Here is a 57,671-nt window from a genome sequence, read left to right on the forward strand (position 1 = left end):
GCTCGAAGCGGTGTCCGTCGGGGTCCAGGAAATAGACCGATCGCTTATCCTTTTCATCGCGTTCCCGTCCGGGCAGGACTGTGACATCAAGTTCCCTCAGGCGGTGAAGCCAAAAGTCGAATTCTTCTTCCGCCACCGAAAAGGCGATATGGGTATACGTCCGCGGCATCGCTCACTGCCATACTTCATCCAGCTTATCGGCATAAAAGCGGATCGCCCTAGCGTAACCCCGAATCCCGTCATCCCCGGACGTATCGGCGATTTCGGCCAGCAGCAGCTCCATCGCCTTCGGGTGTCTGCCTAAATTATACAACACCATCGCATAAAACACGCGGAATTCTCTTCGCTCCGGAAACGCGCTCATTCCCTGTTCAAGCACCTCCGCCGCCCGGCCGTATTCCCCGAGCGACCTGAAGGTGCTGCCAAGACCGAGCAGCGCGCCTGCAAGCGATTCTTCGCCGAGCCCTAACCGGATGGCTTCTTCATAATACGGCACCGCCTCCCTTTCGAGACCGAGGACATCGTGGGTCCATCCCGTCTGGTACCAAATTTCCGCATTGCCCGGCTCCTCTTCCAGCAGCGACAGCCATAACTTCCTGGCCTGTTCGGCATCGCCCGATTCCCGCAGCGATATCGCCTGACGAATCTTTTGTTCCGTATCCGACATGTTTCCGCCCCTTCCTTTCCAAGCCCGTTAGTCCAGGTAGACCGTGCTCCGCTTCATCTTCACGCTGGACTCGCGCACGATCAGCCTTGGTTCGAATTGCACCCTCTCATAAGCGCCTTTGGATGGTTCGCGGATCCGTTTCAGCAGCAGCTCCGTCGCCAGGCGGGACACTTCCGCTCCCATGATGGATACCGAGCTGATCTGCGGGGAAGTGAGCGTCGTCCAAATGTTGTTGTCGATGCCGACCACGGCCACGTCCTCCGGCACCCTGACCCCAAGCTCTTTAAAACGGTTGATCAGCCCGATGGCGACCATGTCGTTCCCGGCGTAAACCGCGTCCGGCATATGTTTCAGGCTTTTGAAATAATCGGCGGCTTTCGCCCCCGTGCTAAGCGAGAAGTCCTCGCCGAAATAAACCAGCGACAAATCGACGTGCGCCAGCGAATTGACATAAGCATTGTAGCGTTCCTCGATGATATCCTTAGGCGCTCCGGCGTAACCGATCCTCGTGCGGCCGATGCTGATCAAATGCTCCATCGCAAGGCGCCCTTCCTGCTGCGACATGCAAACCACGTCCGCTTTAATGTCGGGCCCCAGCTTTTTCCCGTAGTTGATGACCGAGATCGGCACCGGCGATTTGTTGACGAGCTCGACGAAGTTTTTCGGATACGCCAGCGGCAAAATGATCAGGCCGTCCACGTGCAGCTTTTTGACGTCTCGGATCGTCTCCAGCTCGATCTGCCCGATGCCGGACGTGTTGATGTTGACGACGCGGTAGCCGTGATGTTTGGCGGCCTGCTCCACGGACCAGGCGATTTCGGGCATGAACGCGTTACGGATATCGGGTACGGCAAGCGCGATCTGATAGGTGCTGCGCACCTTCAGGCTTTGCGCCGCAATGCTCGGGATGAAACCAAGTTCTTCGATCGCCTGAAGCACCTTCGTTTTCGTTTTTTCGCTGATGCCCCCGGAATTGTTGATGGCCCTGGATACCGTCGCGATCCCGACGCCGGCTTTTTTGGCGACGTCTTCGATGGTGACTTTCGAGTTTTTTGACAAGCCGACCCGGCCCTCCTTAATTCGGAATCGTTTCCTATTTTCGTTCCGTCTTTTCATTTACTATTTCTATTATACCATGAAAGTTTTGGCGGTTGAATCACGCGGAGATCCGGGTGATATGCCCTAGCTTAAAAGGCTATTTTTCAAGAAAAAATCTGTGCGCCCCGTTTCGAAACCGGTTTGACAATCCTGTGAAGTTGTGACATATTAGTTTTCGGAAACGTTTCCGAAACGCGAGCAATCCAAGCTCATCTGAACCTATTCAGAACCTAAGATCGAAATGGAGATGTCAAGCATGAAAGCATTAAGATGGCATGGCCAAAAAGACCTGCGTCTGGACACCATCGAAGAACCTGTCGCAACGAGCGGCAAAGTCAAAATCAAAGTGGAGTGGTGCGGCATTTGCGGCAGCGACCTGCATGAATACACGGCGGGACCGATCTTCATTCCCGAGTCCGCCCCTCATCCGCTGACCGGTGAAAAAGCCCCGATCGTGATGGGACATGAATTCTCCGGTCAAATCGTCGAAATCGGCGAAGGCGTGACAAAATTCGGCGTCGGCGACCGGGTCGTCGTCGAGCCGATTTTCGCGTGCGGCAAATGCGAAGCCTGCAAACAAGGCAAATACAACCTGTGCTCCGACATGGGCTTTCTTGGACTTGCCGGCGGGGGTGGCGGATTTTCCGGTTACGTCGCGGCGGATGAAGCCATGGTCCATAAAATTCCGGATTCCGTGTCCTTCGAGCAGGGCGCGCTTGTCGAACCGTCAGCGGTCGCTCTGCATGCGGTCCGTTCCAGCAAGCTGAAAGTCGGCGATAAAGCGGCCGTATTCGGCACGGGACCGATCGGCCTGCTCGTGATCGAGGCATTAAAAGCTTCCGGCGCATCCGAGATTTACGCGGTCGAGCTGTCTCCGGAACGCAAACAAAAAGCGGCGGAGCTCGGCGCGATCGTCATCGATCCGAAGGAATTCGACGCCGTGAAGGAAATCCATAAACGCACGCAGGGCGGCGTGGACGTCGCCTATGAAGTTACCGGCGTTCCCCCTGTGCTCACGCAGGCGCTGGAATCCACCAAAATGGGCGGCGAGCTGATGATCGTCAGCATCTTCGAAAAAGAGGCGCCGATCCACCCGAACAACGTCGTCTTGATGGAACGGACCGTCAAAGGCATCATCGGGTACCGCGACGTTTTCCCTGCGGTCCTCAGCCTGATGGAGCAGGGTTATTTCCCTGCGGAGAAACTCGTGACCAAGCGGATTTCGCTCGGCGACGTGCTCTCCGAAGGCTTCGAAACGCTGCTGAAGGAAAAAAACCAGGTTAAAATTCTCGTGAAACCGGAATAACCGATCCGGGATCGTTCTCTTCTTTTAATCTATCCAACTTCCAACCACCTATTGCAAAGCCGGATTCTCGTCCTGAGAAATCCGGCTCTTTTTTATCCGCCGTTTCGAAGCGGATCGCGACAAAACGCGTCTATATTTTTATATTGACAAATTCTTTGTTTTATGTTATGATAAAATATTTGTGTTTGACTAGTGATTTTTGTGGCGCTATGATAGTACCTGCCTTACATTTTTCATGAACCTATGGAGGTGCGGCATGAACCCAGCCACGCAAAATTATCGTATTCATATGCTTGACATCACAGCCGTCGTTATGGGGAAAGAGGACATCATTCATCCCGTGCTGATCCATGATGAGAGGCACGCGGTGTTGGTCGACGCCGGATATCCCGGCCAGCTCGGCAAATTCGCCGAAGCGCTAAGCCCTTACGGACTTCGCATGCAGGACGTGACGCAGGTCATCTTGACCCACCAGGACATCGATCATATCGGAAGCCTTCCGGCAATCATCGAAGAGGCGGGGCATGACGTCGAGGTGATGGCCAGCGCGGAAGAAAAACCTTTTATCGAAGGCGAAAAGATGTTATTAAAAATAACGCCCGAAGCGCTTGCCGCAGCGGAAGCCATGATTCCCCCCACCGTTCCGGACGCGTGGAAGCAGGCCTTCCTCTCCACATTAAAAAATCCGCCCAAATCCCCTGTGCACAGGGTCATTCATGACGGACAAAGGCTGGACATCTGCGGCGGCATCGAAGTGATAGCAACGCCGGGACATACTCCGGGACACATCAGTCTATACCATGTTCCAAGCAAAACGCTGATCGCCGCCGATGCGCTCCGGGTCGCCGACGGACGTTTATGCGGTCCGGATCCGGACCAGACGCTGGACATGGGAAGGGCGATGAAATCGGTCGGAAAGCTTGCCGGCTGCGAGATCGAAACGATCATCTGCTACCATGGCGGCATGTACAAAGACGGAAACCTTTCTCGAACCTTGCGGGAACTGGCTGGCCTCTAAGGGAGCCGTCAAATATGCGTTGCGTTTGTTCCATATAACAGAAGTCCCTTGCTCCCGGTCGCCGACAGGCCGTTTGATCCCGGACCTTATACGACGCCGGCAACGCCGGTGGCACGAAACGGCAAAAAATCCGCCACGAATCCCCGCGATTCCCGGTTGATTCGAGACGGATAAGCTTAGCGCTCGGACGGATGGCGCCCGATATGGCTCTAACCCGTTACTTTTACAGCTTTGCCCGTGTTTGCCGTTTCACGGCTGTGGTAGAGCTCGAAGGCCTGCTGCATTTTCCGCAAATAATCCGGTTCCCGGCCGGAGCAAGCAAAACGAATTTCCCCCTTGCCGCCCGAGCCCAGTCGTTTTTGCTCCGCCAAAACGCTCCGGAGCCTGCGGACCGTGCCGCGGCTGCCGTCGATAATCTCCATATGCGCCGGCAAAATCCGGCTGAGCAGCGGCTTATAAAATGGAAAATGGGTACATCCCAATACAAGCGTCCCATAATCGTTCAAATCGTACGGCGCAAATTTTTCTTCAAAATAAGCCGTCATCACGCCGGGATCGAACTGCATGGCCTCGCAATACGCAACCAGTTCGGGCAGCGGGAGCGAATCCACGATGCTGTGGTCGTCCACGCGGGAGACAAGCTGGGCGTATTTCGATTGGTGAAGCGTCAGCGGCGTCGCGGCGACCAATACTCTTTTTCCGGTGTTGCGGTTCATTTCGACGGCCGGCTTCACCGCAGGTTCCATCCCGATGATCGGAAAGCGGTATTCCTGGCGCAGTTCCTCCGCCGCCGCGCTGGTTGCGGTATTGCAGGCAATGACCAGTGCCTTGATGTCTTCCCGCAAAATTTGATCCAGCGACTCACGCACAAAGTCCTGCACCTGCTCCTTGGTTTTCGTGCCGTAGGGCGCATGAAGGGTATCGGCAAAAAACAAAAAATCCTCTTCGGGCAGCTGCTTCACGGCTTCAGAAAGGACGGTCAATCCGCCTAACCCTGAATCAAAAAGCGCAATTCGCATGTTGTTCACCTGATTTTTCATAGATTCGTTTCGCATGGTTCTTTGGTTCCCTATATGATGAAAACCAAATTATGGCCAAAAGTCAAGGATAACCGCCGTGGAAAAATCATACATTGCCGTGAATCGCCGCGGTATGAAGCCATCACGAACCCGGTCCCGGCCAAGTTAAACCTGCCTGCGGACCATGCAAATAAACGGGGTTTCCCGGCCGTGCACGGGGGAAGACAAGGCGCCCGCCCGCTCGAACCCCGCCTTCCCGTAAGCACGGATCGCCCGCTCGTTAAAAGCGGCGACGACCAGCCGGATCCCTTTTCCCGGAAACGCACGCTGCACGTACCTGGTTCCCTCCTCGACAAAGCGGCGGCCATGCCCCTGTCCGGTCAGCTCGGGCTTCATCCCGAGGCCAAAGTCCACCAAAGATTCATCCTCATAGATTCCCGCGGCGTAACCGCCGGGGACTCGGGCCGAAATGCCCGTGCAATAAAATCCGATGACGCGTCCTTCGGCATCCTTGACGGATACGTAATCGCCGTTCATCAGCTCGGCGGCATCCTCTTCGCTCCCGTCCATGCTGTACAGCTCATAGGGAGGCGGATATTGCCACAATGCGATGACCGCCGCGTCCTCCGCGTTCATGCTGCTGATTCGATACACTGCTTAGCACAACCTTTGCCTGATTTTAAAATAAGGTTCTTGCGGATTGTTCTTGAAGAAGGGTTTCACCAAGCCCGCGGCCGATGACATTCGCCGATACGCGTTTGATGCCAAGCTCTTTGGCCCAAACCGAAAGCTGGCCGACGTGGTGAATTTCGTGGGCGATGACGTGCCGCAGCACTTCGCCGTACACAAGCGGCTCCGCCTGCCATGGCACGCGCACCACGGTTCTCTCTTTTTCCACGCTTACCTTCGATAAAATATCCTTGATTTGGCCGCGGCAATCCTCCGACAGCATCCTGATTTTCTCCAGCGATGCGTAATCCTCAAAACGAGGCTCCCAATCCTCCATTCCTTCGATCGCCCGGATCCAGCTCAGTTCCACGTCGACGATATGGAACAGCGTCCGAAGTATCGATCCGACGCCCCCCGTCCGTTCCTTGGCGAGTTCGCCGGCGGGCAACCCGTCGAATACCTCAAACCACTCATCTCTCACCTGCCAGTTATACTCAAACCAGGTCTTCAAGCTGCCGCTCCCTTCCATCCCCTTACCATCTTCGTTTTATCCTATGCCGCAAAGGGTCTGCATTCTCTCCGCGGCTGCTATTTTTCATAGGATTTAGGGATCGTTTTTCAAAAGTTAAACACAGTATACCACGGATCGATTCCGGCTGCCGCAATCGGAGTCCGCAAACGATACCCCCGGGCAGGACACAACAAAACCGGGTGGTCTTCCACCCGGTTTTGTTCCATCCGTTCAAGCATGCTATGAAAGGCGTACGTATCAGTGGTTCAACAGCATATATACCATTTTGGCCATTTCCGCCCGGGTCACGTTCCCCTTCGGATCAAAACGGAGATTGCCTTTGCCTGTCATCAACCCAAGCCCGTTCACCTGTTCGACGGCTTCTTGGGCCCAGGTCGACACCTGATCAAGATCCGCAAAATTCGCTTTTGCTGATCCGCCCTGCATTTTGCCGTACAGCCCGCTCGCCTTCGCCAGAATAACGGCGGCTTCCTCGCGGCTGATCGGAGCCTGAGGCCGGAATTTCCCTCCGCTTCCTTGAACGATGCCCAGCTTGGACGCCTGGGCGACCGCGGCGGCATAATACGCATCCGCAGGCACATCAGTAAACGATGGCGTTGTTTCGGACGCATGTTGGCCCGCTCCGCGCATGACGAGGGTGATGAAATCCGCCCGGCTCACCTGCCGGCCCGGCTGGTAATGATTCGCATCCACGCCCTGGACCAGATGTTTGGCCGCCAATTTCGCAACGTATTCCTCCGCCCACGAACCTTTTACGTCCTCAAACTGCTTGCGGTATTCCAAAACCGCATACGCGCCTGGCGCATCGGCCGCAAACGAGACGGTGCCGCCGCGGAAGCTGCCGCCTTTGTACACGGGCTCCCTGCCAAGCAGGTACACGCCCGCGTAATCGCTTTGAAGCTGTTTTTGCTGCTCGGCCGTCAAACTTCTTTCGATCGTGATCGGACCTCCGAAAACGGCAATTTCCGTTTCGGTTTGTCCTTTGACCAAGATCAGGCGCAGCGAATAAACGAGGCCGGCATGCACGTAATCCTTGGAAGCATTCAAGCTTGCGCCCAGCTTTTGCTTGATGCCGTCATTCATCGCGGTATCCAGGCGAAGCACCAGTTGGTCGGCTGCTTCGAGCCGTTCCGGAATCGAGGCGGCCGGCATCGTTACCGTGAATCCCGGCGCGGAAACGATGATCGACAGCCCGCCGTCTTTGGCTTTTTTCACCGGCCCTACAGGGAGGTACAAAGCGGATTCCCCGTCCCCATCGGCGCTTCCGTTCAATTCTACGATGACCTTTCCGTTGTCGGCCGTGGCGACCGCTTTTTCCAGCGCCTGCTGATCGGCCCGGTACGCGCCGTCCGAAGACGGTTTTATCGCGAGATGTCCGCGTCCGGTTTCAGCAACCGGCGGTTTTGCCGGGCCGGAATCTCCCGGATGGGTTCCTTGGTTTCCGCCGGCGTTTCCTGGGCCGCCGCTGTTTCCTCCGCCTCCCGGCGGATGCGGTCCGCCGGTGGCTGCTCCTGTATCGAAGCCCCAAATATCCGACAGCACGCTGCCGCTATGCCCGTCCTCCGCTTTGGCGTACCATTGCTGATAGCTGTTCGAAGGCAGGCCTTTCCAGGCTACCGATGTTTCGGTACCGCTTGGAACGTTCGATTGGGCGCCGATTTGCTGGCCGGTGTAAACTTTTACGCCGATGTAATCCGTAGCCACCCGTTTGGTGGCCGGTTCAAGCCCGAGATCCAGGCTGAATTCGTCTTTGCCCTTATCCGTTTCCGGATCGTAGTAATTATAATCGTCCAAATAAGGGGAGTACGTCTTGATATGCAGCTTGTTGTTTTTCATGTCGAACTGCATGAGACGGATATACCCGAGTCCGCCTTCGGGCGCCCCTTGATAATCGGCAAGCATCTGGTACACGCTGCGATCCGGAATGCCGTCGCCGTTATCGTCCAGCTGATCGACCTTCAGTTCCGCATCGTGATAGTGGCCGGACAACGCCGCGATCACGTTTTTGTTCGGCTTCACGACCTTTTCGAAAATCTGGTCGGCGATCGGTGCCCGATTGTTCGACACGAGAAGGTATTCATGCAGGCACAAAATCGCTTTGCGTTCCGGATATTTGGAGACGACCTCGTTCATCCATTCGATCTCCTTGTCGCCGAGTCCCCAGCCCATATACACGATAATGAAGTCGTTCCCGTTCGAAGACACCAAATCGTAGTGCCCTCGGTTGTTGTCGTACGATCCGCCGAACACCTGGTTGTCTTTAAAGCGGTCTTCGCCGAAATATTGCTTGAACTTCGTATAATCGTTGTTTTGGTGATCGACGTCATGGTTCCCTGCCAGCACGCCGTACGGAATGCGGGCGTCTTCGAGCACCTTCATGTCTTTGTCCGCTTCGATCCATTGATATTCCTGATACGATTTATCGACCACATCGCCCGTATGGATCACGTATTTGATGTTCATTTTGTCCTTTTGGTCGACGATCCAGTTGACGATTTTTTGGTAAATCTGCGGATAGCTTTGGGAGTAATACTGGGTGTCGGACATCCAGACGAACGAAAAATCGTACGGATCCTGGGATTCCGGCACCGGTTTGCTGCCGCTAGCTGCCGCCTGAACGGCGATTTCATCCTGCACCAATACGTCGATGGCCTGGCCGTTCGCGTAATCGCCGGCTTTAACGACCGCATTCAGCTCGAAATCATCCGCACCGGCTATGACCTGATCCAGCTGAACCCATTTCCCCTGCGTCGGGCTCCAAGCATATAAGCTTACCTTCCGGCCTGCGAGCGATTTCCCTTTCCAGTTGATTTCTACGCGGTCGGTGCCCTTGACCGAAGGATCCAGTTTCACCTCAAAGCGCTGGTAAGGAAACTGTTCGACGGACTCGTTCACGAGATATTTTCCGTCCAATGCGCCGATTTTTTCGTAATCCTCCGCACTCATGGCTTTTTCCCCGGCAGGGGCCATCTCTTTGGGAGGTTCGGTTGCGGACCCGTTCATGTACCCGGTGAATCCTTCCGCGCGGCTGCCGTCATATTTGAACCCCTTATAAAACGTCACGTTCATCGGATCCTGGTTCGGATCCTGCACCTTGACGGTCAGGTTGGCTTCGGCGCCGACATCGGTTTGCCCCTGTTTAGGGCTGACGAGCTGCGGCGGAAGCGGATTTTCGTCCGGTACGTTAAAGTTGACGGTCTTATCGGAAATGTTTCCGGCTTTGTCCGCGGCCTGAATGGACAGCGTATGCGTTCCGCCCTTCATTGCTCCCGAAGAGGTGCGGTACGGAAGCTCGACCGGTTTGCCGTCCAGGCTTACCGTCACCTTGTCCACGCCTGCCAAGGCGTCTTTGATCTCGGCATCGATGACGAATTCCCCGCGGTACTCCTTGCCTTCTTCCACCGTCGGCCGGATGGTCGGAGCGGTATTGTCCACGATGACGTTCGACGTGATTTGTTCCTTGCCGTCCGAAACGGTCACCCGGTGAGCGCCGTCCGGCACGGTCGACGTATCCCAAGCGTATGCCTTGGCTTTCAGATGTTCCGGCTTCAGATCGAAGTGAAACCCGATCGATTCGCTTTTGCCTGCGGAATCCCCCATCTTGATCTGCTTTTCTTTTTCGGCATAGGCAGGATCCCAAATTTCGGTGCCGTCGGCCAGCAGCAGCCGGACGTTTTTGACTTCGAAATCGTCTTTGTTTTCTTCCGGACGTTTATCGAACGGCGATGTTTTGGAGCCGGCCCGGATGTAGATGACGTTATCTCCCGCCACCAAACGGTCCGCGCTGATCGGGAAAGACAGCGTCGTATAAGACGTGATCGGATCCATGAAGGTATACAGGATCGACTTGTCCTCGAGTTCCGGCGGTCCCATCGTCACCGCGTTTTTGAAATAATAATCGACGTTGACGGCATCGAAAACGAAATAAGCGTCATGCTCAAGCCCGGCAAACGTGCTGCCGTCGGGCACTTTGGTCCCGTCGATGCTTAACTCGACGTCTGCGGCTTTAGCGGCTTCCGCGGCTCCTTTGATCGTACGGACGCCTTTCAAAATTTCCTGGTCCTTCACGTTCAAGCGGAGCGGGGCATCGCTTACGCCTCCGGTAACGTCCACTTTCGCGATCGCCGATTTCGTTTCGTTCACCCCGTCGGACGCGACGAAATAATATTCGATGTATTTCCGTCCGATCAATTCGGCCGAACTCAGCTTATAGCGGTAAAGCATATCGTTAAAATCTTCCGTCAGGCGATGCCCCGTAAAATTCGGCTGCTTGTCCGAACGGACAAACACTTCGACCGAGGTCACCTCATGATCGTCCTTGACGTCTGCTTTGATCTCAAGCCCTTTGGACTGATCCGCTTCCGTTACGCCCGTGACGTCCGTTACCGTCGGCGGGACCGTGTCGGCTTCGACATGAACCGGCTCGGCGGGAACCTGCGCTGCCCTCACGGAACCGGGCGAAGGCGCGTCCTGGCCCGATGCGGCTTTGATCATGACCGTGCTGCCATTCACCGGGTAGCCGAAAACGATCGCCTTGTCCTCTTTCGTTTCATCGCCTTTCGTTCCGCCTTCATACATCAGATCGGCATCGTAATAGGCGGCTGAAACTTCCTTGCCGGTATTTGTTTTGATTACAACAGCCCGTCTGCCGGAGTTGGCCATGCCGTCGCTTTGGATCGTCTGCAGCGTTTCCCCCGGAATCAAGTTCGTTTTGTAAAATTGATTAAAATCATTTTCCGTGTATGCCGTATTGGCGCTGTTTTTGATCCAAAAAACGACGGATTGTTTCGGTGGAATTTTAAAATCCGGGTTCACGGACGCCCATTCCACGTCGGCTCCCGGTCCTTTGTCCGGATATCGGTAATATATTTTGTAATTTTTGAAATTTACCGGCTGATCGGAATTGTTGTACACCTCGATGTATTCGTACGCGTCCGTCGAAGTGCCAGGAACGTTGGCCGTGTTAGGCACAAGCTCGGTCACGAGCAGCACGGGCGCCTTAGCTGGATGAAACGGCTCCATGCGGACTTGGGTCGCGTAAGGTTTGTCGAGCTGGCCCGCTTGAATGCGGTATTGCAGCGTCGGCTCCGCCAGCGCGGCCGCAGGAATCGTCGCCGTGTAATCTCCCGTATTGCCGGAGTCGGTCATCGTCGTCACGGTGTATCTCGCCTGGGATGGCGTTTTGTAAAGCAGCTTTACGGCAGCTTTGGAACCATCCGCATTCGTGCCCGGATTTTGTACATGGGCTTTGACCTCGTAATCCGCGGCATCCACAACGTCGGCCGGTACGTGAGTGATTACCGTTTGTTTTCCTTCTTCAATAACCGGAGGTACCGCTTGCGATGGATCGATCGTCCCCGGCGTAGCCGCCTTTTTTCCGGATTCCTCCGTAACGGTCATCAGCGTGCTGCCGGCAACCGGATGTTTGAAAAAGATCCCCATATTGGGCTGGACATGCTGCGCTTCGTAAGCAGCCGATACGATCGTGTCGCCGCTGCTGCTTTTGATCGCCAGCGTTCTGGCGTCTTTGTTCGCCATCCCGCCGCCGCCCTGAATCCGGAAAAGGCTGACGCCTTCAACCAGGTTCGTTCCGAAATTGGCGTTGAACTGATCCGCCGTTTCCTGGGCGTTTTTGCCGTTCATGATCCAAAACACGACCGGCTGGCGGGCCGGGATGATGATGTCGGTTCCGGGATTGGGCGTCCATGGATCGCTATTATTGTAAAAAAACGAGTAATCCTTGAAGTTCACGTCCTGATCCGTGTTGTTGTATACCTCTACGAATTCGTAAGCGTCCGTGCTCGTACCCGGCAGATTGGCCGTATCCGGCACCATTTCCGTGATCAGCAGCGCCGGCGCAGCGGCCGATGCCGCAAGCTCCTTCGGCTGTGCAGCCCGAATTTGCGTAGAATACGAAACCGTCCGAATGACGTTTGCCCCGGAGTCCAAAATGTCGATCGAATAGTCCAATTGGCGCCCGATCAACGTTTCGCCCGGAATGTCTCCGATGTATGTATCCGCCTGCTGACCCGCCGGCTTCAGCTCGACCGGAGCAAACGGTTGGCCGTCCACCGTATAACGGATTTGACCGCTCCATGGTTGATCTGCGCCGTAGACCACGGCCGTCACCGTATAATTCGCCTTCTCCGGCACCGATGCCGCCGGCGTATGCTCCAGACGAATCCCGCCCGGTTGTTCAGCCTGACTCTGCTGTCCCTCCTGCACGGCCGGGATCGGCTCGGCATGCGCAGCGGCCGTCGTCATAATCCCGGGCGTTCCGGCCGTCAGCATCATTCCGCTCAGCACGGCGATCGAAACGCTCCGTCCAAGCTTCTTTGTTCTGTTCAATGCAGCCTGCAACTCCTTCATCAACGTATTTGACCCAACAAGTCCATTGTATGAAGGTTGTGTTAGCCGGATATTACGGCAGCGTAAAGCGGTCGTTAATCTGGTTAAACAAACGTTAACACAGGAATATATCTAATAAAGCCGTTTTTCGTAGCTTTCGGCCAAAGATGCCCGGACCTCTTCCGTGGACAACCTCAGCTTGCCGGCGTGGGCGGCGATGATGGCCGCCGGATCGGGAAGCGATTCCGCCTCGGGCCAAGCATCCGTTTGCCACAGCCGGGATCTTTTGAACGCTTTCGCGCAATGGATGTAGCACTCTTCCACTTCGACCGCGATGCCTGCGGCGGGAGTTTTGCCATGCGCGGACATCCGCTCCATCAAATCCGGATCGCGGACGATGCAGGCCTTGCCGTTGACGCGCAGCGTCTCCTCCAATCCGGGAATGACGAAAATGAGGCCGATGCGCGGATTTTCCAACAGGTTGCGGAGCGAATCGTATCTTCGGTTGCCCGGACGTTCCGGCAGGATCAGATGATGTTCGTCGAGGATGTATGCAAAACCGGGAGCATCGCCCCGCGGCGAACAGTCGCATGAACCGTCCGCGCCGCTGGTGGCGACAAAAACGAGCGGAGACAACGAAATGAAATGCCTGCAGTGGCGGTCAAGCGAAGCGACGACCTTTTGGTTGACGAGTTCCCGGGGTTTGCCCGCAAGCTGTTCGAGCTCCTCTACGGAGCGAATGACATGCTGAAACTTTTCCAATGTAAACACACCTCCGGTTTTATTATAAAGCAGCGGGTGCCGCTCATTGACTAAAAAGAAAAAACAGGCGTTTTACGAAAATGCATCCGATATAAAAACACCCGGCGAACGGCAAAAAACCGGAGCAAGCTCCGGCTTTAGTTTGGGTACCTATTTTCGGCGGTCCGCATATTCGCTCATGGCATCCCGCATAAAGGCGGCAAGCCCTTCGCCGAACCGGTCGATGTTTCGCATAAAACGTTCATCGTCTACGTACATTTGTCCAAGCCCTTTGAACGCTTCCAGCGAATAGCTGCCCATCCGGTTCAGGAACTTGTACCATTCGCCGATCGCCTCCTGCGCTTCATCGGATGCCGGGGACGTATGCCGCAGATCCGCAAGCTTGCGGTAGATGGCGTTCATGCCTTCTTTCAGCTGCGTTTGTTCATCCTCTGAAAGGCTGCCGAGCTTGGCCTTGGATGCATCCACCGCTTGATCCCCCCAGCGTTTTCTCGCTTCTTGTTCATACGGGTTGGCGCTGAAATCAAAGCCCGCAAATTTTTCCTGATTCGACATGTCGATCTCTCCCTTTTCGTGTTTCATCGTTTTCTCCAGGGTTTCGATCATCCGCTCCAGCCGGGTACGCTTTTCCAGCAGGAGCTTGTGGTGAAGCTCCATCGCCTCCATCCGGTTAAAATCCGGGCGGCTCACAATTTCGCGGATTTCCTTCAGCGGGAAGCCCAGCTCCCGAAAGAACAAAATTTGTTGCAGCATCGCCAAATCCTCGTCGGTATATACCCGGTAACCGGCTTCCGTCGTTCGGCTCGGATGCAGCAATCCGATTTCGTCATAATGGTGAAGCGTGCGTACGCTGATCCCCGCCAGTTCGGCGACTTCCTTAACCATCATGGATGTTCTCCTCCTTCTTGTTCACTATAAAGAATAACGCAACGTGAGGGTCAACAGACAAAATCGGATTTTTTTCGGATCCATTCCTTTTGCATGCAGGCGCGCCATCCACCGGACCTACCATCAAGCTTTTTCCTCTTTTTCGGAATCGGATTCCAGATTCTCCTCCCAGACTTTGTTCGCTTCCTGGTGCTTCCTCCAGTTTTCTATTGCCCTGTCCTTGCATCGCCGGACTCCGGTTGGGAAATCCCCCAGAATAAAATAAATCAACCCGGCGATGAAAAACAGGATGCTTAACAGAAGCAGCGGGGCCCCCGCTCTCCCTAATGTGTTCTCGTACTCCTCCCAGCTCCACGCTCCTTTAAGCAACAATGCAACGACCATGTACTTCATCGCAAACAAAAATGCGGCAATCGCCAAAAAAGCAACGCCCGCTCCTCTCCGGTTCATCCGAACTCCTCCCGACTTGCGTTTATCCGCTAAAAAAAGCGTCTACATCCATAACGCGATCCGTGATCCGGTCGTTATCCGTTTTTTACGCATTCGTTTTATTTTCACGCAATTCCTCCGCTCCGCCTCCCTGTGATTTTATGGCCTGTCCATGATATCATAGAAAGGAATCGCACCATACATATGATGTTTCATTCGACGGAGGAGTTGCCAAGCATCCCCGACAATAAAAAAGGAGCTGACGAATGTGAAACAGGAAATCATGGAACGTTTTATTTCCTATGCCAAAGTGGAAACGCAATCGAACGAGGAAAGTCCGACTTGTCCTTCCACGCCGGGTCAATTGAACCTCGCCCGCATGCTGGTCGATGAGCTGAAAAGCATCGGGATGCAGGAGGTGACCATGGACGACAACGGTTACGTCATGGCGACGCTGCCTTCCAATACGGATCGCAACAACGTGCCGACGATCGGCTTTTTGGCGCATGTCGACACCGCTACCGACTTCACGGGGGCCGGCGTGAACCCGCAAACGATCGAAAATTACGACGGCGGCGACATCGTCCTGAATTCCGAGCTGAACGTCGTCCTGTCGCCGAAGCAATTTCCCGAGCTGCCCGCCTATAAAGGACATACATTAATTACGACGGACGGAACCACCCTTCTCGGGGCCGACGACAAAGCAGGCATTGCCGAAATCATGACCGCCATGGCTTACCTGATCCAACATCCAGAGATCAAACACGGCAAGATCAGGGTGGCGTTCACGCCTGACGAGGAAATCGGCAGGGGTCCCGAAAAATTCGACGTCAAAGCGTTTGGCGCGGATTTTGCCTACACCATGGACGGCGGCCCGCTCGGCGAGCTCGAATACGAAAGCTTCAACGCCGCCAAAGCGAGCATTACGATCAAAGGCACCAACGTCCATCCCGGCACGGCCAAAAACAAAATGGTCAACTCGATCAAAATCGCCATGGAGCTGAACGGCATGCTTCCGGCCGAGCAAGCTCCCGAGCATACGGAAGGATATGAAGGCTTCTATCACCTGCTGAGCCAAAACGGCGATACCGAGCGCACGAAAATGGAATACATCATCCGCGATTTTGACCGCACGGAATTCGAAAACAAAAAGGAAAACCTGAAGCGGATCGTGAAGCAGCTGCAGGAAAAATACGGCGAAGAACGGATCGTGCTGGAGATGCGCGACCAGTATTACAACATGAAAGAAAAAATCGAACCCGTCAAAGAAATCGTCGACGTCGCTTATGAAGCCATGGAAAGCCTGGGCATCAAACCGATCGTGAAACCGATCCGCGGCGGCACGGACGGCTCGCAGCTGTCCTACATGGGGCTGCCGACGCCGAACATTTTTACGGGCGGCGAAAACTACCACGGGAAATTCGAATACATTTCGGTGGACAACATGCTCAAAGCGGTTCAAGTGATCGTGGAAATCGTTCAACGCTTTGAACGTCGCGGCGCATGATGCAGATCCCCGAAGGCAACCGCCAAAGCAATGTCGACCGTTTCTCCGGCTACAAGGATTTGTATGACCAGCACCGGCCTCGCGCCCCGCGCGAAGCCGTCCGGATTCTGACGGGATATTTGCGGCATAAGCCCCGCCTCGTCCTCGATGTCGGCTGCGGCACCGGGCTGTCCACTTTCGCATGGAAAAACGATGCGGAGACAATCGTCGGCATCGAGCCGAACGACGATATGCGCAGTAAGGCGGAAGAAAAGCTGCGCGCGCTCCAGACCGATGACGCTGACGCAGGCAGGATCCGATTCTTGAGCGGGTACTCCAACAAGCTGGAATTTCCGGACGATTCCGCGGATTTGATCACCTGCTCCCAATCCTTCCATTGGATGGAGCCCGTCAGCACGCTTGCGGAAGCAGCCAGGGTGCTGAAGCCGGGCGGCATTTTTGCCGCTTACGATTGCGACTGGCCGCCTTCCGCTTCCTGGGAGGCGGAACAAGCGTACATGGAGCTTTTGAACAAAGCCGACCAACTGCTGAAGGAACGCCAGAATAAGCAGGACCAAGCGTATAAACGGGACAAGGAATCGCATCTGGCCTGCATTCAGCAAAGCGGCCATTTCCGTTACGCGCGGGAAATCGTGTTCCATAACCGCGAAACATGCGACAGCAAGCGGTACATCGGCCTTGCACTGAGCCAAGGAGGGCTTCAAACCGTCATCAAACTAGGTTTTACCGAATTGGATGACGAGCTGGAGCGTTTCCAAGCGCTCGTGAAGGATTATTTTCAGGATCGTACGCTGGAGACGCTGTTCAGCTACAGAATGAGAATCGGCATAAAATAGTCGGGGGCGGGCCGGCGTTTCGACCATCGGGCAATGACAAAAAGGCGAAAAACAAGATCCTTGCATCTTGCTTTCGCCTTTTTTTGCATGAGCGGGAACTGGAACGGAGCCGCTTCAAGCGGAGCCCTCAGACCACAATGCAAGACGTTCGCCTGTGAGGCGGTCGCCCGCCACGCTCCCCCGCACCGGCTACACTTGCCTCTGCAGCATGATGAGCCGCATGACGTTTTCAGACTCGCGCTCCAAATTGGCCTCTCCCTGGCGCAGCGCCTCCTGAAGATCACACGCGCCGGAAAGGATGCCGAATACGGCTCCGATTCCTTGTCCGTACAGTCCGTCGATGCCTTCGCCGATCCGGCCGGCAAACGCGATGACGGGTTTATGATGTTTTGCGGCCACTTTCGCCACGCCGGCGGGCGTTTTGCCGAACCGGGTCTGGCCGTCGATGCTGCCTTCCCCCGTCCAAACCATGTCCGCCATTTTGACTTTCTCCTCGAGTCCTGTCAGCCGGGCGACCAGTTCAATGCCTTTTTCCAGCTTTCCGTTCAAAAACACCATAAGTCCGGCGCCCAAGCCGCCCGCGGCCCCCGCGCCGGGCACATCCGCGATATCTTGGCCCAGCTCCCGGCGGATGACGTCGGCATAATGCCTCAAATTCGCATCCAGCATGGCTGCCGCCTCGGGCGTTGCACCTTTTTGCGGACCAAACACATGGGACGCGCCATCCGGGCCGCACAGCGGATTCGTCACGTCGCAAGCTACCCGGATCTTCACCTTCCCGATTCTTGGATCGAGTCCGCTCAGGTCGATGCGGGCCAGCTTATGCAGCTCCCCTCCTCCGGGCCCGAGCGGCAGCCCGGCTTCGTCGAGCAGCCTGCCGCCGAGCGCTTGAAGCATCCCCGCTCCGCCGTCATTGGTCGCGCTGCCTCCGATTCCGATCAGCAGGTTGTCGATCCCATGATCCAGCGCAGCTTGAATGAGCTGTCCGGTCCCATAGGTCGTCGTCAGCAGCGGATTTCTCTCCGATCCATGAATCAGGCCGATGCCGCTGGCGCTCGCCATCTCCAGCACGCCGGTTTTCCCGTCGCCGGAAATCCCGTAATAGGCCACCACTTCACGGCCTAACGGTCCTTGGACCTGGAGCGGATACAGCGTCCCTCCCGTCGCATCCACGACGGACTGCGCGGTACCTTCCCCGCCGTCGGCCATGGGGACATGAAAACAGCGCACGCCCGGGTTCACGCGCCGGATACCGCGCTCCATCGCCGCGCAAGCCTGCCTGGCAGTCATGCTTTCCTTAAAAGAATCCGGCGCAAGCACGATCGCCTTCACATCGTTCATTTGGCGTCCTCCTCCCGTTTCTAACCCACATGGCATCGAGAATGCCAGGCCCAAAGCCTCTCCAGAACAAGATCTTCCGCGGTTTCATGACGATTTGGAAGCACGGATTTTCCGGATGACCTGGTTGGTCACCTCGGACAGCAGCAGGCCAAGCGCAATCGCGCCGGACATCATAAATGCAACCGCTCCCGACTGCACCGCCTGGTCGTATCGGTTTTCGACCGCGCTTCGCATCGCGTCATACGCCAATCCGCCGGGAACGAGCGGAATAATGCCCGACACGCTGAAAACGATGATCGGTTTCCGGTATTTTTTTGCAAAAAAGTAACTGATCATCGTGACGCAGTAAGCGGCGACGACCGTTGCCGCAAGTTTTTGGATGCCAATATCCTGGAGCCATATGTACAGCACCCACCCCACCATGCCCGCCAGCCCGCACTGCCAAAGCGCTTTTCTGGGGGCGTTAAAAATCATGCCGAATGCGGCGGATGCGATGAAGCTCGTGACGGTTTGTTCGATATAATACATCATGACCCCCTACTGAAACGACAGCATAAACGCGATTCCCGCGCCGATGGCAAAGGATGTAATGAACGCTTCGGCGCCTTTGGACAAGCCCGAAACGAGATGGCCCGCCATCAAATCCCGGATCGCGTTCGTAATCAACAGACCGGGAACGAGCGGCATGACGGAGCTGATCACGATGATGTCCCGCGCCTGCCCGAATCCGTATTTGACGAAAAGCACCGCGCATAACCCGATCATCGACGCGCCCGAAAACTCGGCGAAAAACTTGACCGGGATCAACCGGTGCAGCAGCACCGAGCAGTAGTATCCGATGCCCCCGGCCAACATGGCGGGGATGAAATCGGACCACGTGCCCTGGAACATGATCAGGAAACAGCTGCTGGCCAATGCGGCCATGAGCACGTTCAGCCATAACGGGTAAATGGCCCGCGTGCGGTCGATTTCCTGCAGTTCCCGGTAGGCTTCGCCTATGGTCATCCCCCCTTGGCTAATCTTGCGGGACAACGTGTTGACCCGGTCGATTTTATACAGATTGGTTGTCCGCTCCGTGATCCGGTTCAGCCGCGTCATCGGCTGCGGGTCTTCCAGCGAAAAAATGATGCCGGTCGGCGTCATATAACTGTGCGTATGGTCGATCCCGTAAGATGAGGCGATCCGCATCATCGTGTCTTCGACCCGGTACGTTTCCGCTCCGCTTTGCAGCATGATCTGCCCGGCAAGCAGGCAAACTTTCATGATTTCGCGTTCTTCGCGCAATGAATCCTCCAAAGCTTGCTCCTTTCGCGTCCTGTAAATGGAATTGAAGAATTTACCTACAGTATAATGCCTTTTTCGAATAAAAGCATGGGGATTCCGGCGTTTCTGGCCTGCTTTTCATGATTTTCGGCATTTGGGGAGCAATTCGGTATCGCCCACTTCGGGCGACGAGCGGTAAAACGGTATGCAGCATATCGTTTTAATCATCCATGAAATGCCGGAAAGCCGGTCCGTCGGAAAGATCTTCCGAATGGACCGGCTGTTCGATTTTTGCTCCGTTACTCCGTTAGGCCTTTCTAACAATAGAACTTTAGGTTTTTAGGCTTGCAGCCCCCATAATGCCGGAACGTCTGTTTTATTTTTTCAGCCATAACGCAGGCACGTTCGGCGGTTCCCATCCTGGAAGCGAGGTATGCGCGATCCGGCATTGATAGACCGTCCCGCCGTAGCTCACCTGGGCGCCGACGTCATACGCCGAATTCGGTGACCATACGGGGACCGTTCCGGGGGCGGAAGCATCCGTGGTCACGCGAACGGCATTGCTCGCAGGTGAAAGGTTTCCGGCCGCATTCCTGGCTTTTACCGTAAAGGTATATTCGGTTTCAGGCGTCAGGCCGTTGACGGTATAGCTGTTGGAAGACGCGGGTACCGTGTCTGCGAGCGCATCCCCTTGATAGATTTCGTATGCGGTAACGGCAGCGTGATCGGCAGACGGCTCCCACTGAAGCGACACGGTCGTATCCGAATGTGCCGTTACCCTCAGATTGGCCGGAGCTGCCGGAGGCTGGGGATCCGTCCCTTGAGCAAGCGTGGATACGGTAAGCGGGCTGCTGGGGTTCGATACGTTGCCTGCTGCATCCGCAGCTCTTACCGTAAAGGTATAGGACGTTTGCGGCTCAAGTCCCGAAACCGTATAAGCCGTTCCCGAGACGCGTGTTAACAGAGTCTGGTCCCGGTAAACGTCATACCCGACGACGCCAACGTCGTCAATTGAAGCATCCCATTGCAGGGAAATGGAGTTGGCCGTTTGTGAAGGTGAAGTCAGATGCGAAGGAGTCGTGGGCGCGGTCGTATCCGGCCGAGTCGAATCCGATCGTAAATCCGAGGAGAGTTGATTGAGCAGTTTCATGCCTGTGCAGGCGAATTTTGGGCTTGTCCGGCAGTCTTCGCTTAACTCCCAAATCATCGCGCCGCCCAAAGAACGGTTTTTGATATAGGCGGCTTTTGCGGCAATCGACTGCGGATCTTCGTAGCTGATAAAAATCTTGGAGGAAGGATTGTAAAGGTACGGTACTTGACTGGTCTGGCTCCAATACCGGGTAAAGCCGTTTTTGTTCACGTACGCGGCTGCCAAGTCGCCGTAATCGAACATCCCCGTCGGTCCGGACTCGTAATTGTCCCAGGTCCCATTGGGAACGACGCTGCCGTTATAATCCGGCGTGCAAGCTTGATAGAGTCCGTCGGCACGGGGACCGGGCGCGCAATTTTTCCATCCCCGCCCGTACAACGGAATACCCATGACGATTTTGGAAGCCGGCACTCCGGCATTTAAATAAGCGTTTATGGCCATGTCCGCGCTGAACTTATTGTCAGTATCCGGATCGTTCGGGTCAGAATACAGGCTGGCGTTGTGATTCGTGGTTTGTTCCCAGTCGCCATGGAAATCGTAGGTCATGATATTGATCCAATCCAGTATTTCCGCGATGGCGTCCAACTCGGTCGTCGAAGCGAAGGAGGGATTGGCGCGTCCCGCGATCGTCAGCAAATAGCTGCGTCCGTCCTGGGCTCCCGCGGCTGTCAGCTTTTCCCGCGTTTCCCGCAGCAGCAGCGTAAAATTATGCTTGTCCTCCGGACGGGTGCTGTTGTCCGGCAAACCGCCTTCCACCGGGTATTCCCAGTCAATGTCGATCCCGTCGAATCCGTAGGCACGAATGACTTGAACCGCCGAATTGGCGAAATTGGAGCGTGCAGCGGGATCGGCAGCCACGTCCGAAAAATGGTTGGACCAGCTCCAACCGCCGACCGATAGAAGGGTTTTCAGGTTGGGATTCGACTGCTTCAGCTTGTTTAGCTTATAAAAATTGCCGCATTTTCCTTTTTCGCAGTCCTCCCATTCCAAAGGCACGCCTTCGTTATGATTGACGTCCGCCCATGGATCGCCCAACACGATGGCGCCGTTAGGCACGTTCCCCGTTTGGGTCGGAACGCCGGCATCCCTGCAATTCCACGTCGCTTGGTTCGGATTTCCGGGATCGTTTGACGGGTTGCCGTGTTTTCCGTTCCAGCATAAGTCCGCAAAAGCGTAATTCAGGTGGGTAAGCTTCGACGCATCGATATGTTCCACTTGAAAATTGGGGTCATACATGCTCCAGTTGGTAAAATAACCGACAACCTTGTAGGCCTGATCGGCGGGTGCCGCCTGCACTAAGCCCGCTCCGCCCGGTCCCCATCCGGTCAAGGCAAGCAGCAGGCTGAACCAAACGGCAAGCGCCACTTTTCCCCATTGCCTTTTTGCCATTTCTCATCCTTCCTTCGCTTCAAATTTCCGCTCCCCACGCCAGGTTCCGGATTTGGGCATGCGGCCGGAATTCACGCGTTCGCTTTAGAAGTGGAAACTGCTCTTTTCACCTCCTTTCATGGATGAAACGATGGTTGTTGCCGAATCAAAACCAAAATTAATGCGCTTTCATTTTCAAGTTTTCAAAAAAGGACAGCTGTTGAAGTTGTCCTTTGTCTCCTGTAACCAATTCGTTTACTTTTGTGCTTTCATTTTAATACCATTTTTTGTAAGTATCAACCTTTAATTTAGTATTTATAGCAATTTTTTTAAATAAAATACCATATCGAGCAAACAGGTGCATATACTGCGTTTTGCAAATCTCAAAAAGTTATCCGGACGATAGAACTCATGGCATACCTTTTCAAATTCGGATGGGAACGAACCATCAGTTCGATTCCAGATCGTCCCACGCCAGGCACAGCTCCTGCACGTATTCTCCGCCGATCTGCAGCTGATTCTTCATGAAAAACCGCCCGCCCATTTTTTCGTAAAACTTCACGCTCGGATTTTCTTCCAGCACCCAGACCAGCATCGTGCGATACCCCTTATCTCGAAAATAACCGATCATACGCGTCATCAGTTCCCGGCCGTATCCGCGTCCTTGCGCTTCCTGAAGCAGGTAAAGGGAATAGACTTCCGCTTCGATGTCCAGATCTTTTTCCCGGCTTGGTCCCCCGTTGATAAAACCGGATATCCGGCCGGACGGGCTCACCAGCACAAACGTAGCCGACCCGTTGTCCGAGGCGAAGACTCGCGTCCACAATTCGATCCGTGAGTCGAGATTCAGGCTGTCGAGGTAATGATCCGGCACGATCCCGCGATAGGTCGAGAGCCAGCTGTTCAAATGCACGTCCGCTAAACCGGGAATGTCCTTCGGGGTGGCCTTTCTAATGATCCAGGAGTTCATGCTTCCACCTTCCTCTTTTCAAGATGAGTTTATGAATGATTGTTAAAGTTCGAATATAGTTTGCGAGGGGAGGAAAATCAAGTGAATATGTACCGTTTGAACTCGGATGCCCATCAAATAGAAAAACTGCCGATTCACGATGAATCGGCAGTTCCAGCATGAAGCTCTGCCCCCGGAATTCCGGGCAGCAGCCGGGGAGATGCTGAATCCCCAAAGATTGCGAGTACTCTGCCCGAAGCATTACCGGCTGCGATTGCCACGGGAGCCGCGAGTGCGTCCTCTTGTCCGGTCGCCGCGCGTTCCACGAGTACGGTCGCCTCTAGTGCCGCGAGTACGGTCGCCGCGCGTTCCACGAGTGCGGTCGCCTCTAGTGCCGCGGGTACGGTCGCCGCGCGTTCCGCGAGTACGGTCGCCTCTAGTGCCGCGGGTACGGTCGCCGCGCGTTCCGCGAGTACGGTCGCCGCGCGTTCCGCGAGTACGGTCGCCGCGAGTACCCTCGCCGCGAGTACCCTCGCCGCGAGTGCCTTCTCCTAAAATCTCATCCAACATATGATCAACTCCTTCTCATAGGATTGATATATGTTATGAAGAGAATCTATCATTTGTTATAGCCACTCGCGCATTTCATGCTAGAGCATCCGATTTGAGCAAATTGCCGCCGAGCTAGATGCCATGCCTGATTCAAGTCGCACCCGATTCTAACTTTGATATGAATGGCAAGGCTCAAATCTTGATATCTGATAGATTGGCGTCTTAGCCCTTATAGGAGGGAAATCGCAAACTCGTATGAAAAGCATGTAAATAAAACTTTCAAAGCTTTTTGACGCTTTCCTTCAGCGTTTTTTTGTTTTCCATGTCATAGACTTCGTAGATTTCGAAAGTGCCTTCCTCGAAAAAAAGCGGGAAACGCCGCTTAAACCAATCCTGCATCGGCAGCGAAGTGGCTTCCCGGATCGGAACCCAGAGCAGTTCGCCTTCCGGCGGGTTCTCGAGCAGTTCCCCCTCGAACGAAGTCGCCAAATAATTAAAAACCATGTACCTGTAGTTCGTCGCGGGATCGACGAATTCATCCAGCCCTTTATAGACCAGGTCTTTGACGATCAATCCCGTCTCTTCGCGCACTTCGCGGATGGCGCCTTCCGTCAAGCTCTCGGGAAACTCCACTTTGCCTCCGGGGCCGATATAGCCCGGAAAGCCCCGTTTGCTCGGGCGGTTCAGCAGCAGCACTTTGTCGCCGTCCTGGACAAGGCACATCGTATACAAAGCCACCTCGACCGCCGGAGCGGATGTGATCTGCGTCATGATGATTCCTCCGGTTCGTTTAACATGATCGAATCTGTATGTCCATTCTAGCATATTTTTGGGCGAACTTTGGATTGAAAGTTCCACCTAGCCACGCCAGGCATCCGAATTATGGCTTCGAACCGACGACATTTGCGCCATCTGTTCCGGTCCCCAGCAGCAGCTCCTTGTCGCGCCAAATTTCTTTCAAGGACGTAAAGTCGGCAATGGAGCGGTTTAAGGTGACATCCAGCACGACCTTTCCGTTTTTCGTGAAAACGAGCTTATTCAGCGAATCGTCATCAAGGGGATACGCGCCCAGGAACGTCCGGTCCAGCAGATACCCGATGAAAGAGCTGCTTGTCGTCCATGAACTTCCAACGATTCGTTCCATTTCGCTTTTCGTCGTATACGGATGAAAAATATAGGCATGATCCCAATCAACCGGCGTCAGCTCCGATAATTTAAAAGCCGTGCTGCCCTTCATGACGGCCTGCAGACGGCGGACAAATTCGTCCGCTCCTTGGTTGGCCGTCTGCTTCGACTGGAAAGAAGCATAACTGAATCCAAAAGGGATCAACAGAATGATTAACAGCAGCAAAAGGGGGATGGCCCGCTTCTTTTTGTTCATTTTGTTCATCTCAGGGTCTCCATCGACATATATTCATAAACCCGATTCATAAATAATTCACAGTATATTCATAGGATATATAAGGATTTCCTATATCATACCCTTTAGCGGCGGCCATTTCCAGCTTTTTTTGAAAAAAAAGGGTCGATTTGGGACATGGCAGCCGGGGCCCAAGAGCCCCCCGGATATTCGGCACAAAAAAGGAAGGCGCGATGGCCTTCCCCTCATTCTTCGGTATGGAACTGCGGTTCGGATTGATCATGCGGCACCGTGACGGCGACCGTGCGGACCGTCTGATTGCCCGCTTTATCCGTTGCGGTATACGTAATGGTATAAACCCGGGATTTCTCCGCACGCAGACGGAGCGACGTAGCAGCCGAGCCGATCTCGGCTTCGATATCGTCCGGGTCCCCGTCAGGTTCATTGCTCGAAATGGACGTCAGCAGGACGGATGCGATGCCTGAACCGTTGTCCTCCGCGCTTACTGAAGCCTGCACCGGAACCATTTTGTGATTTGGCGGCCAAATGACCGTTTCGCTCAGACGGAGGTCGAACGAAGGTGGCGTTTTGTCGATTTTGACCGTAATCGTATGCGGCTCCTCCGCGTATCCGGCTTTGTCGACGCTCCAGTACACAATCGTATGCACGCCATCCGCGCCCAGCGTAACGGAGTTACCGGCCTGCTCCTCCCCGCCGTCAACCGTATAGCAGGTTTCCGCGACGCCGGATTCCGCGTCCGAAGCGCTGAAGGTAACGGTCGCGTCCGTGTTGACCCATCCCTGCGGCGCGTTATCCGCCGTCGTTGGAGGCACGGTATCCTGCATCGTCACGCTTCCGTGCAATCTGACCTCCGCCATGTTCCCGAACCAGTTGTTTCCGTTATATATCCGGATATATCGGTACGGGTTCGGATCGGTGATGTTTAAGTTTTGCCACGCCTCCGTAGAGGCTGCTACGGTAGAAATGGTCGACCAGGCCGAACCGTCATTGGAGCCCTGGACGACGGTGCCGTTTATTCGGGTAAAATACCGATCCTGCCGCGCGATGAGCTCCACGTTCGATAACGCGGCTTGGCGGCCTTCTTTGAAATCGAAGGCGATGTATCCGCCATAGCCGCTGCCGTTTACGCGAAAGTCGGTGATCGTCCCTAGGTCGCCGTCAAACAGGTTGCGCGCCGAAGCAAGCAGGTCCGCCTGGTTTCTGCCGCTCGAATCGCTCAGCGCCGCAAGCGCAAGCACATCGATCGTATCGGATTCGTCGACGAGGAATAACGACGTGTTGTCGGTGGTCGACGAGGCCGGGAATCCTTCCGTGCCGTCCTGCCGTTTATAGTGGATGGCGAATTTGACATCGCCTGCCGCCGTACCTTGCGCCATGGCCGCTGCCGCGGTCCAGTTGACCTGGTCTTCGGAATGAACCTCTGCCTGCCGGCCTTGAATCGTCACCGTGACGTCCCCGATCGGTTCTTTGGATTTAAAATTCAACGTGACCGTGTCCCCCGGCACGATCCGGCCCCGCAAACCCTGCTCCGAGCCGATCGACACCGCATCGATCAGATTGCCCGTCCGCACGTCGCCGTACAGTCTCAATTCGGCCATGTTGCCGAACCAGTTTCCCCCGTTAAACATCCGGATATAGCGATACGGCTCCGCGCCGCTGATGTTTAACGTTTGCCAATCGGCCGTAGAGACGGCCGGCTGCGAGATGGTCGTCCACGACGCATTATCGTTCGAGCCTTGAACAACGGTGCCGTTGATCCGGTTAAAATACTGATCCTGCCGTGCAATCAGTTCCACCTTCGACAGCGTCGCCTGCCCTCCGTCTTTAAAATCAAAGGTAATGTACCCTCCGTACCCGCTGCCGTTCACGCGAAAATCGGTTATCGTGCCCAAGTCGCCGTCGAACAGGTTGCGCGCCGCCTTGAGCAAATCGGCCTGATTTCTTCCGCTCGAATCGCTTAAGGCGGCGATATCCAGCACGTTGCCGATCAGCCCCGTCTCGTCGGCGATAAACAGGCTGGACCCGTCGGTCGTGAAAATCGTTTCCGTTCCTTCGGCCCCGTCCTGCGTTTTGTACCGAATGCTGAATTTGACGTTCCCCTTCGGGATGTTCGCATCCGCCACTAATGACGCGTTCCAATTCATGTTGTCGTCCGTGCTTGCGTCCGCCTCCACGCCCTGAATCTTAACCCGGACGTCCTGAATCGGCTCGCTTGCTTTGAAGGACAGCTTGATTGTATCTCCTGAGACGATCCGGTTCCGAAGGCTTTCGTCGGAGCGGATTGAAACCGATTCCAGCTTATTCAGCATCTCGTGGCGCTCGCCGAAAATCCGGAATTCAGCGAGCTCAAGCATGGTGCCCGGGGGTTCGATCATTTGTATTTTCAGGAACCGGTACGTTTCGTTTTCAAGCCCGTCTTGCACCTCCAGCCTTTGCATGTCTTCGATCGGCCGGGTGGTTTCAGGCGTCAGGCGGGTCCAATGTTCTTTATCGTTTGAACCAAACACGGCCACGCCGCCGATCCGTTCGGGGAAGCTGGCCCTGACCTGAAGCTCGAAGGCATGCGCCGACACTTGATAACCCGGCCCGAAATCCAGGTAATGGGTCCGATCTTGCGCCAGATAATACCCGACGAAGCTGTCGGGAGAGTCATCCAGCAGGTTTGGCACCTGATTGCCGAAGGTGGAGGAAACGAGCATATCCCGGTAATTCATGCTGCCGTCCGAAATCCGCGGCGTCAACAGCTGCAGGCTTTCCACCGCTTGGCTCAGCTCCGCCAATTTCCGATAAAAGGCTTCGTCCGACGCACTGGTCACGGCGCTCAATGCATCGGCATACACCTGCTGATAATGCTTCAGGGTCGAAGCGATGTAGCGCGTATGCTCATCGTATGGCGCAATCGCCGCATCGATGGCCGATTTGCGGTCTTGGGCCACCACGACTTTAACGTCCTTGGCCGTTACCGTCATGCCGTCCGAAGCCGACACGACGAACGAATACGTTCCTGCCTGGGCCGGCTTCCAGGAAAACGCTCCCGTATGCTCGTCGATGAGCGCTCCCTCGGGTTTCCCATCGATCTGGTATGTAACGATATCGGCGCTCCCTGCATCCGTAGCGGAAAAATCGTAAGTGACGGCCGCGTCCGATCCGACATATCCGAATATCTTCAGAGTTTCATTTCCCGCGTTAAAAGCCGGAGGCGTCAGGCGTTCGCCCGCTTTAATGTTGACATGGTCGAGGTCCACGGTCGTTCCCGCGCCTTTGACGGTGAAATAAATGAGATCCCCCAGCCACTGGAAATCGTTCATGGCGTAAGTCACGTATTTCCACTGCCCCTTCGTGTCGGGCAGCGTGATGCTGTCGTCGATCCCGAGATTCATCTGCAATTCGGCCGTGCCGTTCGTCCGGATTCGAAACCCTATTTTTTTCTCGCCGACGGCGGAACCGACAAACGCGATTTTGCTGCCTTGCTCCGTTGCCCGGATCCGAACGAAGGATACGTCCCCTTCTTGCTGTGCCGCCGAGTTGCCGTCCAAAGACGTGAAGCGGTCCTCGATCTCCCTGACCTCCGGATTCGTGATCGCTTTGGGCAGGAACATTGCGCCTTCGGACTCCGCCTCTTTCGGAATGAACAGCCAGTAATCGCCCCCGCCGTCCGGAGACTCCCAATAAAAAGGCAGCCGTTTGGCAAACATCTCGGCAAAATACGGGGCTTCTTCCTCCATATTCACTCCGGCCGCATATTTATAATAGTAATACGAGCCGTAGACGTTCCCGCCGATTCTGCCTCTGTACGCCCCCGACAACTGTTTGTAGACGATGGTCGGATTGCCGTAGCCGTCGGTGTGCGCCGCGACCGGCGTCCAAGGCGTGTCGTAGCCGATCATGAAGCGGGCGAAATAGTCGGCCGCCTTCAACATGCGCCGATCGAGAAATTCATACGGATTCACTGCGTCCGCCGCGTCGGAAACCGTCCCATCGACGGGATCGACCTTCGTTCCCTGAGCGAGCAGCAGCCGCGATATGATTTCGACGTTCGTGATGTCTCCCGCGCCGTGCGCCTGATCGCGGCCCATTTCAACGTGCTGCACCCTTGGCGGATCGACCTCTTCCCCGGTCAATATGTTGGTATCCACCAACCGGAACAACGCTTTGATCGCTCCGTTTTGGCCTTGGTCCACGGCCGTTTTGTTGACGGTAAACCATTCCACGCCTTCGTTGTACCGCTCCCGGTTGCCGGTAAAAATATACCCTGACATCGCTCCCAGAAGCGAATATAGATGCTGGTTCATAAAATGGCCGTTGTTGTGCTGAAAGGTGTCGATGACCGGATTGATCAGGTTTGTCGTGAATTTGGCCGTATCCTCTTCCGTCCACCTCAGCTCTTCCGTTTTCGTATCCGTATACCTGAGAATTTCCGCCGCCGTAACCATCCGGTGGAGCGGAATGCCGGTATGAATATGCGCATCATTAAAATACGCGTATTTCGCCGGGTCCATCTGCGACCAAATCCGGATGATGTGCATGGCGTTGGACCGGTAAACCTCATCCCCCGTAATGACGTACATCAGCGCCTGGGTATGAGCCTTCAAACCGTCCGCGATGAACCTCGAATTGAAGCCTTGGCTGTTAAACGCGTCGCTGGCCGGTTTCGTCGGATCCGCGCCGCTCTGGTTGCTGGAGGTGACGGTCTTGGAAGCAGCCGGGGAAAGAAGCATCTGATGAAAATAGGTATTCCATGGTTCCTTTTGGGCCCGGACCTGGTTTCTCACGTTTTCAAGAATATCCTTGGTGAGCCCCGCCCCGGGATGCCTGAATCCGCTTTCATCAATCGTTTCATGAATCGCCGGAATATCATCCGTAATGACCGAAGACGCCGCCGTTTCCGCCGCCGCGGCTTCCGGCGACAGCGGCAGCAGCGCTGCCAATAAACTAATGGATGCCGCAACCGACATCATGCGCATCATCGCATGGCCTAACGTGCGTTTTGTCCAAGCTTTCATCCTGTACACCTCCGTCTTATTTCAATGCTCGGGTTTTACTCGAATCGGACATTCCGGGTGAAATGGCCAACCGCAAAATTCCCGGACCCCGGGTCAAGGATATGGCGGCCGTTGATCCGCAAATCCCGGATCAGCACGCCGTCCACGATCCGGTCCGGGTCAAAGCCTTCGATGACTGCCGGATTGCCGCAAGTCCCCTCGAACGAAACCTGCTCGAAACGGATGTTTTCCACCCGGGAGCCGGGACTCGGATTGTATTTCGGATTTTGGAATACGCGAACGTCGATCAGGCGCCCCAGTTCGAACTGTTCGACCCGGATGTTGCTGAAAGCAACGTTGCGGACGGTATTTTTGTCCCCCGCGTTAATGGCCATGCAGCCCCAATAACCGTCTTGCGGTTCATGATGCTCCAAAATGTCGATATGCTCGAAAACGACGTTTTCGATGACGTCGCCGTCATGCCCGTGGTCGCCGTGCACCCCGATCATGACCGGATGGGCGACGTCCGCCCACAGGACGGAATTTCGGACAATGACATTGCGGCTGTCTCCATGAAACTCCCCCCTGCTCCCGTAAACGGCGATGCAGTCGTCGGACGTCCGGAGAAACACGTCGTCGATGCTGACCTGGGAAGCGGACATCATGTCGATGCCGTCCGACCATCCGCGCGTGCTGAACGTTTTGACGTTGCGGATGGAAACTTGCTCGGATTGCCCGATCAGGATCGTGTAATGCGGCGGATCGACCGTAATGATCCCTTCGACCGCGACGTTGCGCGAGAACGAGATCTCCACGCCGCGATAATACGTTTCCTTCGCAAAATCGGACATGTACAGCAGCCCGCGGCCTCTTACCGTCACGTCTTGCACGCGATCGCAAACCATCGCCCCCTTCACGACGGCGCCGCCCGCGATGTATACCGTGACGCCCGAAGGGATTCGGAGCTGCGGATCGGCGAGCTCATGCATACCGGGTTCGAAATAAAGGACCGATACGCTGCCCGCGATTTGCCGCAGGAGCTCCTCCGGTGCATGCATGCCCGGCCGGATGGCCAAAACGCGCGGATCGGCGGGATCGGGCGCATGTTCCTCAAGCGGATTCGCAAAAATATGCAGGTTATGGAACCGGTCTCCATTCACCTCAAGCGACAGCTTGCGCGGCCGGTCGATCGAAAACGTCACCCGGTTCCCGTCGCTGCAATTGCACCGGATGCCGGCCGATACAGGGCGCACGACGGCCTCCCGGATCTCCCCCTCGCTCTTCCTCACTTCGATTTCGACCGGACCGGAACAATCGAAATAAACCATGGAGGCATTCCGGACGTTATGCATATCCACCTTCACGTTATAGCTGAAGAGCGGCTGCCATTCGCCTTGCCCCTGCCGGACGCGCACCCTAAAATCTCCGTTTCCCGCCGCTTCGGGAGGAGCCGGATAGGTTACCAACCGATGGGTGGTGATCGTCAATATCATCCCTTCCTTTCGAAAAACGAACCTCCGGCCGGAGGTTCACGCGTTTCCTTCGTGTTTCCGGCCGGGGGCCGTCGTTATCCCTTTTACTTTGCCTTTCTTTCCGCATAAATTTTGTTGACTTCGTCCGTCACTTCTTGGCCGCCGGATTTCAGCCACTGCGCTTTAAAATCGTCAAACGCTTTGTCCGTGTCGGCTTCGCCGGTGACGGCTTTAATCAAATAAGAATCCTCGAGCGTCTGAAGATTCGTCCAATATTTCGTTTTGCTGTCCAATACGGCGGGACCGACGATATCCTGAAGCGGCTCATAACCGACGTCCAGCTTGGCTTTCAAATCGAGCAGTTCCTTGCTCGTCGTGAACTTCGCCATGGACGTATCCACCGAGTTCAGCGGATTGTAGAAGCTTCCGGCACCGACTTTGCCGGCTTCGGCTTCCGGAAGTTCCTTCGCCACGACCAGGTCGCCTTCCATGTCGTAGTTCACGCCTTTCTGCCCGAAAGTCGTCAACAGCCAGCCTTCGGGATCGGTCGCGACATAATCGAGGATTTGCATGAGCTTTTTCCGTTTGGCTTCGTCTTTTTCCAGCTGGACGCCGAGCAGCACGGGAGCCTGGCGCGCGCCGTACGAGAAGCCGTAGGCTTTGCCGGCCGGACCGATCACCGGTTTGCCTGCCACGATGTTCTGGCCGTTGTCCAAACCCGGCTTCGTGATAAATCCGGATTCCTTGTAGAAGTTGCCCCATTTCATGTTGTCGACCATGCCGATCTTTTGCCCGGCGAATTTGGTGTTCAGCTCGTTGTTGTCCGTCGTGATGAATTCCGGATCGATCAGTCCTCCTTTGTACCATTTATTCAGCAGCTTGAGCGCCGAACGCGTCTCTTCCGTAATGCCTCCCCACACGACCTTGCCGTCCTCGCCCAGTTTAAACTGGTACGGCGACACGCCGAAAGCCGAGAAGACGGAGGTGAACATCTGCGCCGGCAGCTTGCCTCGGCCGGACAGACCGTACGTATCTTTTTTGCCGTTGCCGTCCGGATCGTTATTGACGAATTTGGTCAACACGTCCTCCAGCTCCTCGAGCGTTTGGGGAGGTTCGTTATAGCCGACTTTTTTCAGCCAGCCTTCGTTATACCCGGGAATGAAACCTTCGTTCCCTGCGGGCCACACTTTCGGAATCCCCCAGTTCTTGCCTTTGTAGAAGCCGACGTCCCAGGCTCCGGCATCCACAGCTTCGAGGGCTTTGGCGTAATTCGGCATCGTTTGTTTGATTTCGTCCGGGGAGATGCTGGCAATGATGCCCTGATCCGCCCACATGGCCATATCCGTTTCGTTGGCGTCGATCGGGAAAATGTCCGGGATTTGTCCGGAAGCCAGCAAGATGTTGAACTTATCCTTCCATGACTGGCGCTCGAATTTGACGTTTTTGATCTTGACGTTGAACTTCTCCTCCAGCTGCTTTTGCACGTAGTTGCCGTCGATGCTCGGGGCGTTGAAATTGTTGGCCCAGACGATTTCGATCGGAGCCTCTTTCCCCTCCGGCGTCCCTTGCGCCCCTTTCGTCTGCGAATCCGTGCCGGATTCCTTGCCGCCGCAGCCGGTGGCTGCGAGCGATACGGCCAGGGCGATGCCCATTGCGCCAAGCCAGCCTCTTTTTCTTCGTCTCATCGGTGAGTCCTCCCTTTTTGAGTTCTTCATGAATCTATGAGGATTTTGGAAAAATCCTTGGATTTAAACGGATCGTTCCGAAAGAACGTCCGGTTAAACGCTTATGCTTTCAGCGACCCTACCATCGTGCCTTTAACAAAGTACTTCTGCAGAAACGGATAGACGATCAGGATCGGCAGGGCGGTAAACATGATCGTGGCGGCTTTGATCGTTTCCGCCGTCTTGAACATCTCGTCCACGGTCAAAATCGCGCCGCCTTCGGCCGTGATCACGAGCCTTCTTAAAAACAGCTGCAGGACGATGAGCGACTGATCCTGCAGATAGAGCATCGCATCGAACCATGCGTTCCAATGCCCTACCGCGGACCAGAGCGCCAACGTGGCGAGAACCGGCTTCGACAGCGGGATGACGAGCGTGAACAAAATCCGCAAATCGTTGGCCCCGTCGATCTTGGCCGAATCCTCCAGCTCCGCCGGAATGTTCATGAAGAAATTGCGGAGAATGAGCATCGAATACGTGCTGATCAGGCCCGGGATGATCAATGCCCAGCGGGAATCGATGAGTCCCAGGGATTTGACCAGGAGATAGGACGGAATCAGGCCTCCGCTGAAAAACATCGTGACGATGATGACCATCGTGTAAAACTGACGGTGGGGAAGATGCTTTTTGGCGAGCGGATAGGCCCCCATCGACATAAACAGCAGCGAAAGAAACGTCCCGACGACGGTGCGGAACACCGTATTTCCGAGGGCAAGCCAAATGGTGCTGTCGCTTAGCACCCGCTTCCAGGCGAAAAACGATATCTCCTTCGGGAACCAGTGCATGCCGGGCCGAACCGCTTCCCCGGCCGAGCTGAAAGAAATCGAAAGCACGTGGATAAACGGGTAAATCATGCAAATGCACAACAGCGCGATAAACAGGATCAAAAAAACCTGGAATACCTTTTCGCCGAAGCTGACGGTCATGCTTGTTCATTCCTTTCGTTCATGGGTTACAGGACACCCTCCTGGCCCATCCTTTTGACGATGAAATTGGTGGTCAGCACCAGGATAAGGGCTACGACGTTCTTGAACAATCCGACGGCCGTCGTTAAGCTGTATTGCCCGTTTTGCAGACCGACCCGGTAAACGTACGTATCCAAAATGTCCGACACGCCGTATACGGCGGGCGAATACAAGTTCAAGATCTGGTCGAAACCGGCGTCCAGAATGCCGCCGACCCTCAGGATCAACAGGATAGAGATGACCGGGAGAATGGACGGGATCGTGATGTACAGCGTTTGCTTCCAGCGGTTCGCGCCGTCGATGACAGCCGCTTCGTATAACTGCTGATCAACGCCGGCCAGTGCCGCCAGATAAATGATCATCCCCCATCCGACTTCCTTCCAGATCGCCGAGACGACCAGCGTAAACCGGAAATACGTCTCGTCCCCCAGAAAATAGATCGGTTTGAATCCGAGCATTTTGATCAGATCGTTGACGACGCCGGTATTCGGGGACAACAGCATGATCAGAATGCCGCCGAGAACGATCCACGACAAAAAATGAGGCAAATAGGAAATCGTTTGGGCGATTTTTTTGAACAGCGTAAACCGGATTTCGTTAAACAGCAAAGCCAGGATAATCGGTGCCGGAAAACCGAACACGATGTGGTAGAAGCTGATCACGAGCGTGTTCCGCATGATTTTCCAAAAGTCCGGGGACATGACGAACATATAATGGAAATGCTTAAATCCCACCCACGGGCTTTCCCAAATGCCTTTCATAATGTAGAAATCTTTAAACGCGAGCTGGACGCCGTACATCGGGGCATAATGGAAGACGACATACCAGATCAGCACGGGAAACAGCAGCAGGAAAAGGTATTTGTTTTTTTTGTACCGTTTCCAATTGTGCGCGATTCTCGATTCCGTTTTTCGGCCGACCTTCTTCGCGGCGCGCACTTCCGAGGCGTTTGCCGGATTCATGCTTCTCATCTCCTTTCGATCATTGTGTTGTTCACCTCATTTGCTACGCCTACTTTAAAGCAATGAAAGCGCTTTTTCCATTTCAAATTCATTCGATTTTGTTGGATTTCTTTCAATTGCGGCTTGCAATTTTTTTAAAATCCGCATTGCAAATTCTTTAAAAAACGAAAAAACAGCCTAAAAAGGCTGTTCGTAAGGGACTTTGCCCTCGTCTCCCGCGGCTGCTTTCCTTTGCCTGTACTGCACCGGCGTGACTCCGTAGCGGGCTTTGAATTTGGTATGGAAATACTGGATGTTCCGGTAGCCGACGCGCGAAGCGATATCCGAAACGGACATTTTTTCGTTTTGCAACAGCAGGTCGGCCGCCTTGCCGAGGCGCGTCCGGGTTACGTATTCGGTAAACGATTCGTTCATCACTTTTCCGAACAAGGTTGAGATATAGGCAGGCGCCAGCGATGCGACTTCGGACAAGACGTTAAGCGAGAGTTCTTCGTGCAGATGCTGGTCGATGTAGGTTTTCAGCTTCAAAATGACTTCCTCGTGCGCATGGTTGCTCGAATCCCGCACATGAATCCCGATCCGTTCGGACAAATCGCGAATCGAAGCCATCGTGTCCGCAAGCGTATCCTTTTTCAGCTCATCGAACAGGTTGAACGGCGGAACGAGCTGCTGCAGCTCCAGTTCAATGACGGTTTCGTACAGCGCGGAGACCAGCTGCAAAAGCGCCAGCTCCACCGCTTCAAGCTGAAGGTTTCTCTCCGTCAAAACGGCATGGACTTCGTCTATGAACCGGTCCGCCCCGGCGACGTCTCCGGCCTTTAGCGCATTTTGGAATACTTCCAGGGAAAACAAATGCGGTTTCGGATCCAATGCGGCAATCCTTGAATGGGGGACCACCGCCTCCGGCCCGTAGATGAACCGGTAACGGTATGCTTGATGCGCCACGCGATAGGAAAGCGGAATTTCTTCGATCGCCTGAACCGCCGTTCCGATCCCCGCACCGAAGCGCAGCCCGTATCCGGCTTCCTGCTTCAATCTCGCAAATTCCGAGGCAATCGACGCTTCGTTCGTCGCGGTGCCCTCGGCCAGGAAAAAAACGATGGCGGCCTCCTGCGGATTTAAGACGATCAACTCGTGAGGGACATCATGCCGGGCAAGTTCGAGCCACTCCTTAAACTGCTCGCTGCGTCCTTCGACCAGCTGAATATGCGCCACCTGGTAGCGGCAGTTCCTTGGCAGGGCCTCCAAATGCTCCACGCCGAGGCTCGCGCCAAGCACCAAATGTTTCATTTCGTTTTTCTGGGCTTGGGATTCCAGGCTCATGATTTTTTGGCCCATAAAGCTGAGCGTGCTGTCGATCATTTTGTATTCGTTGGTATGCGCATGGTGCAGCCCGGGCAAATTCCGGATATGCTGGATCAGCCGTTTCATCGGAATATAAAAACGTCTGGAGATCAGATACGATATGCCGAGCCCGAACAGCAGGACGAGACCGCAGCCTGCGAAAATTTTGGCTTTCAGCTGTTTCGAAGCAAGCACGAACGAATCCATCGGCCGGATCATCGCATAGGTCAAGCCGTTTTCCGATCTGATGCCGCTCAGATGGGACAAGACGATGGTGCCGGTTTCGTTTTCGCCGATGTTCGTGCCTTCGTCCCCGGAGCGGATCGAATGCTCAAGCAGCCGGAGTTCTTCCTCGGTCGCGCTTGCCGTTTGCATGATGTTGCGTCCGCCCCGGTCGAAAATATAAAGCCTTTCGCTTTGGGAGCTCAAAATGTTGGCGACGGCATGCTGCAAATATTCGAGATCGACGTCGATGAACAAATACCCTTTCGGGGAATTGCCGAGCGTCCCGTACGGGAGATTGACCGCATAAGTCATCGCTTTTTCCCCTTTCGGCAGCGTCCGGACCATCCACCGGTTCAGATCGGAGGTTTGCAGCCCCTGGATAAATCGAGCGTCTTCGGAATGTTCCGGGCGGAGATAAAAGTTGCCGCTGTCAACGACGTACTCGCCTTTTCGGAAATATACCGTCACGTTCAAAGCGCCTTCAAGGACTTGTTTAAACATGTCCAGATCCTGCCGAAAAGAAGCGATGCGGCTTAAATTGCCTTCCCAGCCGTTATCCAGCAGCACGTTCAAATCCGAACTGTCGCGAATCAACACGGTGGATACGGCCTTGTTTTGCAGGTTATCCTCGTATTTGCGAAGCAGCGTCCTTTCCACGTAGTCCTTTGCCGTATCCAGCCGGTTTTGGCTGTCCCGGGCGATTTCGTCCACCATCATCCGGTTGGCCTGCGTATACAAATAACCCCCGGCAAGGCCAAGGAGCAGGACCGCTAGCGCGGTATATGACAAGATCAGCCGGCTGAAAAAGGTATCCCTGTAAAAAGGCAGCTTTTTCAATTCGGACTCCCCCTTTTTTTGGATGCGGATCGAATTCGTTTTGGGCCTTTCCCTTCGAGTCCGGCTCCCCGCGGCGCTTGAAGGCAAGCGGTCCCGCCCGGTCATGCCGTCGAAGTTGCTCGTTTGAATTCCTGGACGGATACGCCCATCACTTTTTTAAAGCAATGGCTAAAATAATACGGGTCCTTGATCCCGACCTGTTCGGCAATTTGATAGGCTTTCCAGTCCGTTTCGTTCAGCAGTTTCACCGCTTCCTCGATGCGGACCTTCAGCAAATAATCCGTGAAGCTTTGCCCCGTTTCCTGCTTGAACATGCGGCTGCAGTAGCTGGCATTGAGATGAAAGGCACGGGATACCGAAGCAAGCGACACATCGGGGTTGCGAAACGCTTCCGAAATGTAGGCCTTGATTTCGTCGACGATTTTATTCGCTTTTTTCTGCCGGTTGTTTTGGACGCATTCCGCCGCTTCCTTCGCCAATCCCGCCAGCAGGAGATTCAATTCGCCGATCGTGCCGGAACCGAAAATGCGGTTGTACAGCGAGCCTTTGAGCAGCTTCGACCGCAGTTGATGAAAACCGAGCTCGGATAACGTTTGGGTCAGCCTGGAAATGAAATGGATCGAGACGGAATAGGCCTGTTCAATCGTGATCGCCCGGGACGAAGACAACGACGTGAACAGCCGTTCGATATGCAAGGCCGCTTGATCCTGCATCCCCGCTTTGATCAAAAACATGGCTTCGTCGATTTCGGGCAGGTTCAAATCCCACGAGCCTTCCGCCAGCCGGAACTCTTCCCCGAAATTGACCACTTGGCCTCCGCCCGTCAATTTTCCGTAGCGCAGCGCTTCAAGGGCCTCCCGGTAGCTGTCCTTGATGTTTCGAAGGTCGCGGCAGGAGCCGCCGATGCCGACCGAGGCCTGCCCGCCCAGTTTGCCGCTGATCGCGCGAATGCTCAATTCCCCCAGCTTTTCCAGATCCGTTTCGGGGTTCCAATTCATCATGACCACGCGTCCGGCGTTATCCTGGAAAACATCGACGCCCTCCATGCCTTGGGCGAGGCTTTCGACGATCCTTTTGCACCCCATGCCCAGCAGCAGCCGGTGTTCCTCCGTGGCTGCCCCTTCGGCCCTGGCTTCAACCACGGCCACGGAGCAAAAATCGCCGAATGTCCTTCCGAGAAAATACGCGTGCCTCCGGATCAGATCCCCGGTATCGGCGGTTCCGATCAACAAATCGTTCAAAAATTTTTCCTTTACATGTTCGGCGTTCAGCTTGAGCTGGTCCTGCATCAGGCGGTATTCGTTCCAATGGGCCGTTTCCTGCTCGATCGTCTGCTTTAAGCTCTCGGCAAGCTTTGACACCACTTCGGGCTGCAGCGGTTTGAGCAAAAAATCCTGCACCCCGAGCCGGATGCTGGTTTTGGCGTATTCGAATTCGGCATAAGCCGTCATGATCACGATTTTGGCAAACGGATCCCTTTCCCTGATTTGTCGGGCGAGCTCCAAGCCGTCCATATACGGCATATTGATGTCCGTAAAAACGACATCCGGCCTTAAGCTTTCAACCAAATCCAAGGCTTCGTTGCCGCTTGACGCTTCTCCGGCAAAACGGTACCCTAAAGCATCCCAGTCAATCAGCACAGGCAGCAGCCTTCTCGCATTTAACTCATCGTCGACGACGATGGCCGTGATGGTTCGTTTTTCCATGTCGCGTCCTCCGTTTGGGGTATGACAATCGTAATTACGGTCCCTCGGCCCGGCTCCCCGGACAAGGAGTACGTCATTCCTTCGCCATAATACAGCTGCAGGCGTTTGATGGTCCCGCGAAGCCCGAAGCTTGACGCGTTGCGGGTAAGCTGGCCGTCCTGGATCGTCGCCAGCCGGTCCGCGTCGATGCCGACGCCGTCGTCTTCGACGGTCAGCGTGATGCAGCGGTCCGCGGCTTTTGCGGCCACCTTGATCGTCCCCGCCTGTCCCATCGGCCGGATGCCGTGATAAAGCGCGTTTTCCACCAGCGGCTGCAGCGTCAGCTTCGGAACGGGAACGCCCAGCGCACATTCGTCGAGTTCAAACACGGATTCGAACAATCCGGGATAACGCATGTTTTGAATGAACAAATAATTTTTGGCGATTTCGAATTCTTTTTCGAGCGGAATCACTTCGCTGCCTTTGCTCAGGCTCAAACGATAATATTGGGCAAGCGCCGTGATCAGGCCGTACGCTTCGTGGCGTTCCCCGGTCAACGTCAGGTAACCCGCCGATTCCAATGCGTTATACAGGAAATGGGGTTTGATCTGCTGCTGCAAAATATCGAGTTCGAGCTTGCGCCGCGTCCGCTGCTCTTCCTTCTCCCGGAGGATGGCCTCCTCAATCGTCGTAATCATGCTGTTGTACCGGTCCTGAAGCTGCCGGATTTCGCCGGAACGGGACGTGAGCCGCACCTGCTGGAACTCCCCGGATTCCGCTTTCCGCATGGATTTCAACAGGCTTAGGATCGGGTATGTAATGGACCTGGAGATCCAGATGGAACCTAAGAATATGAATACGAAGTTAAACAGGACGATCGGAATCAGCACCCGGTTGATCGGCCCGTAAGGGTTGGACCATTCGCTAAGGTTCAGGGCGGTCGCGTATTTCCAGCCGTCGGCCTCGCTTGCTGCGACCAAATACCTTTCTTTGGCGGCTTTTTGAAGCGTCGTTCCGGAGGACTGTTTCCTGAAGGATTCCGAATCCGCAAACTGCCGGAGCTCCGGCCGCGAAAAAGGAATTAAGAGCTCGTTTTCCCTCATCACCATGAGGTCCATCTTGTTGTCGCCCAAGGAACGTTCGTAGCTTTTTTTGATTTGGGACATCGGAACATTGAGGATCAGGATCCCGATCCGTTTGGCGGTGTTCAAATCGTTGACCGAGCGGATGAGGGACAAATAACGTTCCCCGCTTTGCCCCGCGTTCAGGATGCCGCCCGCGTCGATTCTCCAAATGTAGCTCCCGTTTTTTTCGAGCACCTCCCGGTACCAGGGCGCCTTGCGAACGCTTTCAACAGTAAGTCCTAACTTGAGGTCGTCTACGGAATAATAAAGATCGTCGTTGCGGATCAAATATACGGAAGAGATCGTGGGTTCTGCAAGGAGAATCTCGTATAACACTCTTTGTACGATTTGATTCGATTCGACGATCCCTTCGTCTTTCCAGTCGGTCTGCAAAATCTCCTGAATCGTGCTGTTCGCGATGATCCGCTGGGAATATTTATTCGTGTTGTCGAACAAGGATTGCAGGCTGGACCGGATCGCATATAACGTTTGGTCCGACACGTCGGCGATTTTGCTTTCCGCCAGGTTCCGGTTGATTTTTTGGTACAGTACGCTGCTGATGAGCAAGGAGGCTGCAAGCAGCAGGATAAAATAGGACATCATTTGGGTTCTGATTTTGGTGAATTTCACCTCATGCGCCCCCTGCCGCCAGTCTGGTCTACCGAATGATTATTATGATTATAGCATCCTTCATGCCTTTCTTGGACTACAATCTTGCGAAAGTCATCCCTTGACGGCCCCGGCAACGATACTTTTTTGGACTTGCTCGCTCAGCAGGGCGTAAATGAGGACCGCCGGAAGCGTCGCAAGCACCATGCCTGCCGCCATCGCGCCGTACTCCGTCGAGTAAGCCCCTTTCAGAGCATTAATGGCCACCGTAATCGTCATCAGCTTCGGATTGTTGATGAACGTATTGGCGAACATCAGCTCATTCCAGGCGGAAAGGAACGTGAAAATCGAGGTCGACACCAAAGCCGGCTTGACCAGCGGCAGCATGATCCGGTAAAACATCTGATAAATGCTGCATCCGTCCACGACGCTGGCTTCCTCCAATTCCTTGGGGAGCGCCGAGAAAAATCCGATCAAAATGAATATGGTGCTCGGCAGCGCATTGACGGTATAAGGGATGACCAGCGCCCACGGCGTATTTAACAGGCTGGTCGCCTTCAGCATCAGGAATACCGGCAGCAGCGTCGCATGCACGGGGATCATCAGCCCCGACATAAAGAAGGCGAGCACGAGCTTGCTCCATTTCCATTTCATGCGCACGATCGCATAGGACACCATGGAGGCGAGGAGCCCCGAGGCCACGACGGTGATCGCCGTGTAGGCCAAGCTATTGATGAGGTTTCTGCCGAGCGTCGAACCCGAAAAAATATATTCGTAATTGGACCACAGCCATTTGCCGGGAAGGCCCATCACGTTCGTTCCGGTGATCTCCATATTGCTTTTGAACGAAGTCAGAACGAGCCAAAGCAATGGATACAACTGGATGACGGCAAATCCGATAAGCAATATTTGGAGTCCGACGCGGATCCATCTTCGTCCCCGGGCAAGCGTCATCTTCCTTCCTCCTTCTCTTCCCGCGTGCGCAGCAGCTTTTGCAGGATCAAATAAAAGACGAGGCATTCCGCGACCATAAACACGGCCATCGCGCTTCCGTAACCGTACATGTTCCGATTGAAAATGGTGGTATACATCAGCGTGCTGGGCACGTCGGTGGACGGCGAGGCTTTGCCTCCGGTCATGATGTAGACCAGGTCGAAAAATTTGAGCGAGCCGATCACCGCAAAAATGACGCAAACCCTTAAGATCGGCACCATCAAAGGAATCGTGATGGAAAACGCGGAGCGGATCTCCGAAGCCCCGTCGATTTTCGCGGCCTCGTACAAATCTTCGGGTATTCCTTTGATCGCCGCATACATCAGAAGCATGTGGTATCCGACATACTGCCATACGATCGGAATCATGACGCTGAATAAAGCGGTACGGTCTTCCGTGAGCCAGTCATGCGTCCACGATGCCAACCCGATCCGCTCCAGAAAATGGTTCAGAATGCCGTAGTTCGGATTGTAGATCGTTAAAAACATCAGGCCGATGACCGCGGACGAAACCAGCACGGGGACGAAAAAAAGCGTCCGGTACAGCTTCTCCCCCTTGACGCCCCGGGCGAGGATCAAAGCCAATATAAGCGAAACCGGCAGCTGCAGGCAGACGGACAGAACGGCCAAATAAACGGTATTCAAGACCGAATGGCCAAATTCCATGCCGTACGTGTCGGTCACGAACAGATCCTTATACAGGGCCAGCCCCACGAACTTGGCCGGCTGGATGCCGTCCCAATCCAACAGGCTGTAGTAGACGGATTGCAGGATCGGAACAAAGCCGACGAGTGCAAACAAAATCAGAGAAGGGAGAACAAAAACCGCAATCGCCTTCTTGTTACTTAATACCTGGTGCATATGTAGTGAACGCCTCCCATAAAGGCGCATGCGGCGGCCGGAGCCCGCCGCATGCGCGTGTAATTTCCTTTTATTCGCCGGAGCTGATCTTGGCCTGCAATTCTTTGGTGTACTCTTCCGGAGACACTTTGCCCGACACGAACTTCATAAGCGAGCCGAACATGGATTCCGCGTCGTTGCCGGACAACATTTGATCCCACCAATACGTAAAGCCGCTGGCTTTGGAGGACAACTCGCCCACCTGGAGCGCCAATGGATTCACGCCTGACGTGTCCCCGACATCCCCTTTCCATGCCGAGGTTCCCGAACCTGCCAGGAACACTTCCTTGGCCATCGTTTCGATGAAGAACTTGTACACTTCCCATACCTTCTCCTGATTCCGGACTTTCGAGTTGATCACAAACGTTTCTCCCGATCCTCCGAACCATTCGTCAGCGCCGCCTTTGCCTCCCGGAATCGTCGGAAACGGAATCGGGACGATTTTGCCTTTGACGGGGGAGTCCTCCGCTTCGATCTGTCCGTTGACCCATCCGGCCATAAACAGCATCGCTGCTTTTCCGGTCAGGAACATGTTGATCGAATCGTCGTACGAAGTGCCCAAATAATTGGCGCCGAACGCTTTGGCATCGATCAGCTCCTTGTATTTCCGCGCCGCTTCCACGAATTCCGGCGTATCGAAGGAGCCTGTTTTCTTCAGCGCCTCGTTGGTTGCCGCCGTCCCGCCCATCCGGATATCCAGAATCGCGTTCCAGAACATCGCGGGCCACCGGTCTTTGGCGCCAAGCGCGATCGGCGTCACGTTTTTGGCTTTGAGAGCCGACACCGCGGCCAGCAGCTCATCCCACGTCGTCGGCATTTTTGCTCCCGCTTGGTCAAGCAGCTCCTTGTTCACGTACAGACTTGCGGTCGCGATATTCGTCGGCAGTCCGTACAGCCTGCCGTCAAAAGTAAAATTGTCCGTCGTTCCCGGCACGAGTCGATCCAGCGTTCCGTCTTTGGCCAGTTCGTCTAACGGAAGGATCCGCTTCCCCTCGACGAAAGGCTGGGAAAAACCCCCGCCCCAGGCATAGAAAATATCGGGAAGCTCATCCGCGGCCGACGCCGATTTAATTTTCGTTTTATACGCTTCGCCGCCGACGCCGACATGTTCGATTTCCACATCCGGGAACTTTGCTTTCGTCTGCTCCAGAGCCTTGTAGAACCCGACGTAACCGCCGTCCTTCGAATTGGGGTCCGCAAACTGGGACCACATCGTAATTTTGATCTTTTCCTTGCCCGCTTCCGCCGATGTCCCTTGGTTCTCCGAATCGCCGCTTTTTCCGCAAGCCGCGGTCATCAGAACCAGGGCCAGAGCCAGGGACGAAAGGATCCCTGCTTTCCATTTTTTCATCGAATGCTGACCTCCCCTGTTTTCTAAAACGCTTACAAACCTATTGTAGAGTCCTTTCCTTTCTCGGAACATGGAATATCATTGCTTTTTCATTGAAAATGATGACAGGCGGGAACGAAGAGGCAGGTGCCCCGACACCCGGTTTGCTTTTGATTTCCTTAAAGAAAAAGAAGACCGGAAACCGGCCTTCTTCGCTGACTTGTCATGATTTCTTCTTTTGGAACAGGAACCGGACGATCGGGCAGGAACTGGGCTGTGCCTTTCAACCTTAAAGGTCCGCTTCTTTGATAAAGACGATTTTCACGCCGATAATCCGGCCTTCGCTATCCGCAGCCGCATACGCTGCATAGCCTCCGTCGCCAAAACCGGAATGCGAAACCACGCCCCCGTCCAGCACGCCGGCCTCTGTTTCGCTTCCCGTTATATCGCAGCAGGCAAGATACCATTCGCTGTCCGTCGTATCCGGCTCCGGCGCTTCCGGATCGGGAATGCGGTATTTGCTCGCATCGAATATGCCCGCCTGCCCGCTGTCCACGCCGACGATGAAATTGCATTTCACCCATTCCAGCCGCTCTTGCTGATCCGTATATGCGCTGTGGCAAGCGACCAGTTTGGCGCAGGCTTCGCCCCAATCCCTTACCTCGGCCTTGTGGACGAAAGCGTCCCAGGCGCCGTTTAACGGGCGGTCCAACACGCCCATAATGATCGTGTCCGGGTTCAAGTCGTAACAAGGATCGGATACGACCATTTTGCCGGATGCGATTTCAAATTGTCCCAATGGAATCATCATGTTTCATTTCCCCTCTCTGTTCCCAACTGATTGCGATACGCTGGTATGTATATAAAATAGCCGACGGAACCGAAAAATTCAGACTTCCCCTTCAGCTCTATTCGCTCCTCTCGACCCATTCCCCTTCATATTCGCGGACAATGCCTTCTGCATCCGTCCGAAGTCGAGCGGTGTAGCCGCTGAGGGAACGATATTCGTATTTCGCCACTACGCGTGGTCACTCATGCCCGGTCCGGGTTATAACGATATTTCCTTATAATACAAAACGGTGGCGTCCAAGCTTCCGTCGGCTGAACGGGCAAAATGCGGAATTTTGCCGGCCTCGATGAATCCGAGCGATCGGTACAGCCCATTCGATGGGTCTCCTTCCCTCGTATCCAGAACAAGCAGCGTCCTGTTCTCTTGGCGTGCTGCCTCTTCCGCTGTCTCCATCAGCATCCGGGCGATGCCGCATCTCCGGGCTTCCGGGGATACCATAAGCTTCGCGATTTCCGCGCGATGCGCGGCATTGGGTTTCATGGCGAGGTGAAGCTGCACCGTTCCCGCCGCCCGGCCATCCTTCTCCGCAATCCATAATCGGACTCCCGGCGATATCGCCTGTTCCCAATATTTCTTCGCCTCCTGCTCCGAAAGCGGCGGCAAAAATCCAATCGATGCCCCGTCATCGACGACGCGGATCAGGACATCCGACAGCTGTTCCAACAGATCCGCATCGATCGCTGTGACCTCAAAGATATGAATTCGTTCGTTCACTGACACCCTCCCCTTCCTGTATTAACCTGATCTAATGACGATACCGGACAGCGGTTTGTTTCATTCGATCATAGCCGATCCGGACGGAAAGCGGTAGTCAAAAGATAAACTTTTTTAACATTTGCGGACCCTTGAAAACCAGGACATTTCGGATGCGCGCCAACCCCGTTTCTGTCGATCATAAGAACCTTTGCCGAAGTAGTTATGCGTTTCCTTGCTTTCGATTCGTTTAAGGGAGAAGCATCCCCGAATCTGTCTCTTCCCCAAGGACATCTTCCATTTTCTGCTTCCCACGGGGAGAACCTCCTGCTACAATGGGGATGACCATACAACGATGACAATGACGGGGGATCGGCAAAATGCATGTACTGCATGCGGTTACATCAGGATGGAAACTTCTTGGCCGCAATATCCGGCTTTTTTTTCTGGCGAATGTGCTGTACCAAATCGGGACGGGCATGTTTTCGGTGCTTTACAACTTGTATATTCAAGCATTAGGGTATGAAGACACGATGAACGGGACGATCGTCAGCGTGCAGTCTTTGGCGACGGCGCTCGTATTTATACCGATCGGGCTGATCGCCGACAGGGCCAGCCATAAGCTGCTCCTTTCGCTTGGCGCGATGCTTACGGGACTAAGCTTTATGGGAAGGGCTTTTGCGAGCGGGGAATCGGGACTGGTGCTGCTGGCGGTGGCCGCCGGCTTGTTTGCCGCCTTTTTTCAGGTGATCGCCGTACCTTTCCTCGCGGAAAATACGGATAAACAGCAACGGCTGAAAATATTCAGCTACCACTTCTCCCTCGTGCTTGCGGCGCAGGTGCTCGGCAGCAGCGGGGGCGGCGTTTTGGCGGATCTGCTGCAGCAGGCGGGGATGGAAAAAATCCATAGTCTGCAAACGGTGCTGTTCATCGGGGGCGCGGCAAGCTTGCTGGCGTTTATTCCGCTTTTGTTCGTCCAAAAAACGGTGAAGGAACACGTGCCGGTCGAAACCGCCGTGCCGGAGGTGGCAGCCAAACCAGCGGTTCCGGCCAAGGATGACTGGAAAGCCATCTGCAAATTCACGCTCGCCCAACTGATCGTCGGAACGGGCTCCGGGCTTGTCGTGCCTTATTTGAATCTTTATTTTACGAACCGTTTTGCCGTTTCGTTATCGGCCGTCGGGATTTTGATTTCGCTTGGCCAGGTGATGACCATCGTATCGATGCTGATCGGACCGACGCTGGCGAACCGGGTCGGCCCCGTAAAGGCCGTCGTGCTGTTCCAAATGATGTCGTTGCCGTTCCTGCTGCTGACCGGTTTCACGAACTTGTTCGTCATCGCGTCGATCACGTTCCTGTTCCGGCAGGCGCTCATGAATGCGGCCAACCCCATCCAGTCCTCCATCATGGTAGACCGGGTATCGGACGCGCGCCGGGGCATCGCCAATTCCATGACCCAAACCGCATTTATGCTCGGCTGGGCGACGATGGGACCGGTGCAGTCGTTCCTGCTGACGGCCTACGGAACCTATTGGGGATATGCGATCACCTTCAGCATGACCGGCGTTTTGTACATCACCGCGTCGGCGATGTATTATTTTATGTTCAAAGAAGGAAAAACCGCAGCTTCCAAAGCTGCGGCCGCGGTGTAACTTCTATTCCTATCTTCTTATTTACAAAGGTGTTTCTGTCAGGCGGAAGGCGATGCCCTTCCGCCTTTTGCATAAAACCACTCCTCATTAATAGAAGAAAAGAAGAGCTAATGGTAAATTTTTTGCCCGTTGGCTCTTCTAATTAAAATGTAGATCGTTTTATAAAACTTCAACCACTGTAGTAGCGGTCAGATCTTCCGTAGATAAGCTTCCATTTTCGGTATCGAGACGAATCAACATAACGACCTTTATTTTATAACGGCCTTTGGAAACATGACGGCCCTTTAGATCTTTATAATCCCATGTTTCTTTGTAACTTAGTGCCTCCTCATTCTTAAATTCCCGTTGTATCGATTTCATGGGAAATACTCTATTTGTAGACCACCTGTAAACTTCTTCATTTTCCTCATTCATTATAAATATCTCGTATTTTTGAGATCCGTAGTAAATTAGTTGGTCTTTCCTTGAAATGTTTCGAAGATTAAAAAGAATGGTTATGCGGTCTTCCTCTTTGATGGTATCTATGGAAGTTTTCATTACCTTACTTATAGGCTCCATTCTTTTCTTGACTTGAGTTTCTAAATGCCCTTCATTTTTGACATCATTCCCGCTTGGAAGGTCACTTGTTTTCAATGTATCACAGGAGTTACAAAACGTTATCAATATTAGACAGGAAATCCATACTGTAAGTTTTTTCATCCCCTTTTTCACCTCAAGTCATTGACGAGGACAATATGGAAAATGTTTCAAAAAGACTCCTGCCGCCCCCCTTCAAAAAACGCCCTCAACTCCTCCACGGTTCGCACATGATACGTCGGCCGAATCGCGGTCAGCTCCTCCTCGCTTCCGTATCCGAAACCCACCGCTACCGAATCGATGCCGTTTTTTTGCGCGCCGATGATGTCATGCTTGCGGTCCCCGATCATGATGGATTCTTCCTTGCGTAAGCTAAACTTCTCGATCACCGTGGCGATGATCTCCGCTTTGTCGGATAACGTTCCATCCAAATGGCTGCCGCAGACGTATTCGAAATAAGCATCGATGCCAAAATGCTTCAGCACCTCCACCGCAAATACGGTAGGCTTCGAAGTGGCCACGAATAACTTCCGGCCCTGTCCCTTTAGCGCCTCAAGCAATTCATGGATGCCATCGTACAGTTCGTTTTCGTAGATGCCCCGATCCTGGAAATATTCACGGTATTTCTCGACCGCCAGCACCGAATCCCGCTCCGAAAAGGAGTGGATCTCCCGAAAGGAGCTTGCAAGCGGCGGACCAATATACGGTATGAGCGTATCCGGATCCGCCACCTGAATGCCCCAATGGGTTAATGCGAATTGCACCGACTTCGTGATTCCGGCCTTCGGGTCCGTTAGCGTGCCGTCGAGGTCAAACAGGACGTTTGGATATTGCATGGCTTCTCCCCCTTTTAAAATCCCCCCGGCACCATCCTTTCGATCAAATGCCGCTTCCTCTTACTATATAAAGATTTTGCAAAAAGGGATAGAGAAGTTTTTAATGCTGCGATACCATCTCCGGGGCCAAAAAGGTATTCCGGATATAATCCGGATCCTGAAGCAGCGGTCTGCCGACCGCGATAAAATCGGCCAGGTTTTCCGATACGATGAATTCCGCAAGCGACGGGTCATAGATTTTTCCGACGGCGATCACCGGAATGCCCACGTATTGTTTTATAATGGAAGCATAAGGAACCTGGTATCCATCGGGAGTCGCGAGCGGATTGACCGGCAGCAGACCGCCGGAGGACACGTCCACCGCATCGATGTAGGCTTCCAGCCCTTGGAGGATCTTCCCGACTTCGACGGGAGTCAATCCTCCTTCGGCAAAATCGGATGCGGATACCCGGACGATCACGGGATAGTTTCTTCCCGTCTCCGAACGCACGGCTTCCAGGATTTCTTTTAAGAAACGGCTGCGGTTTTCGAGCGATCCGCCATATTGGTCGGTCCGCCGGTTGGACAGCGGGGACAGGAATTGATGCACCAAATGCCCGTGAGCCGCATGCACCTCGATGCCGTCGAACCCCGCCTGCAAGCTTCTTCGGGCTGCGAGGCGGAAATTCTCCACTTCGGCGCGGATGTCCGCGACGCTCATCTGCTCCGGAACGCCGTATTCATCATCGTAGGCGATGGCACTTGGAGCAAGCAGCCGCGATGCGCCGTTTCGCCAAGATTTTCTGCCGCCATGCGTCAATTGAATGAATACCGGCGTATCCTTGGCGTGAACAGCATCGACGACCGGTTTCAAAAATGCGGTATGGGCGTCGGTAAAAATGCCGATGTCATTGTGAAATAGCCGCCCATTCGGGGAAACGCCGGTCGATTCGATAATCAACAGCCCTGCCCCGGATGCCAATTTCGCGTAATGCTGCACGTGGTAATCGGTCGCAAACGATTCGGGCGTCCCCTGCCACTGCTGCATCGGGGATACGATCAGACGATTTTTCAAAGTCAGCTTTCCTATATTTTTTTCGCTTAAAATGGTTGTGTTCATCCGCTAAACCCTCCTGAATGTTGAACTTGTGTACTGCTTCTTTTTTAATTACAGTTTATCGGGCGGAGGGCTGGCGTGCCATGCCAATAACAAGTTTTCCTTCCCGTTTTACTATGGATTTGAAGGACTATTTCCCCTTATACTTAAAAAATGAAAGCAGCCGTTGCTTGGCGGTGCGATGCCGATAATCGCGCATGCCTTGAAGGCGCCAGGAATAAATCCTATTTCGTAAGATCATATGCTACATGCCGCCAAAGGAGGATGTCCCCTAATGGATCAAACCGACTTGAAAATATTGAATATACTGCAGGACAACGCCCGGATTACCATTTCCGAATTGGGCCGGATGATCAACATGACCGGGCCGGCGGTCACGGAACGGGTACGGAGGCTGGAGGAAAAAGGAGTGATCCGTTCGTATCGGGCCATGCTTTCTCCCGAAAAACTCGGAAAAGCCATTACCGCGTTTGTGGCCATTCAGGCGAACCGCTGCGACCTGTTCACGGATTTTTGCCGGCGGTCGCCGGACGTCGCGGAAGTCCATCAGATCAGCGGCCAGTTTAACTTCCTCATCAAGGTCGTCACCGAATCGATGCAATCGCTTGACCGATTCCGGAAGGAATGCAGCGAATACGGATTTACGCAGACGATGACCGTGCTCTCGACCCCGTTCGATCCCAAAGGCGTGCCTCTTGACGTTTAAAAGGCTGGCCGCCCGGATGTTTCGTAGGGTGGAACGTTCGTTTCCACCCGCCCCAACACCGGCAATGCAACGCTGATGCCCCTTGCCTCATTTTATCCGCCGATAACCGTGGTCGACACCGCATCTGAAGCATGATTCGCCTTCAATCCCGAAGCCAGCAGCAGCGCCAAAAATCCCCCGGCGACGCCCCACAAAACAAATACGTTCGAAGAGGCCGCACCCAACCCGCCAAAGTACATCGCTTCCCGCAATCCTTCTGCTGCAAACCGAAGCGGCGTCCACGAATAAATCCATTCTCGCGTCGCCTGGGACAAAAACTCCGGAGCCATGTTCAGCAGCGGTAAGGAGAAAAACATCAGCAGGACGAGCAGCGGCATCGCCGGGAATCCGATCCAATTCAGCAAAGAAGATTGCAGCAGGAAAAACGCCGATCCGGCCAACCATAGGAACAACCAAATCTCCCCCGTGTTCACCAGCTCCATGCCGTACCACGACGAAGCCATCCATAGGGTGAAACCCGACGCTATGCCGGCGATCACAAGTCCAGCGATCGCTTGCAGCGCGCTGACCGTCCACCTTCTGGAACCCGCCGCTACCGCTTTCCGGCTAGTCAGAAACATGACGACTCCGGTCACCAGGCTGCCGATCCACATGATCTGAATCAATAACCCCGGCGCATTCCCCGACGCATGGTTCGCCCCCGGCGGATGCACGACTTCCTCCTGAACGTTCATCGGCGCCATAAAAGCTTTAGCCGTCTCCACCGGAACTTGCCCCGTTTGTTGCCCGACTTGCCCAAGCAGCTGTTGTGCCAGCTCCCGGCTGATCAAGTTCATCGCTTGCCCCAAAACCTGTCTTACGACCGTCGAGGCTTGAGCGTTCATCCCCTCGTTGGCGATGATCTTCACCTTAGGGTGAATCGGCGAGGGAGTGGATAACGAGAGCATTCCGCTGCTCAGATCCGATGGAAGCACTAATGCTCCGTAATATTCGCGTTTATCCAGTCCTTCCCGGGCTTTTTCCTCGGAATCCACGACATGCCAGGCCAAAGGCAGCGCCCGGTTCGACAACATTTGATCCCGGATCTTCTCCCCGACCGCCAACGTTTCTCCATTCGGCAGCCCCGCAGGCCGGTCAAGGATAACAAGGGCAACCGGAAGCTCCTTGGGCTTTGATCCAAGCACCGATCCCATATCGCCGCCCCGAATACGACCAAAGCGACCAGGACGATCGCCAGTCCCAGCCACGTCATTTTTTGTTTCAGCATGATCATGATCCTCTACTCCTCGTCTCTATACAAATGAACAAAAATAGCGTTGCTGCGGCAACGCGACCGTATCCATTGGGTACTCCGATTTATTCGTAATGCGAAAGACATCACCCCTTAGAAATCGGCGATGTCTTTCTTGTTATTCAGCTGGGCCAACCTTAAAATCTGCTGTTCGAATTATTGCGTTTTTCCGCCGGCAGGATCGCCTCGACGACGTCCCAATGTTCGGCGATCTTTCCATCCTCTACGCGGAACAAATCGTAGAAAGCCGTAGGTCGGCCGTCGAAGACCCCTTCACTCACGGTAAGAACAAAATCGCCTTGTCCGATCACCTGATGAAGATGAGTATATTCGAATGTAATATTTTTTTCCGCCAGTGCCTGCAATGCGGCATGAAGACCCGAAAGCCCGTCCGCAATATGCGGACTATGCTGAATGTAGCGGTCCCCATCAAAATAAGTGTTCAGCAGGTCCGGGTTTTTCCCAAATAAAATGTTCTCGACATAGCTTTTGACAAGCGTTTTGTTCGCGTCCGTCTTGTCGATATCCTGAATCGTGACCGGTCCGTCAATCATCGTATGGTTGCTTGGGGTTTTCTCCACCATCTCTTGCAAATTATCCCAATGTTCGACGATCAGTCCATTTTCAAAACGGAAAATATCAATAGCGATTTTGGGGCCGAAAAAATCATATACGGAATGAAGCACCACATAATTACCGTCGACCAAAGCGCGTTTAATGCTTACCTTAGTTCCAGCTTCCTTCAAATGCGCAAGTGCGCCAAGCATAGCTTCACGACCATCGAGTAAAGCCTGGTTATGCTGGATGTATTTTTCCGGATGCACGTAAGCCGTAATCGCTTCGGGGTTGCCGCTCTCCAAACTTTCCAGCACGGCGATGGCCTTATGGACGAGCTCATTTTGATTGTTTAATGTCATTGGGATATCCTCCTAATATAAATTTATAGACATCAAGATAAATAATGAACGTCATGTTGTTTATTTATCTGTTGCTCATTATAATGAAGGTGAATATGGCGCTCAATATTCAATATTTTTAGTTTTGAAGGATAACATACAAATTCACATCACTTTGTCGCTTAACGATCGAAATTTTATTTGGGAGAACGAAAACCATGGACAAAAAAACCGATTTAAGAGTGCTGCGCACGAAACAATCGATTCGAAAAGCGTTTTTTGAACTGATTCAGGAAAAAGGGTATGAAGCGATCACGATCCAGGATATTGCCGATCGGGCCATGATCAATCGAAATACGTTTTATCTTCACTACCAAAATAAACCTGATTTGTTGGATATATGTATGGAGGAGTTGTTAAGCGAATTAAAGAAAGCAATCGTCCTATGTCCGATCCACATGAATCCTTTCAGCATTTCCAGGCTCGAGGCGGTCATGCAAGCGGTATTGGAGCATGTTTCGGGCAACATTTCTTTTTACGACGCGATGTTGATTGAGGAAAATAGAATCTATCCGTTTCGAGCGAAAATGGAGAATATCATTAGAGACAAATTAAATGAGGGGTGGAATCCTGCGCAGGCAGATCCCCCTTTGGCGATATCCAAGGATTTGCTGCTCGAATATCTCGTGTCGTCTTTCATGGGAGTTATTGTTTGGTGGATTCAAAACGAGGTGCCCCTGCCTGCGGATGAAGTTGCCTCCCAATTTAGTAAAATCGTTGCGTACGGGCATTGGAAAGCTGCCGGCATTGCCATTGAGGAATAAAATCAGCATAATATTCAATATCATGCTGCATGCAGCGACGGGCGGGAGGACAGGCCATGAACAAACAAGAACAGGTCATGACTGATTTCAGGGACTTATTTAACAAGATGGCTTGGCTTAATAGAAACAAAATGGAAGACAGCCTTAAAGGTTATAAGCCTTCTGAAGTACATTGCATCGAAGCCATCGGAAAAAACGCAGACCCCAACGTGACCAAACTCGCGGAGTCCCTTTATATGACTAGAGGCGCCATAAGTAAATTAACGAAGAAGCTCATGGAAAAAGGCCTGATCGATAGCTACCAGAAGCCGGATAACAAGAAAGAAATCTATTTTAGGCTAACGAAGCTAGGGAAAGACATTTATAACATCCATGAGGAACTGCACAAAGAATTTCAAGAACGGGACCAAGCTGTATTTAAGCAGGTAACCGAGGAACAATTTGACGGTATGCTTCGCTTCATTGAAGCGTATAGCAAGCATTTGGATGCAGAAATAAAGAAACAGGGTATAAGCATTAATTAAGTTAAAGCGCATTTGAATCATGAAAATGCAACCACAGGCAGCCGGGCTCGATTGAGAGCAGGCTGCTTTTTTGCATCTTCGCTTTTGTTGACAAGGAAACAATATTGCGATATTGTTGACAAGGAAACAAATAATGCGAATAACAACAACCTCGGAGAGGAGAAATAAAATGGCAAAAGACAAAGTAAAGGAACCCGGATTACCCCGGGGAATCCTCATGACTGCCTGGGCGATTGCACTTGGAGCCATTGCTCCCATGCTGGACTCAACGATGGTGAACATCGCCGTCGATACATTATCGAAGGATTTCAACACGACATTGGATACCATTCAATGGGCCATTACAGGTTATGTGTTAGCCCTTGCGATTGCGGTTCCCGTATCCGGCTGGCTGATGAACAAATTTAACGGGAAGAAAATCTTTATCGGAGCGGTCATCGCCTTCGGTCTCATTTCCGTTTTGGCAGGTGCTAGCTGGGATATTTCCAGCTTCATCTTCTTTCGTTTGCTTCAAGGATTCAGTGCGGGGATCATTACCACGCTCATGTCAACCCTATTGGTTCACACGGCTGGTCCGGAAAATGTAGGGAAAGTGATGGCCATCGTCAGCACGCCTATGATTCTCGGACCGATCTTAGGGCCGGTCATCGGGGGATTCATCGTTCAAGGGGCATCATGGCACTGGATATTCTTCATCAACGTGTTTATTGTTCTGATTGCTGCACCCCTGATGATAAAAAAAATCCCGGACTTTGAACCGTTCGACAAAGACAGTACGCTCGATGTTTTTGGAATTATTGATTTGTCCTTCTTGAGTGCTGCCTTGATATACGGCATTACGAAAGCAGCGGACCATGCGTCTTTTAACAATCGCGAAACCATCCTGTGGGTGGGCATTGGTCTGGCTTTAGCCGTCATTTACTCCGTATATAATCGGATCCGGAAGAATCAAACCGTGCTTCCAATGAATTTATTTGCACGCAAGAGCTTCGCGGCTTCGAGTATCGGTTTGTTCTTGGCGAATATATCCGTCATGGGCCCGATGTTGATCCTGCCGTTATTCTTCCAAAACTTCCGTCATTTCACGGCAATCGAAGCAGCGCTGGCGTTAATTCCCCAGGGTGTCGGGATGCTCGTTACCCGGCCGATGATCGGAAAAATGATTGATAAGATCGGTGCGAAATACGTGGTCATGGTCAGTCTCGTTCTTTCGCTTATCGGATCGCTTCCGCTAATCTTCATTACCGATCAAACAAGCATGATCTGGATTTCCATCGTATTGTTCATCCGGGGGACCAGTTTCGGAGGAATTATGCTTCCGCTCACGAGTGACGCTTATACAGGACTTGACGGCAAACTACTTCCGAAAGCAGGCGTCGGCTTAAATATGATTGAAAACCTTGGCTCCAGCTTTGGCTCGGCTGTGATGGCAACCGTCGTCGCAACGGCCCAGCAAGGGATGCAGCCGACGATTGCCAACGGATTAAAAGGTTATCATGCCGGATTCTTGGTATCCGTCGTTGTCCTTGCGGCAATCTTCATTCCGGGTCTATTCCTTACCCATAAAAAGAGGGCGAAAAGCTTTGATTCGTCTATATAACCCGGGAACGGCCGGAATCCGGAGATACAAAAAAGCGCTGCCTGCGGAATCAACCGCCAGCAGCGCCTTAAACATGTGTTACGGATTATACCTCATCCCAAATTCGTCTTAAATTTTCAAGGCCCAGCTTCGTGCCTTCCCGGCACTCCTCCATGCCTTCGAATTCCAGCGTGACGTATCCGTCGTAACCGGACGCCTTGATCATCCGCAGCACCCGCCGCACGTCGATATCTCCTTGCCCGAAGATCGATCCCCGCAGGTAGTTTCCGTGGGACGAGCGGAACCAGGCCCCGCCCCCTGGGTTCTGATCGGCCGGACGGATGTAGAAATCCTTGACGTGAATCAGCGAAGCAAACGGCAGGTTCCGCTTCACGCCGACCAGCGGCTGCTCATCGACGCAGAGAAAATTGCCGATGTCGAGCGTCGTTTTGAAATTCGGACGGTCCACGGCCCGAAGCACCCGCTGCACCCGGTCGCTGGCCTGCACGCTGACGCCGTGGTTTTCGATCGTGGTCGTGATGCCGTATTGCGCCGCATAATCCGCGATGCGCCGACAGCCCTCCACGATTTGCGCCAGATTGTCCTCCAGATAGTCGATGCCCCATTTTTCGGGCGGGAGCGTAAAAGCCGTCACGTCGTGGCGCATATGCTTCATCCCAAGGCGATGGACCGTATCCACATGCCGCTTGACCCTTTCCATTTCGGCTTCGAACGCTTCCGAAGTTTCCTGCACGAAATTCGCGGGCATCGAATAGTTGGACAATGCAATGCCTTTTGCGGCTGCCCGCTCGCGGACGGCATCCGCGAGATCCGGCTGGTCCTCCAGGGTGAAGCCGTAAGGAACGATCTCCATATGTTCCCCGCCCTGCTCCGCAATCCAATCGATGACGTCCAGGACCGTCATCTCTCCCGCTTTGATCGCTTGGAGCAAACTATAGGTGCTGACTCCAGGTTTCATTCCGTTCATCCTCCCTTTCGGTATCGATATCAACAGCTCATTTGGACGATCAAACGCTTACAATTCCTCCGTCAGTTCAAGCTCAATGACCGTATCCAGTTCATCCGGCAAGTCTCCTCCGGGGATGTGAATGAACGCGCCGCTTTCCGTATCCGAATATTGGTCCGCCATCCAAGGCGTATGCACATGGAGTTCGCTGCCGTCCGCAAGCAGGCGGGCTTTTTTGATTTTGCCCTTCAGTCCCTGGAAGTAAATCGGCCCGATGCCCCGGTCGAAGACGTGCGCGTACAGCTTGTTGCCGCGCTGGGTGTAGCGGCCCCACTCCGGCTTCGGCAGCTTGGCGATGCCGCAGCCGTAGATGCTGTCGCCGTTGCGGCGCAGCCACTCGCCGACCGTCTCCAAAATTTCAAGCGACTCCTTCGGAATTTCCCCCTTTGCGTCCGGACCGACGTTCAGGAGCAGATTGCCGTTTTTGCTGACGCATTCGACGAGCGCGCGGATGACCTGGCGCGGGGATTTGTAATTCCGGTCGGTCGCGTGGTATCCCCAATGGTCGTTCAGCGTAATGCACGCTTCCCACGGAATCGGCTCGCCGGCCGAATTGACGATGCCCTGGGGCGGAATGATTTGCTCCGGCGAGAAGAAATCCCCGGCGTACACTTCAGGCTCCGCCGCCATGATGTTGCCGCCGAGCCGGTTATCGATCACGATATCCGGCTGCAGGGAACGGATCATTTGGATGAGTTCGGTCGCGCGCCATTTTTCGCCCGTCATATCGTCGTAAGAAAAATCGAACCACATGATATCGATTTTGCCGTAGTTGGTCAGCAGCTCCCGGACCTGGCCGTGCATATAGTCTAGGTAACGGTCAAAATCGATCTTTTTGTCCTTGTAAGCCTCGTTGTCGCGCATCGGATGCTGACGGTCGCCATAAG

At 54.0% G+C, this 57,671-nt stretch carries 45 protein-coding genes and 1 pseudogene (2 of these 46 only partly in view); 9 read left to right on the top strand and 37 right to left on the bottom strand.

The features are described 5' to 3' along the window. From AC27KL_RS12200 to AC27KL_RS12210, 3 genes and pseudogenes are all read right to left on the bottom strand, one after another. Window positions 1-163 (bottom strand): annotated as a pseudogene (locus tag AC27KL_RS12200) (VOC family protein); its annotated part reaches 95 nt to the left of the window's first position; the annotation flags it as partial. Between the two features lie 9 nt (window positions 164-172). Next, window positions 173-667: a tetratricopeptide repeat protein gene (locus AC27KL_RS12205; protein WP_339321140.1), complete on the bottom strand. Its 495-nt coding sequence runs from the start codon at window positions 665-667 to the stop codon at window positions 173-175. A gap of 27 nt (window positions 668-694) precedes the next feature. Beyond that, window positions 695-1,726, bottom strand: coding sequence for a LacI family DNA-binding transcriptional regulator (locus tag AC27KL_RS12210; protein WP_339321141.1), 1,032 nt, complete (start codon window positions 1,724-1,726; stop codon window positions 695-697). 295 nt (window positions 1,727-2,021) lie between these two features. Between AC27KL_RS12210 and AC27KL_RS12215 the strand changes: the two genes are divergently transcribed. Beyond that, window positions 2,022-3,071, top strand: coding sequence for a 2,3-butanediol dehydrogenase (locus tag AC27KL_RS12215; RefSeq protein ID WP_487169845.1), 1,050 nt, complete (start codon window positions 2,022-2,024; stop codon window positions 3,069-3,071). A 256-nt stretch (window positions 3,072-3,327) separates the two neighbouring features. Beyond that, window positions 3,328-4,089: an MBL fold metallo-hydrolase gene (locus AC27KL_RS12220; protein ID WP_487169846.1), complete on the top strand. Its 762-nt coding sequence runs from the start codon at window positions 3,328-3,330 to the stop codon at window positions 4,087-4,089. A 209-nt stretch (window positions 4,090-4,298) separates the two neighbouring features. Here AC27KL_RS12220 and murI read toward each other — a convergent pair whose 3' ends face one another. The 7 genes from murI to AC27KL_RS12255 all read right to left on the bottom strand — a co-directional run bounded on the left by murI (window position 4,299) and on the right by AC27KL_RS12255 (window position 14,757). After that, window positions 4,299-5,108 carry a glutamate racemase gene (gene murI / locus AC27KL_RS12225; protein ID WP_487169941.1) on the bottom strand — a complete coding sequence of 270 codons (810 nt, stop codon included), beginning with the start codon at window positions 5,106-5,108 and terminating at the stop codon, window positions 4,299-4,301. Window positions 5,109-5,273: 165 nt separating this feature from the next. Continuing rightward, window positions 5,274-5,762: a GNAT family N-acetyltransferase gene (locus AC27KL_RS12230; RefSeq protein ID WP_487169847.1), complete on the bottom strand. Its 489-nt coding sequence runs from the start codon at window positions 5,760-5,762 to the stop codon at window positions 5,274-5,276. Window positions 5,763-5,787: 25 nt separating this feature from the next. Beyond that, window positions 5,788-6,288, bottom strand: a complete 501-nt coding sequence (locus tag AC27KL_RS12235) for a DinB family protein (RefSeq protein WP_487169848.1) — start codon at window positions 6,286-6,288, stop codon at window positions 5,788-5,790. A 258-nt stretch (window positions 6,289-6,546) separates the two neighbouring features. Continuing rightward, the gene (locus AC27KL_RS12240; RefSeq protein ID WP_487169849.1) at window positions 6,547-12,657 is read right to left on the bottom strand and encodes an S-layer homology domain-containing protein; all 6,111 of its coding nucleotides are present in this window, start codon (window positions 12,655-12,657) and stop codon (window positions 6,547-6,549) included. A gap of 132 nt (window positions 12,658-12,789) precedes the next feature. Continuing rightward, on the bottom strand, window positions 12,790-13,419 hold the full coding sequence (locus tag AC27KL_RS12245) for a pyridoxamine 5'-phosphate oxidase family protein (RefSeq protein WP_339321148.1): 630 nt from the start codon (window positions 13,417-13,419) through the stop codon (window positions 12,790-12,792). Between the two features lie 150 nt (window positions 13,420-13,569). Continuing rightward, the gene (locus AC27KL_RS12250) at window positions 13,570-14,307 is read right to left on the bottom strand and encodes a MerR family transcriptional regulator (protein WP_487169850.1); all 738 of its coding nucleotides are present in this window, start codon (window positions 14,305-14,307) and stop codon (window positions 13,570-13,572) included. Window positions 14,308-14,430: 123 nt separating this feature from the next. Continuing rightward, window positions 14,431-14,757: a hypothetical protein gene (locus AC27KL_RS12255; RefSeq protein ID WP_487169851.1), complete on the bottom strand. Its 327-nt coding sequence runs from the start codon at window positions 14,755-14,757 to the stop codon at window positions 14,431-14,433. Between the two features lie 247 nt (window positions 14,758-15,004). Between AC27KL_RS12255 and pepT the strand changes: the two genes are divergently transcribed. Further along, a complete protein-coding gene (gene pepT / locus AC27KL_RS12260) occupies window positions 15,005-16,243 on the top strand; it encodes a peptidase T (RefSeq protein WP_487169852.1) in 1,239 nt (412 codons plus the stop codon). Beyond that, complete coding sequence (locus tag AC27KL_RS12265) at window positions 16,240-17,079, top strand: class I SAM-dependent methyltransferase (RefSeq protein WP_487169853.1); 840 nt, start codon at window positions 16,240-16,242, stop codon at window positions 17,077-17,079. The genes pepT and AC27KL_RS12265 overlap by 4 nt, the downstream gene beginning before the upstream one ends. A gap of 189 nt (window positions 17,080-17,268) precedes the next feature. On the opposite strand, the gene AC27KL_RS12270 is transcribed toward AC27KL_RS12265, so the two are convergent. From AC27KL_RS12270 to AC27KL_RS12365, 20 genes are all read right to left on the bottom strand, one after another. Then, window positions 17,269-18,420, bottom strand: coding sequence for a glycerate kinase (locus tag AC27KL_RS12270; RefSeq protein WP_487169854.1), 1,152 nt, complete (start codon window positions 18,418-18,420; stop codon window positions 17,269-17,271). Window positions 18,421-18,504: 84 nt separating this feature from the next. Continuing rightward, entirely contained in the window at window positions 18,505-18,948 is a 444-nt protein-coding gene (locus tag AC27KL_RS12275; protein ID WP_339321153.1) for a threonine/serine exporter family protein, read from the bottom strand. Window positions 18,949-18,957: 9 nt separating this feature from the next. Further along, window positions 18,958-19,716 (bottom strand): threonine/serine exporter family protein, encoded by a 759-nt coding sequence (locus AC27KL_RS12280; RefSeq protein WP_487169855.1) that lies wholly within the window; start codon window positions 19,714-19,716, stop codon window positions 18,958-18,960. 343 nt (window positions 19,717-20,059) lie between these two features. Further along, window positions 20,060-22,222: a glycosyl hydrolase family 18 protein gene (locus tag AC27KL_RS12285; protein WP_487169856.1), complete on the bottom strand. Its 2,163-nt coding sequence runs from the start codon at window positions 22,220-22,222 to the stop codon at window positions 20,060-20,062. 427 nt (window positions 22,223-22,649) lie between these two features. Next, complete coding sequence (locus AC27KL_RS12290) at window positions 22,650-23,171, bottom strand: GNAT family N-acetyltransferase (RefSeq protein ID WP_487169857.1); 522 nt, start codon at window positions 23,169-23,171, stop codon at window positions 22,650-22,652. An 810-nt stretch (window positions 23,172-23,981) separates the two neighbouring features. Then, a complete protein-coding gene (locus tag AC27KL_RS12295; RefSeq protein ID WP_339321156.1) occupies window positions 23,982-24,473 on the bottom strand; it encodes an 8-oxo-dGTP diphosphatase in 492 nt (163 codons plus the stop codon). A gap of 109 nt (window positions 24,474-24,582) precedes the next feature. Further along, complete coding sequence (locus AC27KL_RS12300; RefSeq protein ID WP_487169858.1) at window positions 24,583-25,092, bottom strand: hypothetical protein; 510 nt, start codon at window positions 25,090-25,092, stop codon at window positions 24,583-24,585. Window positions 25,093-25,307: 215 nt separating this feature from the next. Further along, a complete protein-coding gene (locus tag AC27KL_RS12305) occupies window positions 25,308-30,086 on the bottom strand; it encodes an OmpL47-type beta-barrel domain-containing protein (protein WP_487169859.1) in 4,779 nt (1,592 codons plus the stop codon). A 35-nt stretch (window positions 30,087-30,121) separates the two neighbouring features. Then, window positions 30,122-31,558: a glycosyl hydrolase family 28 protein gene (locus tag AC27KL_RS12310; protein WP_487169860.1), complete on the bottom strand. Its 1,437-nt coding sequence runs from the start codon at window positions 31,556-31,558 to the stop codon at window positions 30,122-30,124. Between the two features lie 83 nt (window positions 31,559-31,641). Further along, window positions 31,642-33,222 (bottom strand): extracellular solute-binding protein, encoded by a 1,581-nt coding sequence (locus tag AC27KL_RS12315; protein ID WP_487169861.1) that lies wholly within the window; start codon window positions 33,220-33,222, stop codon window positions 31,642-31,644. A gap of 101 nt (window positions 33,223-33,323) precedes the next feature. Continuing rightward, window positions 33,324-34,187 (bottom strand): carbohydrate ABC transporter permease, encoded by an 864-nt coding sequence (locus AC27KL_RS12320; protein ID WP_487169862.1) that lies wholly within the window; start codon window positions 34,185-34,187, stop codon window positions 33,324-33,326. Window positions 34,188-34,213: 26 nt separating this feature from the next. Beyond that, window positions 34,214-35,188 (bottom strand): ABC transporter permease, encoded by a 975-nt coding sequence (locus tag AC27KL_RS12325; protein ID WP_487169863.1) that lies wholly within the window; start codon window positions 35,186-35,188, stop codon window positions 34,214-34,216. Window positions 35,189-35,365: 177 nt separating this feature from the next. After that, window positions 35,366-37,594 (bottom strand): helix-turn-helix domain-containing protein, encoded by a 2,229-nt coding sequence (locus AC27KL_RS12330; RefSeq protein WP_487169864.1) that lies wholly within the window; start codon window positions 37,592-37,594, stop codon window positions 35,366-35,368. A gap of 101 nt (window positions 37,595-37,695) precedes the next feature. Continuing rightward, entirely contained in the window at window positions 37,696-39,300 is a 1,605-nt protein-coding gene (locus tag AC27KL_RS12335; protein WP_487169865.1) for a response regulator, read from the bottom strand. Then, complete coding sequence (locus AC27KL_RS12340; protein ID WP_487169866.1) at window positions 39,255-41,033, bottom strand: cache domain-containing sensor histidine kinase; 1,779 nt, start codon at window positions 41,031-41,033, stop codon at window positions 39,255-39,257. Before AC27KL_RS12340 ends, AC27KL_RS12335 begins: the two co-directional genes overlap by 46 nt. 93 nt (window positions 41,034-41,126) lie before the next feature. Then, a complete protein-coding gene (locus AC27KL_RS12345) occupies window positions 41,127-41,966 on the bottom strand; it encodes a carbohydrate ABC transporter permease (protein ID WP_487169867.1) in 840 nt (279 codons plus the stop codon). Next, entirely contained in the window at window positions 41,963-42,865 is a 903-nt protein-coding gene (locus tag AC27KL_RS12350) for a carbohydrate ABC transporter permease (RefSeq protein WP_487169868.1), read from the bottom strand. The genes AC27KL_RS12345 and AC27KL_RS12350 overlap by 4 nt, the downstream gene beginning before the upstream one ends. 70 nt (window positions 42,866-42,935) lie before the next feature. Continuing rightward, complete coding sequence (locus AC27KL_RS12355; protein ID WP_487169869.1) at window positions 42,936-44,255, bottom strand: extracellular solute-binding protein; 1,320 nt, start codon at window positions 44,253-44,255, stop codon at window positions 42,936-42,938. 268 nt (window positions 44,256-44,523) lie between these two features. Then, complete coding sequence (locus AC27KL_RS12360) at window positions 44,524-45,045, bottom strand: DUF4241 domain-containing protein (protein WP_487169870.1); 522 nt, start codon at window positions 45,043-45,045, stop codon at window positions 44,524-44,526. A 237-nt stretch (window positions 45,046-45,282) separates the two neighbouring features. After that, window positions 45,283-45,798, bottom strand: coding sequence for a GNAT family N-acetyltransferase (locus tag AC27KL_RS12365; RefSeq protein WP_339321161.1), 516 nt, complete (start codon window positions 45,796-45,798; stop codon window positions 45,283-45,285). Window positions 45,799-46,157: 359 nt separating this feature from the next. Between AC27KL_RS12365 and AC27KL_RS12370 the strand changes: the two genes are divergently transcribed. Further along, window positions 46,158-47,429, top strand: coding sequence for an MFS transporter (locus AC27KL_RS12370; protein ID WP_487169871.1), 1,272 nt, complete (start codon window positions 46,158-46,160; stop codon window positions 47,427-47,429). 159 nt (window positions 47,430-47,588) lie between these two features. Here the strand turns inward: AC27KL_RS12370 and AC27KL_RS12375 are convergent, their stop codons facing one another. From AC27KL_RS12375 to AC27KL_RS12385, 3 genes are all read right to left on the bottom strand, one after another. After that, window positions 47,589-48,128: a BsuPI-related putative proteinase inhibitor gene (locus AC27KL_RS12375; protein ID WP_487169872.1), complete on the bottom strand. Its 540-nt coding sequence runs from the start codon at window positions 48,126-48,128 to the stop codon at window positions 47,589-47,591. A 47-nt stretch (window positions 48,129-48,175) separates the two neighbouring features. Further along, the gene (locus tag AC27KL_RS12380; RefSeq protein ID WP_487169873.1) at window positions 48,176-48,841 is read right to left on the bottom strand and encodes an HAD family hydrolase; all 666 of its coding nucleotides are present in this window, start codon (window positions 48,839-48,841) and stop codon (window positions 48,176-48,178) included. A gap of 100 nt (window positions 48,842-48,941) precedes the next feature. Next, window positions 48,942-49,940 (bottom strand): oxidoreductase, encoded by a 999-nt coding sequence (locus AC27KL_RS12385; protein ID WP_339321165.1) that lies wholly within the window; start codon window positions 49,938-49,940, stop codon window positions 48,942-48,944. Window positions 49,941-50,211: 271 nt separating this feature from the next. On the opposite strand from AC27KL_RS12385, the gene AC27KL_RS12390 reads away from it, so the two are divergent. Continuing rightward, window positions 50,212-50,643 (top strand): Lrp/AsnC family transcriptional regulator, encoded by a 432-nt coding sequence (locus AC27KL_RS12390; RefSeq protein WP_339321166.1) that lies wholly within the window; start codon window positions 50,212-50,214, stop codon window positions 50,641-50,643. Window positions 50,644-50,735: 92 nt separating this feature from the next. Here the strand turns inward: AC27KL_RS12390 and AC27KL_RS12395 are convergent, their stop codons facing one another. Beyond that, entirely contained in the window at window positions 50,736-51,836 is a 1,101-nt protein-coding gene (locus AC27KL_RS12395; protein ID WP_487169874.1) for a YhgE/Pip domain-containing protein, read from the bottom strand. A gap of 235 nt (window positions 51,837-52,071) precedes the next feature. Then, window positions 52,072-52,851 carry a nuclear transport factor 2 family protein gene (locus tag AC27KL_RS12400; RefSeq protein ID WP_339321168.1) on the bottom strand — a complete coding sequence of 260 codons (780 nt, stop codon included), beginning with the start codon at window positions 52,849-52,851 and terminating at the stop codon, window positions 52,072-52,074. Window positions 52,852-53,048: 197 nt separating this feature from the next. Here AC27KL_RS12400 and AC27KL_RS12405 point away from each other — a divergent pair, with 197 nt between their 5' ends. The 3 genes from AC27KL_RS12405 to AC27KL_RS12415 all read left to right on the top strand — a co-directional run bounded on the left by AC27KL_RS12405 (window position 53,049) and on the right by AC27KL_RS12415 (window position 55,778). Further along, on the top strand, window positions 53,049-53,654 hold the full coding sequence (locus AC27KL_RS12405; RefSeq protein WP_339321169.1) for a TetR/AcrR family transcriptional regulator: 606 nt from the start codon (window positions 53,049-53,051) through the stop codon (window positions 53,652-53,654). A gap of 56 nt (window positions 53,655-53,710) precedes the next feature. Continuing rightward, entirely contained in the window at window positions 53,711-54,178 is a 468-nt protein-coding gene (locus tag AC27KL_RS12410; RefSeq protein ID WP_339321170.1) for a MarR family transcriptional regulator, read from the top strand. 169 nt (window positions 54,179-54,347) lie between these two features. Then, the gene (locus AC27KL_RS12415) at window positions 54,348-55,778 is read left to right on the top strand and encodes an MDR family MFS transporter (protein WP_339321171.1); all 1,431 of its coding nucleotides are present in this window, start codon (window positions 54,348-54,350) and stop codon (window positions 55,776-55,778) included. Between the two features lie 85 nt (window positions 55,779-55,863). Here AC27KL_RS12415 and AC27KL_RS12420 read toward each other — a convergent pair whose 3' ends face one another. Both AC27KL_RS12420 and AC27KL_RS12425 read right to left on the bottom strand, forming a co-directional pair. Next, the gene (locus tag AC27KL_RS12420) at window positions 55,864-56,736 is read right to left on the bottom strand and encodes a sugar phosphate isomerase/epimerase family protein (RefSeq protein ID WP_487169875.1); all 873 of its coding nucleotides are present in this window, start codon (window positions 56,734-56,736) and stop codon (window positions 55,864-55,866) included. A gap of 57 nt (window positions 56,737-56,793) precedes the next feature. Then, window positions 56,794-57,671, bottom strand: partial view of an alpha-L-fucosidase gene (locus AC27KL_RS12425; protein ID WP_212951593.1) — the 3' portion only. 406 nt of this gene lie beyond the right edge of the window; only the last 878 of its 1,284 coding nucleotides appear in the window; its start codon lies off the right edge, out of view — the gene reads right to left on this strand; the stop codon is at window positions 56,794-56,796.

This window comes from Paenibacillus sp. YAE3 (assembly GCF_057546105.1).

Coding starts and splice junctions, on each gene's coding strand:
- AC27KL_RS12295 (WP_339321156.1), bottom strand. CDS start 24,473: ATGACGCAGATCACATCCGCTCCGGCGGTCGAGGTGGCTTTGTATACG.
- AC27KL_RS12325 (WP_487169863.1), bottom strand. CDS start 35,188: ATGAATCCGGCAAACGCCTCGGAAGTGCGCGCCGCGAAGAAGGTCGGC.
- AC27KL_RS12405 (WP_339321169.1), top strand. CDS start 53,049: ATGGACAAAAAAACCGATTTAAGAGTGCTGCGCACGAAACAATCGATT.
- AC27KL_RS12370 (WP_487169871.1), top strand. CDS start 46,158: ATGCATGTACTGCATGCGGTTACATCAGGATGGAAACTTCTTGGCCGC.
- AC27KL_RS12315 (WP_487169861.1), bottom strand. CDS start 33,222: ATGAGACGAAGAAAAAGAGGCTGGCTTGGCGCAATGGGCATCGCCCTG.
- AC27KL_RS12415 (WP_339321171.1), top strand. CDS start 54,348: ATGGCAAAAGACAAAGTAAAGGAACCCGGATTACCCCGGGGAATCCTC.
- AC27KL_RS12345 (WP_487169867.1), bottom strand. CDS start 41,966: ATGACGCTTGCCCGGGGACGAAGATGGATCCGCGTCGGACTCCAAATA.
- AC27KL_RS12395 (WP_487169874.1), bottom strand. CDS start 51,836: ATGGGATCGGTGCTTGGATCAAAGCCCAAGGAGCTTCCGGTTGCCCTT.
- AC27KL_RS12420 (WP_487169875.1), bottom strand. CDS start 56,736: ATGAAACCTGGAGTCAGCACCTATAGTTTGCTCCAAGCGATCAAAGCG.
- AC27KL_RS12215 (WP_487169845.1), top strand. CDS start 2,022: ATGAAAGCATTAAGATGGCATGGCCAAAAAGACCTGCGTCTGGACACC.
- AC27KL_RS12390 (WP_339321166.1), top strand. CDS start 50,212: ATGGATCAAACCGACTTGAAAATATTGAATATACTGCAGGACAACGCC.
- AC27KL_RS12250 (WP_487169850.1), bottom strand. CDS start 14,307: ATGATGGTTAAGGAAGTCGCCGAACTGGCGGGGATCAGCGTACGCACG.
- AC27KL_RS12310 (WP_487169860.1), bottom strand. CDS start 31,558: ATGATATTGACGATCACCACCCATCGGTTGGTAACCTATCCGGCTCCT.
- AC27KL_RS12350 (WP_487169868.1), bottom strand. CDS start 42,865: ATGCACCAGGTATTAAGTAACAAGAAGGCGATTGCGGTTTTTGTTCTC.
- AC27KL_RS12355 (WP_487169869.1), bottom strand. CDS start 44,255: ATGAAAAAATGGAAAGCAGGGATCCTTTCGTCCCTGGCTCTGGCCCTG.
- AC27KL_RS12285 (WP_487169856.1), bottom strand. CDS start 22,222: ATGGCAAAAAGGCAATGGGGAAAAGTGGCGCTTGCCGTTTGGTTCAGC.
- AC27KL_RS12300 (WP_487169858.1), bottom strand. CDS start 25,092: ATGAACAAAATGAACAAAAAGAAGCGGGCCATCCCCCTTTTGCTGCTG.
- AC27KL_RS12270 (WP_487169854.1), bottom strand. CDS start 18,420: ATGAACGATGTGAAGGCGATCGTGCTTGCGCCGGATTCTTTTAAGGAA.
- AC27KL_RS12410 (WP_339321170.1), top strand. CDS start 53,711: ATGAACAAACAAGAACAGGTCATGACTGATTTCAGGGACTTATTTAAC.
- AC27KL_RS12220 (WP_487169846.1), top strand. CDS start 3,328: ATGAACCCAGCCACGCAAAATTATCGTATTCATATGCTTGACATCACA.
- AC27KL_RS12275 (WP_339321153.1), bottom strand. CDS start 18,948: ATGTATTATATCGAACAAACCGTCACGAGCTTCATCGCATCCGCCGCA.
- AC27KL_RS12380 (WP_487169873.1), bottom strand. CDS start 48,841: ATGCAATATCCAAACGTCCTGTTTGACCTCGACGGCACGCTAACGGAC.
- AC27KL_RS12360 (WP_487169870.1), bottom strand. CDS start 45,045: ATGATGATTCCATTGGGACAATTTGAAATCGCATCCGGCAAAATGGTC.
- AC27KL_RS12375 (WP_487169872.1), bottom strand. CDS start 48,128: ATGAAAAAACTTACAGTATGGATTTCCTGTCTAATATTGATAACGTTT.
- AC27KL_RS12255 (WP_487169851.1), bottom strand. CDS start 14,757: ATGAACCGGAGAGGAGCGGGCGTTGCTTTTTTGGCGATTGCCGCATTT.
- AC27KL_RS12320 (WP_487169862.1), bottom strand. CDS start 34,187: ATGACCGTCAGCTTCGGCGAAAAGGTATTCCAGGTTTTTTTGATCCTG.
- AC27KL_RS12290 (WP_487169857.1), bottom strand. CDS start 23,171: ATGAACTCCTGGATCATTAGAAAGGCCACCCCGAAGGACATTCCCGGT.
- AC27KL_RS12335 (WP_487169865.1), bottom strand. CDS start 39,300: ATGGAAAAACGAACCATCACGGCCATCGTCGTCGACGATGAGTTAAAT.
- AC27KL_RS12385 (WP_339321165.1), bottom strand. CDS start 49,940: ATGAACACAACCATTTTAAGCGAAAAAAATATAGGAAAGCTGACTTTG.
- AC27KL_RS12205 (WP_339321140.1), bottom strand. CDS start 667: ATGTCGGATACGGAACAAAAGATTCGTCAGGCGATATCGCTGCGGGAA.
- AC27KL_RS12265 (WP_487169853.1), top strand. CDS start 16,240: ATGATGCAGATCCCCGAAGGCAACCGCCAAAGCAATGTCGACCGTTTC.
- AC27KL_RS12305 (WP_487169859.1), bottom strand. CDS start 30,086: ATGAAAGCTTGGACAAAACGCACGTTAGGCCATGCGATGATGCGCATG.
- AC27KL_RS12400 (WP_339321168.1), bottom strand. CDS start 52,851: ATGACATTAAACAATCAAAATGAGCTCGTCCATAAGGCCATCGCCGTG.
- murI (WP_487169941.1), bottom strand. CDS start 5,108: ATGCGAATTGCGCTTTTTGATTCAGGGTTAGGCGGATTGACCGTCCTT.